General features: G+C 63.2%; 51 protein-coding genes, 1 tRNA gene and 1 pseudogene (1 of these 53 running past the window's edge). 30 read left to right on the top strand and 23 right to left on the bottom strand.

Annotated elements, in window-relative coordinates:
• The first annotated feature begins 17 nt into the window (after window positions 1–17).
• A tRNA-Met gene (locus F3H41_RS12070) sits at window positions 18–94 on the top strand.
• 146 nt (window positions 95–240) lie between these two features.
• Window positions 241–1338 (top strand): annotated as a pseudogene (locus tag F3H41_RS12065) (IS3 family transposase).
• A gap of 272 nt (window positions 1339–1610) precedes the next feature.
• Here F3H41_RS12065 and F3H41_RS12060 read toward each other — a convergent pair.
• The 3 genes from F3H41_RS12060 to F3H41_RS12050 all read right to left on the bottom strand — a co-directional run bounded on the left by F3H41_RS12060 (window position 1611) and on the right by F3H41_RS12050 (window position 4954).
• Window positions 1611–3044, bottom strand: a complete 1434-nt coding sequence (locus F3H41_RS12060; RefSeq protein ID WP_149738916.1) for an aldehyde dehydrogenase family protein — start codon at window positions 3042–3044, stop codon at window positions 1611–1613.
• A gap of 3 nt (window positions 3045–3047) precedes the next feature.
• Complete coding sequence (locus tag F3H41_RS12055; RefSeq protein WP_149738915.1) at window positions 3048–3794, bottom strand: MBL fold metallo-hydrolase; 747 nt, start codon at window positions 3792–3794, stop codon at window positions 3048–3050.
• A gap of 254 nt (window positions 3795–4048) precedes the next feature.
• On the bottom strand, window positions 4049–4954 hold the full coding sequence (locus tag F3H41_RS12050) for a DMT family transporter (protein WP_188129439.1): 906 nt from the start codon (window positions 4952–4954) through the stop codon (window positions 4049–4051).
• 126 nt (window positions 4955–5080) lie between these two features.
• On the opposite strand from F3H41_RS12050, the gene F3H41_RS12045 reads away from it, so the two are divergent.
• The gene (locus F3H41_RS12045) at window positions 5081–5536 is read left to right on the top strand and encodes an Lrp/AsnC family transcriptional regulator (protein WP_149738914.1); all 456 of its coding nucleotides are present in this window, start codon (window positions 5081–5083) and stop codon (window positions 5534–5536) included.
• Between the two features lie 8 nt (window positions 5537–5544).
• Here F3H41_RS12045 and F3H41_RS12040 read toward each other — a convergent pair whose 3' ends face one another.
• A complete protein-coding gene (locus F3H41_RS12040; protein WP_149738913.1) occupies window positions 5545–6591 on the bottom strand; it encodes an ornithine cyclodeaminase in 1047 nt (348 codons plus the stop codon).
• 198 nt (window positions 6592–6789) lie between these two features.
• A complete protein-coding gene (locus F3H41_RS12035; protein WP_149738912.1) occupies window positions 6790–9351 on the bottom strand; it encodes an FAD-dependent oxidoreductase in 2562 nt (853 codons plus the stop codon).
• Window positions 9352–9712: 361 nt separating this feature from the next.
• Here F3H41_RS12035 and F3H41_RS12030 point away from each other — a divergent pair, with 361 nt between their 5' ends.
• The 6 genes from F3H41_RS12030 to deoA all read left to right on the top strand — a co-directional run bounded on the left by F3H41_RS12030 (window position 9713) and on the right by deoA (window position 15960).
• Complete coding sequence (locus F3H41_RS12030; RefSeq protein ID WP_149738911.1) at window positions 9713–11248, top strand: ABC transporter ATP-binding protein; 1536 nt, start codon at window positions 9713–9715, stop codon at window positions 11246–11248.
• On the top strand, window positions 11245–12378 hold the full coding sequence (locus F3H41_RS12025) for an ABC transporter permease (protein WP_149738910.1): 1134 nt from the start codon (window positions 11245–11247) through the stop codon (window positions 12376–12378). The genes F3H41_RS12030 and F3H41_RS12025 overlap by 4 nt, the downstream gene beginning before the upstream one ends.
• Window position 12379: 1 nt before the next feature.
• Entirely contained in the window at window positions 12380–13351 is a 972-nt protein-coding gene (locus tag F3H41_RS12020; RefSeq protein ID WP_149738909.1) for an ABC transporter permease, read from the top strand.
• Between the two features lie 3 nt (window positions 13352–13354).
• On the top strand, window positions 13355–13747 hold the full coding sequence (locus F3H41_RS12015; protein WP_149738908.1) for a cytidine deaminase: 393 nt from the start codon (window positions 13355–13357) through the stop codon (window positions 13745–13747).
• Between the two features lie 129 nt (window positions 13748–13876).
• Complete coding sequence (deoC, locus tag F3H41_RS12010; RefSeq protein ID WP_149738907.1) at window positions 13877–14644, top strand: deoxyribose-phosphate aldolase; 768 nt, start codon at window positions 13877–13879, stop codon at window positions 14642–14644.
• Window positions 14644–15960, top strand: a complete 1317-nt coding sequence (gene deoA, locus F3H41_RS12005; protein ID WP_149738906.1) for a thymidine phosphorylase — start codon at window positions 14644–14646, stop codon at window positions 15958–15960. Before deoC ends, deoA begins: the two co-directional genes overlap by 1 nt.
• Here deoA and F3H41_RS12000 read toward each other — a convergent pair.
• The 6 genes from F3H41_RS12000 to F3H41_RS11975 form a co-directional block, all read right to left on the bottom strand.
• Complete coding sequence (locus F3H41_RS12000; RefSeq protein ID WP_149738905.1) at window positions 15953–16486, bottom strand: TIGR02281 family clan AA aspartic protease; 534 nt, start codon at window positions 16484–16486, stop codon at window positions 15953–15955. The two genes, deoA and F3H41_RS12000, sit on opposite strands and share 8 nt — an antisense overlap.
• A gap of 103 nt (window positions 16487–16589) precedes the next feature.
• A complete protein-coding gene (upp, locus tag F3H41_RS11995; RefSeq protein ID WP_149738904.1) occupies window positions 16590–17219 on the bottom strand; it encodes a uracil phosphoribosyltransferase in 630 nt (209 codons plus the stop codon).
• A gap of 159 nt (window positions 17220–17378) precedes the next feature.
• Window positions 17379–18599, bottom strand: a complete 1221-nt coding sequence (locus F3H41_RS11990) for a phosphopentomutase (RefSeq protein WP_149738903.1) — start codon at window positions 18597–18599, stop codon at window positions 17379–17381.
• Window positions 18600–18812: 213 nt separating this feature from the next.
• Complete coding sequence (locus F3H41_RS11985; protein WP_149738902.1) at window positions 18813–19400, bottom strand: TadE/TadG family type IV pilus assembly protein; 588 nt, start codon at window positions 19398–19400, stop codon at window positions 18813–18815.
• Between the two features lie 8 nt (window positions 19401–19408).
• Complete coding sequence (locus F3H41_RS11980; protein ID WP_149738901.1) at window positions 19409–20038, bottom strand: TadE/TadG family type IV pilus assembly protein; 630 nt, start codon at window positions 20036–20038, stop codon at window positions 19409–19411.
• A 162-nt stretch (window positions 20039–20200) separates the two neighbouring features.
• Window positions 20201–20614 (bottom strand): pilus assembly protein N-terminal domain-containing protein, encoded by a 414-nt coding sequence (locus F3H41_RS11975; protein WP_149738900.1) that lies wholly within the window; start codon window positions 20612–20614, stop codon window positions 20201–20203.
• A gap of 311 nt (window positions 20615–20925) precedes the next feature.
• On the opposite strand from F3H41_RS11975, the gene F3H41_RS11970 reads away from it, so the two are divergent.
• The 9 genes from F3H41_RS11970 (at window position 20926) to F3H41_RS11930 (ending at window position 29933) form a co-directional block, all read left to right on the top strand.
• Window positions 20926–21102, top strand: coding sequence for a Flp family type IVb pilin (locus tag F3H41_RS11970; RefSeq protein WP_149738899.1), 177 nt, complete (start codon window positions 20926–20928; stop codon window positions 21100–21102).
• Between the two features lie 112 nt (window positions 21103–21214).
• The gene (locus F3H41_RS11965; protein WP_149738940.1) at window positions 21215–21727 is read left to right on the top strand and encodes a prepilin peptidase; all 513 of its coding nucleotides are present in this window, start codon (window positions 21215–21217) and stop codon (window positions 21725–21727) included.
• Between the two features lie 116 nt (window positions 21728–21843).
• Window positions 21844–22674 carry a Flp pilus assembly protein CpaB gene (gene cpaB, locus F3H41_RS11960; protein ID WP_149738898.1) on the top strand — a complete coding sequence of 277 codons (831 nt, stop codon included), beginning with the start codon at window positions 21844–21846 and terminating at the stop codon, window positions 22672–22674.
• A 16-nt stretch (window positions 22675–22690) separates the two neighbouring features.
• Window positions 22691–24241 carry a type II and III secretion system protein family protein gene (locus F3H41_RS11955; RefSeq protein ID WP_188129438.1) on the top strand — a complete coding sequence of 517 codons (1551 nt, stop codon included), beginning with the start codon at window positions 22691–22693 and terminating at the stop codon, window positions 24239–24241.
• A gap of 14 nt (window positions 24242–24255) precedes the next feature.
• The gene (locus tag F3H41_RS11950; RefSeq protein ID WP_149738896.1) at window positions 24256–24945 is read left to right on the top strand and encodes a CpaD family pilus assembly protein; all 690 of its coding nucleotides are present in this window, start codon (window positions 24256–24258) and stop codon (window positions 24943–24945) included.
• Window positions 24946–25011: 66 nt separating this feature from the next.
• Window positions 25012–26301 (top strand): CpaE family protein, encoded by a 1290-nt coding sequence (locus F3H41_RS11945; protein WP_149738895.1) that lies wholly within the window; start codon window positions 25012–25014, stop codon window positions 26299–26301.
• 33 nt (window positions 26302–26334) lie between these two features.
• Window positions 26335–27813, top strand: a complete 1479-nt coding sequence (locus F3H41_RS11940) for a CpaF family protein (protein WP_149738894.1) — start codon at window positions 26335–26337, stop codon at window positions 27811–27813.
• A 4-nt stretch (window positions 27814–27817) separates the two neighbouring features.
• Window positions 27818–28828, top strand: coding sequence for a type II secretion system F family protein (locus F3H41_RS11935; RefSeq protein WP_149738893.1), 1011 nt, complete (start codon window positions 27818–27820; stop codon window positions 28826–28828).
• A 118-nt stretch (window positions 28829–28946) separates the two neighbouring features.
• Entirely contained in the window at window positions 28947–29933 is a 987-nt protein-coding gene (locus tag F3H41_RS11930) for a type II secretion system F family protein (protein ID WP_149738892.1), read from the top strand.
• 103 nt (window positions 29934–30036) lie between these two features.
• Here F3H41_RS11930 and F3H41_RS11925 read toward each other — a convergent pair whose 3' ends face one another.
• On the bottom strand, window positions 30037–30873 hold the full coding sequence (locus F3H41_RS11925) for a tetratricopeptide repeat protein (protein ID WP_149738891.1): 837 nt from the start codon (window positions 30871–30873) through the stop codon (window positions 30037–30039).
• Between the two features lie 160 nt (window positions 30874–31033).
• Here F3H41_RS11925 and F3H41_RS11920 point away from each other — a divergent pair, with 160 nt between their 5' ends.
• The 3 genes from F3H41_RS11920 (at window position 31034) to F3H41_RS11910 (ending at window position 33727) form a co-directional block, all read left to right on the top strand.
• Window positions 31034–32428, top strand: coding sequence for a M17 family metallopeptidase (locus tag F3H41_RS11920; RefSeq protein ID WP_149738890.1), 1395 nt, complete (start codon window positions 31034–31036; stop codon window positions 32426–32428).
• Between the two features lie 90 nt (window positions 32429–32518).
• A complete protein-coding gene (locus F3H41_RS11915) occupies window positions 32519–32869 on the top strand; it encodes a MarR family winged helix-turn-helix transcriptional regulator (protein ID WP_149738889.1) in 351 nt (116 codons plus the stop codon).
• 3 nt (window positions 32870–32872) lie between these two features.
• Window positions 32873–33727: an NlpC/P60 family protein gene (locus tag F3H41_RS11910; RefSeq protein ID WP_149738888.1), complete on the top strand. Its 855-nt coding sequence runs from the start codon at window positions 32873–32875 to the stop codon at window positions 33725–33727.
• Between the two features lie 2 nt (window positions 33728–33729).
• On the opposite strand, the gene F3H41_RS11905 is transcribed toward F3H41_RS11910, so the two are convergent.
• The 5 genes from F3H41_RS11905 to F3H41_RS11885 form a co-directional block, all read right to left on the bottom strand.
• Window positions 33730–34689 (bottom strand): glyoxylate/hydroxypyruvate reductase A, encoded by a 960-nt coding sequence (locus tag F3H41_RS11905; protein WP_149738887.1) that lies wholly within the window; start codon window positions 34687–34689, stop codon window positions 33730–33732.
• Window positions 34690–34701: 12 nt separating this feature from the next.
• On the bottom strand, window positions 34702–36351 hold the full coding sequence (locus F3H41_RS11900) for an ABC transporter ATP-binding protein (protein WP_244616175.1): 1650 nt from the start codon (window positions 36349–36351) through the stop codon (window positions 34702–34704).
• Window positions 36348–37493, bottom strand: a complete 1146-nt coding sequence (locus F3H41_RS11895) for an ABC transporter permease (protein WP_149738886.1) — start codon at window positions 37491–37493, stop codon at window positions 36348–36350. The genes F3H41_RS11900 and F3H41_RS11895 overlap by 4 nt, the downstream gene beginning before the upstream one ends.
• Window positions 37493–38581 carry a microcin C ABC transporter permease YejB gene (locus F3H41_RS11890; RefSeq protein WP_149738885.1) on the bottom strand — a complete coding sequence of 363 codons (1089 nt, stop codon included), beginning with the start codon at window positions 38579–38581 and terminating at the stop codon, window positions 37493–37495. Before F3H41_RS11890 ends, F3H41_RS11895 begins: the two co-directional genes overlap by 1 nt.
• A 163-nt stretch (window positions 38582–38744) precedes the next feature.
• Window positions 38745–40622, bottom strand: a complete 1878-nt coding sequence (locus F3H41_RS11885; RefSeq protein ID WP_149738884.1) for an extracellular solute-binding protein — start codon at window positions 40620–40622, stop codon at window positions 38745–38747.
• 232 nt (window positions 40623–40854) lie between these two features.
• Between F3H41_RS11885 and mepA the strand changes: the two genes are divergently transcribed.
• The 6 genes from mepA to F3H41_RS11855 all read left to right on the top strand — a co-directional run bounded on the left by mepA (window position 40855) and on the right by F3H41_RS11855 (window position 46950).
• Window positions 40855–41919 (top strand): penicillin-insensitive murein endopeptidase, encoded by a 1065-nt coding sequence (gene mepA, locus F3H41_RS11880; RefSeq protein WP_149738883.1) that lies wholly within the window; start codon window positions 40855–40857, stop codon window positions 41917–41919.
• A gap of 95 nt (window positions 41920–42014) precedes the next feature.
• On the top strand, window positions 42015–42398 hold the full coding sequence (locus tag F3H41_RS11875; protein WP_149738882.1) for a methylglyoxal synthase: 384 nt from the start codon (window positions 42015–42017) through the stop codon (window positions 42396–42398).
• Between the two features lie 112 nt (window positions 42399–42510).
• Window positions 42511–43530 carry a glucokinase gene (locus F3H41_RS11870; RefSeq protein WP_149738881.1) on the top strand — a complete coding sequence of 340 codons (1020 nt, stop codon included), beginning with the start codon at window positions 42511–42513 and terminating at the stop codon, window positions 43528–43530.
• A 118-nt stretch (window positions 43531–43648) separates the two neighbouring features.
• The gene (locus F3H41_RS11865; protein WP_149738880.1) at window positions 43649–45451 is read left to right on the top strand and encodes an ABC transporter ATP-binding protein; all 1803 of its coding nucleotides are present in this window, start codon (window positions 43649–43651) and stop codon (window positions 45449–45451) included.
• Entirely contained in the window at window positions 45448–46266 is an 819-nt protein-coding gene (dapB, locus tag F3H41_RS11860; protein ID WP_149738879.1) for a 4-hydroxy-tetrahydrodipicolinate reductase, read from the top strand. The genes F3H41_RS11865 and dapB overlap by 4 nt, the downstream gene beginning before the upstream one ends.
• Before the next feature lie 48 nt (window positions 46267–46314).
• Window positions 46315–46950: a 2,3-bisphosphoglycerate-dependent phosphoglycerate mutase gene (locus tag F3H41_RS11855; RefSeq protein ID WP_149738878.1), complete on the top strand. Its 636-nt coding sequence runs from the start codon at window positions 46315–46317 to the stop codon at window positions 46948–46950.
• A gap of 208 nt (window positions 46951–47158) precedes the next feature.
• Here F3H41_RS11855 and F3H41_RS11850 read toward each other — a convergent pair whose 3' ends face one another.
• Together F3H41_RS11850 and F3H41_RS11845 are read right to left on the bottom strand one after the other, a co-directional pair.
• Window positions 47159–48034: a bifunctional helix-turn-helix domain-containing protein/methylated-DNA--[protein]-cysteine S-methyltransferase gene (locus F3H41_RS11850; RefSeq protein WP_149738877.1), complete on the bottom strand. Its 876-nt coding sequence runs from the start codon at window positions 48032–48034 to the stop codon at window positions 47159–47161.
• A gap of 85 nt (window positions 48035–48119) precedes the next feature.
• Window positions 48120–48614, bottom strand: a complete 495-nt coding sequence (locus tag F3H41_RS11845; protein ID WP_149738876.1) for a DUF2244 domain-containing protein — start codon at window positions 48612–48614, stop codon at window positions 48120–48122.
• Between the two features lie 45 nt (window positions 48615–48659).
• Between F3H41_RS11845 and nth the strand changes: the two genes are divergently transcribed.
• On the top strand, window positions 48660–49415 hold the full coding sequence (nth, locus tag F3H41_RS11840; protein WP_244616174.1) for an endonuclease III: 756 nt from the start codon (window positions 48660–48662) through the stop codon (window positions 49413–49415).
• On the opposite strand, the gene F3H41_RS11835 is transcribed toward nth, so the two are convergent.
• From F3H41_RS11835 to F3H41_RS11825, 3 genes are read right to left on the bottom strand one after another with little or no spacing between them, the layout of a single operon-like run.
• A complete protein-coding gene (locus F3H41_RS11835; RefSeq protein WP_149738874.1) occupies window positions 49405–50682 on the bottom strand; it encodes an L-fuconate dehydratase in 1278 nt (425 codons plus the stop codon). The two genes, nth and F3H41_RS11835, sit on opposite strands and share 11 nt — an antisense overlap.
• Window positions 50683–50714: 32 nt before the next feature.
• The gene (locus tag F3H41_RS11830) at window positions 50715–51557 is read right to left on the bottom strand and encodes a fumarylacetoacetate hydrolase family protein (protein WP_149738873.1); all 843 of its coding nucleotides are present in this window, start codon (window positions 51555–51557) and stop codon (window positions 50715–50717) included.
• Window positions 51558–51584: 27 nt separating this feature from the next.
• Window positions 51585–52319 (bottom strand): SDR family oxidoreductase, encoded by a 735-nt coding sequence (locus F3H41_RS11825; RefSeq protein WP_149738872.1) that lies wholly within the window; start codon window positions 52317–52319, stop codon window positions 51585–51587.
• 195 nt (window positions 52320–52514) lie between these two features.
• Here F3H41_RS11825 and F3H41_RS11820 point away from each other — a divergent pair, with 195 nt between their 5' ends.
• Entirely contained in the window at window positions 52515–53300 is a 786-nt protein-coding gene (locus F3H41_RS11820; protein WP_149738871.1) for an IclR family transcriptional regulator, read from the top strand.
• A 33-nt stretch (window positions 53301–53333) separates the two neighbouring features.
• On the opposite strand, the gene F3H41_RS21280 is transcribed toward F3H41_RS11820, so the two are convergent.
• Window positions 53334–53477, bottom strand: coding sequence for a hypothetical protein (locus tag F3H41_RS21280; RefSeq protein ID WP_188129437.1), 144 nt, complete (start codon window positions 53475–53477; stop codon window positions 53334–53336).
• A 261-nt stretch (window positions 53478–53738) separates the two neighbouring features.
• Here F3H41_RS21280 and F3H41_RS11815 point away from each other — a divergent pair, with 261 nt between their 5' ends.
• On the top strand, window positions 53739–55258 hold the 5' portion of the coding sequence (locus F3H41_RS11815) for a phosphoethanolamine--lipid A transferase (RefSeq protein WP_149738870.1). The gene runs 76 nt beyond the window's last position; the window shows 1520 of its 1596 coding nt (coding positions 1–1520); it begins with the start codon at window positions 53739–53741; its stop codon lies off the right edge, out of view.

The raw sequence follows: 55258 nt of genomic DNA, 5'->3' as shown, positions 1-55258 counted from the left end.
AAACCAAACGCGCTTGGCGCGGGGTGGAGCAGCCCGGTAGCTCGTCAGGCTCATAACCTGAAGGCCGCAGGTTCAAATCCTGCCCCCGCAACCAACGATCCCTGCGATCCACAAAAGCCCCCCTCGTGGGGCTTTTTGCGTTTCTGGGCGCCCGAAACCGGAGTCTGTGACCTGAGTGACCTGAGACCCTGAACTTCCTCCAGAATTTGGTAGAGTCCGTCACATCGAGGAGACGGATGGATGAAGCGTTCACGGTTCACGGAAGAACAGATCATCGGGATATTGAAGGAGCAGGAGGCGGGTGCGAAGACGGTTGATGTCTGCCGCAAGCACGGCATCTCGGATGCAACTTTCTACAAATACAAGGCGAAGTATGGCGGCATGGACGTGTCGGATGCCCGCCGGCTGAAGGCGCTCGAAGACGAGAATGCCAAACTGAAGAAGCTGCTCGCCGAGGCCATGCTGGACAATGCGATTCTGAAGGATGTCGCTGCAAAAAAATGGTGACGCCCGATGTGAAGCGGGATGCGGTGGCTCACGTCTGTGCGCAGCATGGAGTGAGCCAGCGTCGGGCGTGCGAGGTTCTGTCGGTGGATCGGTCGAGCATGCGATATCGCAGTGTGCGGCCTGACGATGCGGCCATTCGTGAGGCGATGAAGAAGGTAGCATCTGAACGACGCCGCTTCGGTTATCGCCGTATCCACGTGATGCTCGACCGGCAGGGGATCGTCATGAACCTGAAGAAGCTTCGACGTCTCTATCGGGAGGAGAAGCAAGGTGCGCAAGCGTGGTGGCAGAAAGCGAGCCTTGGGGACGAGACGTCCTTTGGCTCTGCCGTCGCGTCCGGGCGAGCGCTGGAGCCTGGACTTCGTCAGTGATGCCTTCACCGACGGCCGCCGGTTCCGTGTTCTGGCCGTCGTTGACGACTTCACCCGTGAATGCCTGTGCCTGGTCGCCGATACCTCCCTGTCGGGTGCAAGGCTTGCCCGCGAGTTGGACAGTCTCATCGCCAAACGCGGAAAACCGAGGACGATTGTCTCGGACAACGGCACGGAGATGACCAGCATGGCCATCCTCAAATGGTGCCAGGAGACAAAGGTCGAATGGCACTACATCGCTCCCGGCAAGCCGATGCAAAACGGCTTCGTCGAAAGCTTCAATGGCAGCTTCCGTGACGAATGCCTGAACGAGACGCTGTTCTCGACGCTCACCCAGGCCCGCACCGCCATCACTGCATGGAAGGAGGACTACAACAGAAACAGGCCGCACTCGTCGCTGGGCAATATCACTCCCAGCGAGTTCGCAATGAAAATGGCTATGGAAAAGCAGGCCGCATGAGGCCAGATTGAAAACCCAAGACTCTCCCGAAAACTGGAGGGAAGTCGGGTCTCAGGTCAGAAACAGCAAGTCTGATAGCAACGGCCACGATCTCTGACCCGGCGAAGACCGTGGCGGAATGCGGGGACTGGACGAAGGTCGGTGGGTTGCCGTGCACAGTCGTGGTGGCCGGAAAGGCATGCCGAAGAGTTTTCCCGCGCGTGACGGTGTCAAGCGACACGCGTGGCGGGAGTCTTTGGGAGCGGTCGGGCAACCGTGAGCGCGATTTGCCCCTACGCTGCGTCCGGTCTGTGGATGGTTTTTACCTCGAGAAAATCTTCCAGCCCGAACAGCCCGCCTTCACGGCCGTTACCTGACTGCTTGTAGCCGCCGAACGGGCTGCCGTAACGGTGGGGTGCGCCGTTGATGTGCACCATGCCGGCACGAAGGCGGGTTGCGACACGCTCGGCGCGGTCGAGATCGCCGGACTGGACGTAGGCGGCAAGCCCGTAATTGGTGTCGTTGGCAATTGAGATCGCGTCTTCCTCGGCATCGAAGGGAAGGATGGCCAGAACCGGGCCGAAGACTTCCTCGCGGGCGATCCGCATCCCGTTGTTGACGCCGACAAAGATCGTCGGCTTCACATAGTAGCCGGCTTCGAACCCCTCCGGTTTGCCCGGACCGCCGACCAGAAGCTCGGCACCCTCGGCGATGCCGGCTTCGATGAGCGCCTGCACGCGTCCATACTGGATGTCGCTGACCAGCGGGCCGATATGATCGCCCGGCTCCTGCGGGTCCCCAACCTTGACCGTGGCGCCGACGCGGCGGGCAATTTCCACGGCCCGATCATAGACCGAGCGCTGGACGAGGAGACGGGTCGGTGCGTCGCAGGACTGACCGGAATTGTTGAAGCATTCGAGAACGCTGCCGGTGATGCGCTCCTCAAGGTCGGCATCCTCGAAAACGATGTTCGGCGACTTGCCGCCAAGTTCCAGCGTGACGCGCTTGACAGTATCGGCGGCGTCCTTGCTGACCGCCGTGCCGGCGCGGGTCGAACCGGTAAACGACATCATGTCGACATCGATATGCTTCGACAGCGCCGCGCCGACATGAACACCATCGCCATTGACGAGATTGAAGGTGCCGGCCGGGAAACCCGCTTCGTGGATCATTTCCGCGTAGAGCAGGGCATTCAACGGCGTGAATTCAGACGGCTTCAGGATGCAGGTAGACCCTGTCGCAAGCGCCGGGACCACCTTCAGGGCAATCTGGTTGATCGGCCAGTTCCACGGCGTGATCAGGCCGCACACGCCGATCGGCTCGCGCAGCACGATGTCGCCATTCGGCAGCGTCTCGCGCATCTTCATGCGCTTTAGCGCATCGATGAAGCCTTCGAGATGGCCGATGCCCACGTGGGCCTGCTGATCGGTACTCATGGTGATGGGGGCGCCGAGTTCGAGCGTGATCGTTTGTGCCATCTCGTCGTAACGGCGCGTGTAGATCGCCAGCAGCGCTTCGAGGAGAGCAATGCGCTCATCGATCGGCATACGGCCGTAGGTCGCGAAGGCCGTCTTGGCGGCGGCGACGGCGCGGTCGATATCGGCGGCGCTGCCCATCGAGATGACCGCGATCGCCTGTTCCGTGGCGGGATTGAGGACCGTAAGGTCGTTCGGCGTGATCGGGTCGACCCATTCGCCGTTGATGTAGAATTTGCGCTTGTCGAGCATGCTTCACTCCTGTCGGATCGGGTTGGTCTTGGCATCGAGCCAACCGGTGATGAGGTCCCGGTATCGCCCGCCGTCAAAGCTCTGAAAATGGCCACCATGGACGACACGCACCGGCAGCGTCAGCAGGCGCTCCATCGAAGCGACGTAGTCTGCTGCATTCGAATGATAGGTGTCCTCGATCAGCGGGCCATCGTAAAGGATATCGCCGGAAAACAGGATCCCGCTCGCACGTTCGTAAAGTGCGATACCGCCCGGCGAATGGCCAGGCGTGTGGACCACCTCGAACTGCCGGTCGCCGAGATCGATAACGTCGCTATCCTCCAGGATCCGCGTCGCCGGCGCTCCCTTGACCTGATAGCAGGCCGAGCAATAGGGCTCGGGCGGCAGCGCGTCGAAGATCTCGTCGGTAACATAGGGGTCGGCCAGCGTATTGGCGCGGGTCGGATGGGAAAGAAGATCGGCCTCCGCCGCATGCACGGCCCGGCACGCAAATTCGTGGTGGCAGCCGATATGGTCGAAATGCGTATGGCTGGCCACGGCGATCAGCGCGCGCTCGCTCACGAGCGGCACCCATTCGCGCAGCGAGACGACGCCCATGCCGCTGTCGACGAGCATGTCCTGATCGCGCCCGCGCACATGCCAGATGTTGCAGCGATAAAATTCCTGGATATAGGGCTCGCTGATGAACGTCACGTCATCGTCGAGATGACGCAGGCTGTACCAGTCCTGCGGGCGGATGCGCGGTTTCATGATCGGCCTTTCCGGATCGCTCAGTTGACGCCACAAGCCTACCCCTCGACCAGTGCTACGATAGTGTCCGCCTTGACAGCAAGCCTGAAAGCATCGCAAGGCCGCGGCTTTTCCGTCTGTGGCAGATGGGCAATCCTGGTGATGCGCGTGGCCTTCCGGTTTCCCGCTGTCTGGGACGGAGTCACGGTTTTCGCCTCAAGGCCTGCCGTTCGACAGATCGCAGAGCGGGCCGGCAATGCAGGCTCGGCGACGGCCTATCGCCGGTTGGCGTGGATGACGCCGAGCGTGATGGCGGCGACACCAAGCGCGATCGGCAGCGTCAGGCTCTCGCCGAGCAGCGGCACCGCTTCTACGGTTGCCAACGCGGGGGCCATTGCACCGAAAACGGTGCTGCGTGTCGGCCCGAGCCGCGAAACGGCGACAGCATAGGCCATGCTGGAAACGATGCCGACGCCGATGCCCTGCAGCAGGATGAAGGGCAGGGCATCATGAAAGGTGAAGGCGCCGAGATGGGTCTCGACCGCGCCCGTCGCCATCAGCACCACGAGCATAAGGAAGCACGGCACGGCCAGCAGCAGAGCCGAGCTGACCGGATCGAGCGCCGAGCGGCGCAGCGCGATCGTATAGGCGCCCCACAGCAGGCTTGCGAGCAGCAGCAGGCCGCAGCCACGCCAGACATGGCCGGACGCCACCGCCGGCTGGGCGACGGACAGCACGGCGACGCCGAGGATGATCGCGGCCAGCCCCGCCATCTGCCGCCGGGCCGGCAGGCCCTTGCCCATGAGGAAGTAAAGGATTGCGACCGACAACGGCACGGTGCCGGCAACGAGCGCGCTGACATGCGCCGTCGATGTCTCGCGTCCGCCCGCCGCCGCGATCCAGAAGAAGGGCAGGCCCGCGCCGACCAGCACCATCAGCGCATCGGTCATCCGCAGGCGCCGGAAAATCGCAAGGCGCGAGGGCAGGAACGGAAGCAGGAGAAGGCTCGGTACACCGAAGCGGATCAGGGCGATATCGGCGGTTGCCAGCGGCGAGGCCCCCATGCTGCGCACCGACAGGGCGAACCCGGCCCAGATCAGAACGGCCGTCGTCATGGCAATGGCGCCGGTGACATCCAGGGAGCGGCCGCCATTGCCCGCTGCATCATTTGCTGCCGCCATCGCCATCGTGTGATCCCGCCTCGTGAACTGACAGGGGCAAAATGCCATGGAGGTAAAAGCCGTTTCCTGCTATTTCAGCCATGGATTGGATGATTATTGACAGATTCTGTCAAGAAAGGCGGCGCAATGGATGAAAAGGACCGGCAGATCGTTTCGGCTCTCCAGAGGGATGGCCGGCTCAGCATCCAGGACCTTTCCGAAAAGGTGAACCTTTCTCCCTCGCCCTGCCTGCGCCGCGTGCGCATCCTGGAGGAGAAGGGCATCATCACCGGCTATACGGCGCTGGTGGATGAGCGCGCCTATGGGCTGCCGGTCACGGCTTTCGTGCGCATCCGGCTGGAGCGCCACAACCAGGCGGCTGTCGCGACCTTCGAACAGAAGGTCCGCGACATCGACGCCATCATCGACTGCTATGTGATGACGGGAGATGCCGACTATCTGCTGCGTGTGCTCGTCACCAGCCTTCAGGACTACGAGGAATTCGTCCGCTCGCGCCTGCACCGCATCGAGGGCATCGCTTCGATCGATACGAGCTTTGCCTATGGCACGGTCAAGCGCGCATCCGTCTTCCCGCGCGCCTGACCCGTGAGTCAGCCTGCTCGCTGGAACATGCCAAAGAGGTCGCGCGGATCGTCGGGGTCGGCGATGATGTCGAGATTCTGGAAGAAATCCGTGCCGGTCAGCCGATCGCGAATGTAGCGCAGCGCCGAAAAGTCCTCGATGGCGAAGCCGACGCTGTCGAAGAGGGTGATCTGGGCGTCGTCGCGCCGCCCTAAGGCCTTTCCGGTGATGATCTGCCAGAGTTCGGTCACCGGAAAATCGGCTGGCATCTGCTGAATCTCGCCTTCGATGCGGGTCTGCGGCGGATATTCCACGAAGGTATCGGCGCGCAGCAGAATGTCGCGGTGCAGTTCCGTCTTGCCGGGGCAGTCGCCGCCAATGGCATTGATGTGGACGCCGGCGCCGACCATGTTGTCCGTCAGGATCGTCGCATACTGCTTGTCGGCCGTGCAGGTCGTGATGATCTGCGCACCCTCGATCGCGGCCTCCGGCGAGGCGCAGGCAATAGCCGTGATGCCTGTGCCGGCAAGGTTGCGCACCGCTTTATCCGTGGCGCGGCGGTCGATGTCGTAGAGGCGCACAGTATCGACGCCCAGCACCGCCTTCATGGCGAGCGCCTGGAATTCCGCCTGCGCGCCATTGCCGATCATCGCCATGACCCGCGCCCCCTTCGGGGCCAGATGCCGGGCGGCCATGGCGGAGGTGGCGGCGGTGCGCAGCGCCGTCAGCAGCGTCATTTCCGTCAGCAACACCGGATAGCCGGTCGAGACTTCCGCCAAGAGGCCGAAGGCGGTGACGGTCTGCAGGCCCTGGGCCATGTTCTTCGGATGGCCATTCACATATTTGAACGCATAGATCTCGCCATCCGACGTCGGCATCAGCTCGATCACGCCTTCCCGCGAATGCGAGGCAACGCGCGGCGTCTTGTCGAACAGCTCCCAGCGCGCAAAATCCGCCTCGATCACATCCGTCAGTTCTCTCAGAACCGTCTCGATGCCGATTGCGTGCACCAACCGCATCATGTTCTCGACGCTGACAAAGGGCACGAGGGCTTTTTCGGACGGGGCAATGAACATGCGGGGCTCTCCTCTGGCGATATCGTCAGAGAATACCCTGCGCGCGTTTCCGGCCGAAAGAGCAAGGATGATGAGAATTGTGCAAGGAAATGTGCGATTTGATAGCAGTTTTTGCGTAAATTGTCAGCCTTGAGCCCAAGAAAAACCCGCCGGCCTTTCAGCGGCGGGTTCCTTATACCTCGTCGTTCAAACCGCGCATCAGCTGCGCGGCTTGAGGTTTTCGGGGTCGTAGAGCGGCTTGTAGCCGACGGCGGCGACTTCCACCGGGTAGCTCTCGGCAAAATATTCGACATTCAGCTTGCGGCCGACCTGGCAGTAGTCGTGCGGCAGGTAGGCGAGCGCAATGTTCTTGCCGATCGTCGGGCCGAAGGCGACCGAGGTCGTGTAGGAGCGGCGGCCGAGGCTGTCGACAAGCACCTCGCCCGTGTCGGGATCGACCACCGGCATGGAGCCGACCGGATAGCGCTTGACGCCCTGGCTGTCGGTGTTCTCGGTCATCACGAGCGTGCAGAGCATGGCCGGCTGGTGCGGGCGGGCCTTGTATTCGAGATGCTTGGCCTTGCCGCGGAAGTCGGCTTCCTTGACCTTCGGGCGGGCGAGATCCGCCTCGATGAGGTTGTACTGGGTCAGCAGGTCGCCGTTCTGGAGGCGCAGGCTCTTTTCCATGCGGCGCGAGTTGGCATAAGTCTCGACGCCGAAGGCCATGACGCCGGTGGAGCGCAGCGCATCCCAGACGGCAAGGCCGTCTTCGTACTTCATGTGCAGTTCCCAGCCCTGTTCGCCCACATAGGAAATGCGGAAGGCCGCGACGGACTTGCCGGCGATCTCGATCTGTTTGATGGCGGCAAAGGGAAAGTTCTCGATGTCGAGGCCGGCTGGATCGGCCACCACCTTCTTCAGCGTCTCGCGGGCATTCGGGCCCCAGATGCCGATGGTGATGAACTTTTCCGAAACGTCGGTGATGGTGACGTCGAGACCACGGTCTTCGGCAACGCGCTTCATGTAGTGGAAGTCGCGCGGGCCGGCATCCGCACCGTTCACCAGACGGCAGCGATCGGCCATGCGGAAGACGGTGAAGTCGGCGCGCACCATGCCCTCGTCGTCGAGGAAGTGGGTGTAGATACCCTTGCCGATATTGGCATCGCCGCCGATCTTGGCCGCGCACAGCCATTCGAGCAGCTCGACATGGTCAGGGCCTTCAATGTCCACCATGTGGAAATGCGAGAGGTTGACGATGCCACAATCCTCGCTCATCGCCAGATGCTCGGCATTGGAAACGCGCCAGAAATGGCGGTTGTCCCACTCGTTTTCGCGCACCGGCACGCGGTCGCCGTACTTTTCGAGGAGATGCTCGTTGGCCGCGTAGCCATGGGCACGCTCCCAGCCGCCGAGTTCCATGAAGTAGCCGCCAAGCTCCACTTCGCGCTCATACATCGGCGAGCGCTTGGCACCGCGACCCGATGCATAGGGCTCGCGGGTGTGAACGGCCGGGAAGTAGATCTTCTGGGCCGCTTCGTAGCAGCGGCCGGCAATGAACTCTTCCGTCAGCTGGTGCGGGTAGAAGCGGGCATAGTCGATCGAGTTGTGATCGATCTCAGTGCGGCCGTCCGTCATCCAGTCGGCGATCAGCTTGCCGTAGCCGGGACCGTCCTTGACCCAGATGGCGACGCAGTACCACAGGCCCCGCACCTTCTGGCTTTCGCCGCAGGAAGGACCACCGGCTGCGGAGACCTGCAAGAGGCCGTTGAAGGAGTGGCTCTCGTTATAGCCAAGCTCGCCGAGGATGGGCGTCAGTTCCATCGCCTTTTCGAGCGGCTCGAGGATCTGCTCCATGTCGAGGTCACGCTGCGAGGGGGACAAGCGCGCTTCGTGCTTTTCCAGCAGTTCGCGCGGATGGCACATGCGCGGATTGTGCTGCTCGTAATAGCCCCACTCGATCTGGCCGCCTTCGGTGGTCTTCGGGTCGCCCGTGTCGCGCATATAGGCGGAGTTGCCCTGGTCGCGCAAAAGCGGATAGCCGATTTCCTTGCCGGTGCCTTCGAATTCGTTGTACGGGCCGAAGAAGGTCAGCGGGTGATCGACCGGCATGACCGGAAGGTCTTCGCCGACCATTTCGGCGATCAGGCGCCCCCAGAGGCCGGCGCAGACGATGACGTGATCGGCCATGATCGTGCCGCGATGCGTGACGACACCCTTGATGCGGCCGCCCTCGACGATGAGCGACTTGGCCGGCGTGTTGCCGAACATCTGCAGTTTGCCCGTCTTCTCGGCGGCATCCACCAGCTTGCCGGCAACGGTCTGCGAGCGCGGAATGACGAGGCCGGCGTCGGGATCGAAGAGGCCGCCCATCACCTGGTCTTCCTCGATCAGCGGGAACTTTTCCTTGATCTCGGCCGGGGAAACATAGTGGGCGCGGGTGCCGAAGGCGCGGGCGGAAGACAGCTTGCGCTTGATCTCTTCCATCCAGGTCTCGTCGCCGGTCCGGGCAACTTCAAGGCCACCGATGCGGGCGTAGTGCCCCATCTTCTCGTAGAAATCGATCGAGTACTGCGTCGTCCAGACCGAGAGGTAGTCATGGCTGGTCGTGTAGCAGAAGTCCGAAGCATGGGCGGTGGAGCCGATATCGGTCGGGATGCCCGACTTGTCGATGCCGACAATGTCGTCCCAGCCGCGCTCGATCAGATGATGGGCAATGGAGGCGCCGACGATGCCGCCGAGCCCGATGATGACGACTTTGGCCTTCTGAGGAAATTCTGCCATGGAACGCGACCCCTGATGTCTGTTTTGCCGGCGATCTTAGGGCCTTGTCGCGAGACTGTGCAGCCTGTCTGCGACATTCTTCCAAAACTGCACGACGGTACTTGTCGTATGGAGAACAGGTCCCTGGAGTGCAAGGATCATGTTTGCAATCGTGCGTGACGGGACGATGGCAGCCGAACAGGGCTTTACTCCGGGCGCTTCATTAGAAAGACTGGAGCGTGCAAGGCCGATGGACGGGTGCCGCAGGATTTCAGCTTGCGAAATTCGGCGTCAAAGTTATACCAAATGGTAAAAATTCCGGGCGGAGCGCGTCTGCAATCCTGATCCGGGCAAAAGATAAAACGGGGATCATGACGGCACAATGAGCGATCTTGCCATCGAGCTCAGGGGCATCGACAAGAGCTTCGGCCTCGTCCATGCCAATCGCGATATCAATCTGAAAGTCCGTAAGGGCTCCATCCACGGCATTATCGGCGAGAACGGCGCCGGTAAGTCGACGCTCATGTCGATCCTCTACGGCTTTTACCAGGCCGACCGGGGCGAGATCATCGTGGACGGCAAGCCGGTCGCCATCCGCGACACCAATGCCGCCATCGCCGCCGGCATCGGCATGGTGCACCAGCACTTCATGCTGGTCGAGAATTTCTCCGTGCTCGAAAACATCATGCTCGGTGCCGAAGAGAGCCAGATCCTCAATTCCAGCATCTCCAAGGCCCGTATCGAGCTGAAGCGGCTGGAGAGCGAATACGGGCTGGAAGTCGATCCCGATGCGCTGATCGAAGAGCTGCCCGTCGGCATCCAGCAGCGCGTCGAAATCCTCAAAGCCCTATATCGCAAGGCCGATATCCTCATCCTCGACGAGCCGACCGGCGTTCTGACCCCCGCCGAGGCCGATCACCTGTTCCGCATCCTCGCGCAGCTGAAGGCCGAGGGCAAAACGGTGCTGCTGATCACCCACAAGCTGCGTGAGATCATGGCGATCACCGATGAGGTCTCCGTCATGCGCCGCGGCGAAATGGTCGCGACGCGCCAGACGAGCCAAACCTCGGTGGAAGAGCTGGCCGAACTCATGGTCGGCCGCCGCGTGCTGCTGCGCGTGGAAAAGGGTGAGGCAAAGCCCGGCGCAACGCGGCTTTCCCTGCGCAACCTGACCGTCAAGGACGGGCGCGGCGTGACGATGGTCGACACTGTCTCGCTCGACCTCAAGGCCGGCGAGATCGTCGGCATCGCCGGTGTCGCGGGCAACGGGCAGTCGGAACTCCTGGAGGCGATCGCCGGCATGCGTCGCGCCGTATCCGGCACGATGACGCTGAACGGCAAGCCGGTGGAGGTTACGGGCACCCTCGATCCCGCCGAGCTGCGCCGTCGCGGCCTCGCCCACGTGCCGGAGGACCGCCACCATGTCGGTCTCGTGCTGAAGTTCGAGGAAAGCGAAAACGCCATTCTCGGCTACCACAACAATCCGAAATACCGCAACGGCGTGCTCTTGAACGTGGACGCCATTCGCGCCGAAGCGGAAGAAAAGATCGCCCGCTATGATATCCGCCCGCCGAACCCGCGCCTGAAGACCGCCAATTTTTCCGGTGGCAACCAGCAGAAGATCGTGCTGGCGCGCGAGATGGAGCGCGGGCCGGATGTGCTGATCATCGGCCAGCCGACCCGCGGCGTGGATGTCGGCGCCATCGAATTCATCCACAAGCGCATCATCGAAATGCGCGACCAGGGCGTCGCCGTGCTGCTGGTTTCGGTGGAGCTCGATGAAATCCGCGCTTTGTCGGACCGCATCCTCGTCATGTTCGCGGGACGCGTGGTGGGCGAGCGTCTGCCTGATGCCTCTGAAGGGGAACTTGGCCTGCTGATGGCCGGTGTCGAAGGGCCTAAGGAGGCTGCCGAATGAGCAATCCCTATGCCAAGCTGCCGAACTGGGCCGAATACGGCCTGATCCCGCTGGTCAATCTGATCGTTGCCTTCTTCGTTGCCGGCCTTGTGGTCCTGCTCGTCGGCGAAAATCCGCTGGAGGCCGCCTATCACCTCGTCAACGGCGCCTTCGGCCGCGGCGAATATATCGGCTTCACCCTCTACTATGCCACGACCTTCATCTTCACCGGCCTTGCCGTCGCCGTCGCCTTCCATGCCGGCCTCTTCAACATCGGCGGCGAGGGACAGGCCTACATCGGCGGCATCGGCGTCGCGCTCGCCTGTCTGTATTTCGACCAGACGCTGCCGTGGTTCGTGGTCTTCCCGATCGCGCTTGTCGGCTCCATTGCTTTCGGTGCCGCCTGGGCTTTCCTGCCGGGCTGGCTGCAGGCCAAACGCGGCAGCCACATCGTCATCACCACCATCATGTTCAATTTCATCGCCTCGAGCCTGATGGTCTATCTGCTGACGCGCGTCTTGAAGCCGCTCGGCTCCATGGCGCCGCAGACGCGCACCTTTGCCGAAGGCGGCCAGTTGCCGAAGCTCGACTGGCTGCTCGGCATTTTCGGCCTCAATATCGGCAATGCCCCCTTCAACGTCTCGTTCCTGCTGGCGCTCGTTGCCGCCTTCGGCGTCTGGGTGCTGATCTGGCGCACCAAGCTCGGCTATGAAATGCGCGTCATGGGCCACAGCCCGGGTGCGGCGCGCTATGCCGGTATCAGTGAAAGCCGCATCACCATCATCGCCATGATGATTTCCGGTGGCCTCGCCGGCATGATGGCGCTGAACCCGATCATGGGCGAGCAGTTCCGCATGCAGCTTGATTTCGTGCAGGGCGCCGGCTTCGTCGGGATCGCCGTGGCGCTGATGGGCCGTTCGCACCCCTTCGGCATCATCCCGGCCTCGATCCTGTTCGGCATGCTCTATCAGGGCGGCGCCGAGATCGCCTTCGAAATGCCGACCATCTCGCGCGACATGATCGTGATCATTCAGGGCCTCGTCATCCTCTTTGCCGGCGCGCTGGAAAATATGTTCCGCCCGGCCATCACCGCAGCCCTTGCCGGTTTTGCGGGTCGTCGCGCCGCCGTTACCCAGAGCAAGGGAGCCTGACATGGACCTGTTCCACACCCTCGTCGTGCTGCTGGAATCAACGATCCGCGTCTCCGTGCCGCTGATCTTCGCGGCGCTCGCGGGTCTCTTCACCGAGCGTGCGGGCGTCTTCGACATCGGGCTCGAAGGAAAGATGCTCGGCGGCGCCTTTGCCGCCGGTGCCGTGGCGGCTGTCACGGGCTCGGTCTGGATGGGGCTTCTGGCCGCCATCCTCATCTCGGTCCTGCTCTCGCTGGTGCATGGCTATGCCTCCATCACCCAGCGCGGCAGCCAGATCGTCTCGGGCGTTGCCATCAACTTTATCGTCGCCGGATCCACCGTCATTCTCGGCGAAGCCTGGTTCCGCCAGGGTGGCCGCACGCCGGCACTGGCCGATGGCGCCCGCTTCTCCACCATCGACCTGCCCTTTGCCGACTCCGTGCGCGATGTACCGATCCTCGGCCCCATCTATGCAGACCTGCTGTCCGGTCACTTCCTTTTGACCTACCTCGCCTTCGCGATGGTGCCGATCAGCTGGTGGGTGCTCTACCGCACACGCTTCGGCCTGCGCCTGCGCGCGGTCGGAGAAAATCCGGGCGCCGTCGATACCGCCGGCATCTCCGTCATCTGGCTGCGCTACCGCGCCGTCATCTGCTGCGGCATCCTCTGCGGTTTTGCCGGCGCCTATCTGTCGCTCGCCATGACGGCCGGCTTCGTGAAGGGCATGACGGCCGGCAAGGGCTATATCGCGCTTGCCGCCCTGATCTTCGCCAAGTGGCGCCCGGTCAACATCATGCTCGCCTGCCTGCTCTTCGGCTTCCTCGATGCGCTGGCCATCCGCCTGCAGGGCAATCCGCTGCCGCTGATCGGCCAGGTGCCGGTTCAATTGATGCAGGCGCTGCCCTACATCCTCACTGTCATCCTGCTTGCCGGCTTCATCGGCAAGGCCATTCCGCCCAAGGCCGGCGGTATCCCTTACGTGAAGGAACGCTGAGACATGGACAACGAGCTCTTCGAAGCCGCGCGCGACGCCATGGGCAAGGCCCACGCCCCCTATTCGAAATTCCCTGTCGGCGCCGCCATCCGGGCCGGCGACGGGAAGATCTACACCGGCGCCAATATTGAAAACCTCTCCTTTCCCGAGGGCTGGTGTGCGGAAACGACGGCCATCAGCCATATGGTCATGGCCGGTCAACGCGAGATCCAGGCAGTGGCGGTGATTGCCGAGAAGCTGGCGCTCTGCCCGCCCTGCGGCGGCTGCCGCCAGCGGCTGGCCGAATTTTCCGGCGCCAGCACCCGCATTTTCCTTTGTGACGAGACGGGCATCCGCAAGACCCTTGCCCTCTCCGACCTGCTGCCCCACAGTTTCGAAACGGAAGTCATCGGCTGACACGCTCCGGCCGCCTTACGCGGCGGCCGCGACCTCCGATCGCCACGGGAAGCCAGAGGCTTTGCCGTGATCACCAGAGCCGTGGCGGGCGCGCGCGCCGCCACGCACAGCACACGGGAATTCAAAACGATGATCGAAGCCACCCCCCGGCAGATCGCCACGCTTGCCCTGTCGCTCCTCGACCTCACCAATCTCTCGGAAAGCTGCACGCCTGCCGAGATCGAGACCCTTTGCACACGCGCCCAGACGCCCTATGGCCATGCCGCGGCCGTCTGCATCTGGCCGCGCTTCATCCCGCAGGCCCGCACGCTGCTTGCCGGCAGCCCCGTGCGCATCGCGACCGTCGTGAACTTCCCGAGCGGCGAGGAAAGCCATGAGGCGGTGCGCGGCAAGATCGCGGGCGCCCTTGCCGACGGCGCCGATGAAATCGACATGGTCATTCCCTACCGGGCCTTGCAGGCCGGCGACGAGCAGGCGGTCATCGACATGCTGGCAACGGTGCGCGAGGCCTGCGGCCCCGCCGTCACCATGAAGGCGATCCTCGAAACCGGCGAGTTGAAGGATACCGGCCTCATCCGCAGCGCATCGCACCTTGCGATCCGCGCCGGCGCCGATTTCATCAAGACCTCCACCGGCAAGACGCCTGTCGGAACGACCTTGGAAGCCGCCGACATCATGCTGACGGCGATCCGTGAGAGCGGCCGCAATGTCGGCTTCAAGCCCTCCGGCGGCGTCCAGACCGTGGCGCAGGCCCGTCTCTACCTCGATCTCGCCATCACCATCCATGGCCCCGACTGGGTCATGCCCTCCACCTTCCGCTTCGGCGCCTCCTCGTTGCTCAACGACATCCTCGCGGTCATCGAGGGGCGTGAAACGACGGCAGCGGCTGGCTACTGATCGCCATGCTGCCGCAGGAAGTCATCCGCCGCAAACGGGACGGGGCAGAACTCAACGCCGGCGAAATCGCGACGTTCATCCACGGCATCGGCAATGGCTCGATCGGTGACGCGCAGATTGCGGCTTTTGCCATGGCCGTGCGGCTGAACGGCATGATGCCGGCCGAAACGGTGGCGATGACGCTCGCCATGCGTGACAGCGGCACGGTGCTTGCCTGGCCGGGCGTCGGTCGCCCGGTTGCCGATAAGCATTCCACGGGCGGCGTTGGCGACAATGTCTCGTTGATGCTGGCTCCCATCGCCGCAGCCTGCGGGTTGGCGGTGCCGATGATATCAGGCCGGGGCCTTGGCCATACCGGCGGAACGCTCGATAAGCTGCAGTCCATACCCGGCTATGATGTCACCCCGGATGCGGACAGGCTGCGCCGCTGCGTGGAAACGGTAGGCGCTGCGATCATTGGCCAAACCAGCGCCCTGGCACCCGCCGACGGCCGCCTTTATGCGGTGCGGGATATCACTGCCACGGTGGACAGTGTGCCGCTGATCACTGCCTCCATCCTCTCCAAGAAGCTTGCGGCCGGCCTCGGCTCCCTCGTTCTCGACGTCAAGCTCGGCAACGGCGCCTTCATGACGTCGCAGGCGGAGGCCGAAACGCTGGCCCGCTCCCTGGTTGATGTCGGCAATGGCGCAGGACTTCCGACTCGCGCCCGCATCACCGACATGAACGAGCCGCTGGCCGATTGCGTCGGCAATGCCCGCGAGATCGAGCATGCGCTTTCCTTCCTGAAGGGCGAGAAGGCCGGTACGCGGATCGAAGCGGTCGTGCTCGCCTTCGCCGCCGATATGCTCGTAGCGTCCGGCGCCGTTGCCGAGCCGCAGTCGGCATTGCAGGCCTCGCGTGAGGCGTTGCAGGACGGTCGCGCGCTTGACCGCTTCGCCCGCATGGTTCATGCGCTCGGCGCGCCCGCGGATTTCGTCGAGAAAAGCAGCGCCTATCTCGCACCCGCGCCGGAGCGTCATGCGGTCAAGGCGAATCGCAGCGGATACATCGTGGACTATCGAACGCGCGAGATCGGGTTGCTGCTGATCGAGCTCGGCGGCGGGCGTACGCGGGTCGAGGACAGCATCGATCACCGCGTCGGCCTCACGGGTCTCTTGCCGGTCGGCACGCGCGTGGAGGCCGGAATGCCGCTGGCGACCGTGCATGCGGCAAGCCCGCTCGCGGCCGAAAGGGCGGCGGACGCTCTCCTGACGCTCGTCGGGATCGGGGAGGAGGCACCGGCAGAGGGCCCCGTGCTCGTTGCGGAGGTTACCTGACGAGTTCCATCCGGCCGTCGGCAACGCGGTAGGACCCAAGCTTGCGCAGGAAGCTCATGCCGATCAGCGTCGTCTGCAAGGCCGTGTCCGGCAGCACCACGCCCTCGATATCGCGCACCACGATCGGGCCGATCTCTATGCGTTCGATCACGACCCGCTCGGCCGACACGCGGCCATTGGCGGTCGAGACCTCCACCTTGTCGCGATAATGGACGGGCAGGATGCCCAGCCGGCGGGCGGTGCTCTCATTGAGCGCCACCGATGTCGCGCCGGTATCGATTAGCCCGTCCGTTGCGCGGCCATTGATGCGGAAGCGTCCCCGGAAATGGTGGCTGGCATCCGCTTCGATCCTCACGGTGTTGGTCGCCCCCGTCGCTGAGGAAGCGGTGGATGCAAGGCGCGGCGCTTGGCTTTCGGTTTGCGTGGCCTGCTGCGACAGGAACGCCGTCGTGAGGCCCGGAACCGTCAGGGCTGCCACGCCTGTGAGAAGAGCAACCGCGAAAAGCGCCTTGACCACCTGAAACATCCTCGCCTTCGTGCTGTGTGCGAGGAGTATTTCAGGGGAGGCTTTCAGGACCATCACCAAGCCTGACGGACGGCAGGCTTTTCAAGCGATGGTTATCTCTTCGTTACTTCGTGCCGTACATGCGGTCGCCGGCATCGCCGAGGCCGGGCACGATGTAACCCTTGTCGTTCAGGTGGCTGTCGACCGAAGCGGTGAAGATCGGCACGTCGGGGTGTGCCTCCTGGAAGTTCTTGATGCCTTCAGGGGCGGCGAGCAGGCACAGGAAACGAAGATTGTGGGCGCCGCGCTCCTTCAGCTTTTCCACCGCCGCAATCGAGGAATTGCCCGTGGCAAGCATGGGGTCGACGACGATGACCAGGCGTTCGGCGAGGTTTTCCGGCGCCTTGAAGTAATATTCGACCGCTTCCAGCGTTTCGTGATCACGGTAGACGCCGACGTGGGAAACGCGGGCGGAGGGAACCAGCTCCAGCATGCCCTCCAGCAGACCGTTTCCGGCGCGCAGGATGGAGGCGAACACCAGCTTCTTGCCTTCGAGCACCGGTGCGTCGATTTCTTCCATCGGCGTTTCGATACGCTGCTGGGTCAGTTCCAGATCGCGGGTCACTTCATAGCACAGCAGCGTCGAGATTTCGCGCAGCAACCGGCGGAAGCTTGCCGTCGAAGTTTCCTTCTTCCGCATGATCGTCAGCTTGTGCTGCACGAGGGGATGATTGATGACTGTCACGCCGTCCATGGTGCTGCTTCCTGTCTGCTCATACGGTTTTCACGCCCTCTTTTTTCACGGAAGAGGCGCGTCCCGCAAGGGTCGGCCGCCGCTTTCAACCGTCTATGAACATCGCCGGTGCAACGAGAGCGCTGACGGGCGGCAGGCGAAGCACGACCGCCAGCATGGCTACAGGAAGGAGCGCCCGTTTTCGCCGGGCGGCAGGCCGAGATGCTTGGCTATGGTCTCGCCCACATCGGCGAAGGTCGGCAGAATGCCGGCCGAACGCGCGCCGAAACCGGGACCGAAGGCCAGCACCGGCACGCGCTCGCGCGTATGGTCCGTGCCGCGCCAGGTCGGGTCACATCCGTGGTCGGCGGTGATGATGGCGAGGTCACCCAGTTTCAGCTTGCGCCCGAAGGTCGGCAGGCGCCGGTCGAAGGCCTCCAGCGCGGCCGCATAGCCTGCCACGTCGCGACGATGCCCGTAGAGCATGTCAAAATCGACAAGGTTGACGAAGGTCAGCGATCCCTCCGGCGCGGAGTCAATGGCCGAGATCGTCGCCTCGAACAGGGCAGCATTGCCATCGGCCTTGGTGATGTCGGTCACGCCCTGATGGGCAAAGATGTCGGAGACCTTGCCGATCCCATGCACCTGCCGGCCGGCGCTTTTTAGCCTGTCGAGCAGCGTCGGCGCTGGCGGCGGTACGGAAAAGTCCCGCCGGTTGGCCGTCCGCCGAAAGCTTTGCGCATCGTGGCCAAGGAAGGGGCGGGCAATGACGCGGCCGATATTGAAGGCATCGAGCAGCCGCCGTGCAGTCAGGCAGAAGTCGTTGAGCCGGTCGATCCCGAACGAGCCCTCGTGGGCAGCGACCTGGAAGACGCTGTCGGCCGAGGTGTAGCAGATGGGAAAACCGGTGCGCAGATGCTCTTCGCCGAGCCGCGCGATGATCTCCGTGCCGGAGGCATGGCAATTGCCGAGAATGCCGCCGACATTGCCTTCCCGGCACAACGCCGCGACCAGTTCGGGCGGGAAGGCATCGCCTTCGGTTGGAAAATGCCCCCAGTCGAAAAGGACCGGCACGCCGGCAATCTCCCAGTGGCCGGAGGGCGTATCCTTGCCGCGCGAGACTTCCGATGCGGCGGCATGGATCGCGAAGGTGCGATCCGGCACGCTCATGCCGACGGGATAGCGCCCCGTCGAAACCCGGGCGGCCTCCAGCAGGCCGAGCGCCGACAGCATGGGCAATTTCAGTGGTCCCTCCCGCAGCCCCTCGCGATCCGCAGCGCCGGCCGCACAATATTCGGCGATATGGCCGAGCGTGTTGGCGCCGTCGTCGCCATAGGCAGCCGCATCGCGCGCGCCGCCAATGCCGAAGGAATCGAGGAGAAGAAGAAAGGCTCTTGCCATGGGCTCATCCGCAATCAGCCAGCCGCATCCGGCAGCATGGGAGATGAGACTTAAAGCATAATCGGACCGGAGTGAAACGAGGATCGTTGCGAACCAGCTTCGAAAATGGGCGCCTTGAGTGACGACCTCTCTCGTACGCACAGTCACTCTGGCCGCCAATCGCCGGCGCGCCTCATGGGGTAAGGTCTGGCGACGCTCAAACGCACGAGGTCATTAACAGTCGGAGCAGGTGATGCTGTCGCCGACGCGCTGGCGGAAGTAATAGGTTTTGGCGAGGTTTATGGTCGCTGGCGTCTGATCGGCGCTGGCCTTGTAAAGCCAGAGCGTATAGGGGGCGGTCACTTCAGCGCGCACGAGAAATGTCGTGGACGCGGCAAGGCCGTTCGGCAGCGTGACCGCGGAACCGGTTGTGTAGGCCCGCGCGCCATTTTCATTGCGCGACCAGGCGACGGTTGCGTCGCCATTCGAAGCCACGGAGATCCCGGTGATCTTCATCGTGTAGGATTTGCCGCCCAGCGGTTCGAGCGTGCGCTCGATAACCGTCTTCATCTTGTCGAGATCACTGGCCGAAATGGTATTGCGCTGCGCAACCAGATCGGCGATCGTGCTCGAGGCCCGCGACACCTTTCGGGCCATGCTGAAACCGAGAGACAGTTCGAAGCTGCCCATATAGAGAGCCAGCATGATCGGCACGATCATCGCAAATTCGATCGCGCCCGTCCCCTTCCGGTCACGCAGAATGCGGGGCACGAACTTTGAGAGACCGTAGGCCGGCGCGTCTGGACGTCGAACTTTATGCATGTCGGTCCTCAATAGTTTTCCGTCTGGAATGTGGATGTCGCCACCATGAGGTAGTCGTTCGGCATGCTGGAGCCGGCCGGACGCAGATTGGTCACGTAAGGCCTGACCAGATCGGTTATCACCGTCCAGCGGTAGTAAATCCGGATCATGTTGATGGTGCCCGGGCCGCCCGGGGCGAAATCGAAGCCGGCCGTGTTGATATCCGAGCCTGCGCCACCCGTGCGTGGCAGCGTCGGGGGCAGGTTGTCATAGGAAGAGACGGTGCGCACATCGATGAAGAGCTTGGACGGCGTCTCGGCTTCCGACGCCGAGCAACTGATCATCACCGCGATTTCCTGGCAAACGGCAGCGCGAAACTCGGTTCGCGTCTTGTCTGTCGATTTGCCCTGGTTGAAGGTGATTTGTCCCGTCCGGATCTGGCGTGCAATATTGTCCGTCGCCGCGTTGATGACCTGCTCGCCGGTAAAAGCGACGAAGGTCTCCACGGATGCAAAGAGAATGACAAAGAAGGGCATGGCGAGGATCGCGAATTCGAGCGCTGTCGCGCCGCTACGATCCTTTTTTAGTCGCCCGAAAATTCCGGTACGGGCCTTGAGGCCGCCCGGCTTTTGTCTTGGTGTTCTTCCGATCCGCAGCATGGCATCGCCTTGTCAGACTGAATGTCGGCACATCACATCGTGCCGTTTCAACGCTGATCTAAGCGTGTCTTCCTTGAGAATTCGTGTGCGGTATCGATCAAATTGCGAATGAATGTACCGATCCTGTCGGGCAGGCGCGGAAATGACGTCTGCAGCCGGTTTTTACGGCGCTGCGGCCGCCTTTGACCCCTCATGCGCCTCGCAGATCGGCGCGCAGGACAGAACCGTGCGCTGCGTCTGACGGTAGACCCGCACCGTGTCGCCCTCATCGACGGAAACGATCACGCGCTTGTCCACCAGCGCATTGCCGGCAGCATCGAGAATGACCAGGTTCGTCGTGCCGAAGCTCTTTCCTGTCAGAACGATGGTGCGTGCATCGGCAACGGTCGCATCAGCCACCTCGGCATTGCCGACAATGACCTTGGAGACGGCGCGATCAAGCTTCAGCACGCGCGCCTGATCCATATAGACGCGCATGGCCTCGTTGGCCGCCTCCGCAGGGCTTGCAAGAATACCGAGCGCGACAAGTGCCGCGGCGGCATGGGTTGCGAGCAGGGTGTGGGGCAGGAAGGACATCGGCGTTTTTCCGCATGAAGGGTGTGCCACAATGTGCTGGTTTTTGGTGAACGAAGCGTTAAGGGTGCGGGCCGGCGACCGAGCTGCCTTTAAATTGCCGGCCCTAGACGGGCTGCACAGCCGTCGTTTGGCAATTGAGCAAAACCTTTCAGTCCCGATTCACCAAGATCTGTCCCGGTACAGGTTCAGCTTTTGCTAACCTTGTTTTTTAAGTGGATGGCAAGTGACGCTGGCTACATTCGCCTCAACCGAACAACGGAAACAGTTGGCGGTAGTGCTGAACCATAACCTTTCCCGGTAGGAGAATGACCATGACCAAGATTTTCGCTCGTTTCCTGAAGGATGAATCGGGTGCGACCGCTATCGAATACGGCCTGATCGCGGCCCTGATTTCCGTTGCCCTGATCGGCGGCGCCGGTGCTCTCGGCAACAAGCTGAACACCCAGTTCAACAACCTCTCCACCTACATGAACGTCACCGCAAAGTAATTTGCGGCTTCAAATGTGGGGCGGCGAGGCCGTCATGCCAGGCCGCTCGCCGCATAGGGAGCGGCCTGATAGCGTTTTCAGGTTCCGTGCATCGTGGCAAAGGAGAGTACCCGTGCTGAATGCTGCCATCATGGTGATCTTTCCTCTCTGCCTGATCTATGCGGCCGCCAGCGATCTTTTGACCATGACGATCCCGAACCGCATCAGCGTTGTCCTGATCGCCGCTTTTCTCGTCATCGCCCCACTTGGCGGGGTGGGCCTGCATGAGTTCGGCCTGCATGTTCTGGCCGCGGGCATCGTCTTTGCGGCCTGCTTCGCCTTGTTCGCCGTCAACGTCATGGGGGGCGGCGATGCAAAACTGCTCACCGCCGCCGCGCTCTGGTACGGCTATAATGCCTCCCTCGTCGAATTTCTGGCATCGACGGCCCTGATGGGCGGACTGCTGACAGTCGTTATTCTCATCCTGCGTTGGCAAAGCACTCTTCTGCTGACTGCGCGTATTCCCCTGCCCCAAACGCTCCTGCACGCCAAGAAGGTGCCGTATGGCATCGCCATCGCCGCTGGCGGGCTCCTGACCTTTGAAGCCTCTCCCTTGATGCTTCGTCTTCTGTCCGGCGCCGCGTAAGGGCGAAAATCCCGCTAAGGCTGCGTTAACCATCCCGTTAAGGGTCTTGTTAACTATAATTACACCAATTCCTGATCAACCTGCGGAAAGAACATTCTGTCCGTCGGGAAAAGATCATGAGACCGGTGCGCATCATCATCCTCGCTGTCGCCGTCATGTCGGCAGGCATGGCAGGCCTGCTGGCCATAAACCTGTCGGGATCGAACCAGCCGGCCGTGACGGAACCCGTCGTTGAGAAGGAGCCGGTCACCAATGTGCTCGTTGCCAGCAAAGGCCTGCCGGTCGGCTCCCGCCTTGATGCCAGCGCCATGCACTGGATTTCCTGGCCGAAAAGCGGCCTCGTCGAAGGCCTGATCACCGAGGAAGCGCGTCCGCAAGCCATCACCGATCTCAATGGCGTCATCGTGCGCCTGCCGCTCTTTGCCGGCGAGCCGATCCGTCAGGAAAAGATTGCCGACGGCGCCGGCAGCACGCTTTCCGCCCTGCTGCCTGCCGGCAAACGGGCCGTTGCGACCGAAATCACTGTTGCGACCGGTGCCGGCGGCTTCATACTTCCCAACGACCGGGTCGACGTGATCATGGTGCGCAAGGGGACGGAAGCGGGCATGTTCTCCACCGAGACCGTGCTGAGTAACGTCCGCGTCCTCGCCATCGATCAGCAGATCGAAGAGGGCAAGGACGGGCAAAAGGCCGTGGTCGGCACCACGGCAACGCTGGAGCTCACGCCCTCGCAATCCAAGGTGATCGCCGTCGCGCAGCAGATGGCCGACCGTCTCACCCTCGTCCTCAGAAGCGTTGCGGATGCGCAGGAGCCCGATACGGCTTCAGCCGACTATCTTTTGACCGGGGATGATGCGCCCGCCATCCAGATCATCAAATCCGGATCGATCGTCCGGACCCAACCCGGTGGCACGCCAAGCGCCTCATCCACCTCCTCGATGCAGTAAGCCTGCGGAGCTGACCGTGAACATCATCGCACGAAATGTCCGAACTCTCCTCGCCGCCGGCCTCTCTTTCTGCCTCGGCTTTTCCGGCATCGGCCCCGTCGCCATACCGGGTTTCGAACTGCGTCTGGCCGAAGCCGCAAACTCGCTGGTCCGCATCACCGAGGCCGGCCCCGGCGCCCGCCAGCGCATCAAGGTCGGCTTGAACAAGGCCGTCGTGGTCGATCTGCCGGAAGACGCGCACGACATTCTCGTTGCCGATCCGACCCTCGCCGATGCCGTGACGCGCACGTCCCGGCGCATCTACCTTTTCGGCAAGACGGTCGGCCAGACCAACATCTTCGTCTTCGGTCCCGGCGGCCAGGAGATCGTCAGCCTCGAAATCGAGATCGAGCGCGACATCACGGGTCTTGAATCGAACCTGCGTCGCTTCCTGCCGGACTCCGACATCAAGGTCGAGATCATCTCCGACAACATCGTGCTGAGCGGCACGGTGGCGACCCCGCAGGATGCCGCCCTTGCCGTCAGCCTTGCCCGCGCCTTCATCAAGGGCGGTGAGGCGACCACCCGCAGCATCACCGTCTCGGGCTCCGACGGCGGTACCGGCGATATCTTCGCAGAAGCGCGCCAGCAGTCGCAGATCGTCAACATGCTGAAGATCCAGGGCGAAGACCAGGTGACGCTGAAGGTCACCGTGGCCGAAGTCAGCCGTCAGGTGATGAAGCAGCTCGGCTTCTCCGGATCCCTCAGCCAGGGTGCGGACGACGTGATTGCCTTCCGCAACCCGGTCAACCTCGGTAATGCCATCAACCCGCTGGCCTCCGGCTTCAGCCATGCGCTCGGCGGCGTCGATATCTCGGCCTACATCAACGCGATGGAACAGGCCGGCGTCATGCGCACGCTGGCTGAGCCGAGCCTGACGGCCATTTCCGGCCAGCAAGCCAAGTTCTCCGTCGGCGGCGAGTATCGCCTGCCCAACAGCCAGGAAATCACGGTCAATTCCGAAACCGGCGAGCGGCAGCTGACGCGCGGCAGTGAGACGGTCGAATACGGTATTCAGCTGAATTTCAAGCCGGTCGTGCTCGGTCCCGGCCGCATCAGCCTCAACATCGAGACCAATGTCTCCGAGCCGACCTTCGAGGGCTCCGTCGTCAACGGAAACACCCAGCGTGACGTGCCCGGCCAGACCTACATGTCGATCCGCAAGCGCGAGGCGTCCACCAGCGTCGAGCTGCCCTCCGGTGGTTCGATCGTGATTGCCGGCCTGGTGCAGGACAATATCCGTCAGGCCATGTCTGGCCTGCCGGGCGTCAGCAAGATCCCGGTCTTCGGTGCGCTGTTCCGCTCCAAGGACTTCATCCGCAACGAAACAGAACTCGTCATCATCGCAACGCCTTATCTCGTCCGCCCCGTCTCGCGGTCGCAGATCGCGCGCCCCGACGACAATTTCAGCGCCCCGAACGATGTGGCCGGTTACTTCCTTGGCCAGGTCAACCGCCTCTATGGCCGTGAGCAACAGGCGCCGCCTGCCGGCCGCTACCATGGCAATGTCGGCTTCATCTACAAGTGAACAGGATCGCCTCCATGAGCATGTCATTGAACGAGACCGTCCGGAAGCGCCGGACCCCGGCCTGGGCGGCCATCCTGGCAGCGGTTGCCGCCACCACGCTTGTTGCGGGCTGCGCGCCGAAGCCCGACCGTCTGTCGACCGGCGCCGTCCCGGACGATTATCGGGCGCGCCATCCCATCGTGCTGGCCGAGGGCGAAACGACGCTGGACGTCCCGGTTTCGTCAGGCGACACGCAAATCTCGCTCGCCACCCGTGACCTGATCCGCGGCTTTGCGTCCAACTATCACAACACGGCATCCGGCGTGGTGCAGGTGATGCTGCCGGAGGGCGCGCCGAATTCTCATGCCGTCCAGCGCATTCGCCGCGACATCCGGGCTGCGCTGACCTCCGGTGGCGTGCCTGCCAACCGGATCGTTGAGATGCGCTACCAGGCGCAAAGCAATGGCGATGCCGCCCCCGTACGCCTGTCATACACCGCCATCAAGGCGAGCGCGGGCCCCTGCGGCGAATGGCCGGAAGACCTCGCAATGCGCACGGAGCAGAACCAGAACTACTACAATTTCGGCTGTGCTACGCAATCGAACCTCGCCGCCCAGGTCGCCAATCCAACAGATCTTCTCGGGCCGCGCGTCATGTCACCGGTCGATGCCGAACAACGCAACCTCGTGATCAACAACTACCGAACAAGGTCCGCATTGAACTAGCGGCATCGGCGCGCGCGCGGGTGCTTGCGCTTTCGCGCAGCGCCGGAGAAACGGCAGGAAAAGAAGATGACCACGATCGACTATACCATTGACAACGATGTCCGCAGGGACAGCATCGCCGTCGATACGACCCGTCCGGGTGATCTGGACATCGTCCGGCCGCTGCCGCGTATTTCTATCCATGCCTTCTGCGAGAGCGAGGGCATGCTTCACCTTCTCGACCAGTGCGCCCGTGACAGGCGCATGTCGAAGGTCACATTGCGCAGCAACAAGGGTACGATTTCATCGGCCGCCGCCATGTTCGCGCAGATGCCAACACCCAACCTGATCATCCTCGAGACCTCCGTCGATCCCGCAAACCTTCTGGGCGAGCTTGCCCCGCTTGCCGAGGTCTGCGATGCCTCCACGAAGGTCATCATCATCGCCAAGCACAATGACATTCGCCTCTACCGCGAACTGATCCGCAACGGCATTTCCGAATATCTGGTCGGCCCGGTCTCCATCGCCGACATCCTGCAGGTCGTCTCGAACATCTTCATTGATCCGCAGACCGAGCCGCTCGGCCGCTCCATTGCCTTCATCGGAGCAAAAGGTGGCTGCGGATCGTCCACCGTTGCGCACAATTGCGCATGGGGGATTTCCAGCCTTTTTTCGACGGCCGTCATTCTGGCCGACCTCGACCTTCCCTACGGGACGGCCAATATCGACTTCGATCAGGATCCTGCCCAGGGCATCGCCGAAGCCGTCTATTCGCCCGAACGGCTCGATGAGGTCTTCCTCGACCGTCTGCTGGCGCGCTGCTCGGACCATCTCTCGATGCTGGCGGCACCCTCCATGCTGGACCGCGCCTATGACATCGAGCCGGGCGCGTTCGCCCCGATCCTGGAGATCCTGCAGCGCAGCGCACCCGTCGCGGTTCTGGACGTCCCGCATGTCTGGTCGGAATGGACACGCCGCGTGCTTGCCGAGGCCGACGAGATCGTGGTCACGGCCATGCCGGATCTCGCCAATCTGCGCAATGCGAAGAACCTCTTCGATAGCCTCAAGCGCCTTCGCCAGAACGATAAGCCGCCGCACCTCGTCCTGAACCAGGTGGGCGTACCGAAGCGGCCCGAAATCGCGGTGGACGATTTCTGCAAGTCGCTTGAAGTGGACCCTTGCGCCATCCTCCAGTTCGACGCGGCCCTCTTCGGCAGCGCCGCCAATTCCGGTCGCATGGTCGCCGAAGTCGACAAGAAGGCGCCGGCCGCCGAAACCTTCTCGCAGCTTGCGCACCTCCTGACCGGACGGACGACGGTCAAGAAGGCGCGAAAGCAGGGTCTCGGCAAGGTTCTGGGCATGCTGGCCCGCAAGTAAGAGCGGGCAGACAACGAAAGCTGGAAGAAGATCATGTTCGGCAAACGAGGAAACGATAGCCCCGTCAAGACCGCGCCCGCAGTCGTCGCGTCCGTGCCGCTGGCGACGGCCAAGGTGGCGGAGCGGGTGAGCGCGCCCGCCCACGAGGCGGTGCGCGAGCCGGTGCCGGCCACGACCTCGCTCGCCCCTGCTCAGGCAGCATCCGCGGCCGCACCGCGCCGGCGCCAGAGCCGCAACGAGCAGTATTACGAAACCAAGGGGCAGGTCTTCTCCGCGCTGATCGACACGATCGATTTGTCGCAGCTTGCCAAGCTCGATACCGAGAGCGCCCGAGAGGAAATCCGCGATATCGTCAACGATATCATCACCATCAAGAACTTCGCGATGTCGATCTCCGAGCAGGAGGAACTGCTCGATGACATCTGCAACGACGTGCTTGGCTATGGCCCCCTCGAGCCGCTTCTGGCCCGCGACGACATCGCCGATATCATGGTCAACGGTGCCGGCCAGACCTTTATCGAAGTCTCCGGCAAGATGATCGAGTCGGAAATCCGTTTCCGCGACAACTCGCAGCTTCTGTCCATCTGCCAGCGCATCGTCAGCCAGGTCGGCCGCCGCGTCGATGAATCGAGCCCGATCTGCGATGCGCGCCTACCCGACGGCTCGCGCGTCAACGTGATCGCCCCACCGCTCGCCATTGACGGCGCGGCGCTCACCATTCGTAAGTTCAAGAAGGACAAACTGACCCTAGACCAGCTGGTCAAGTACGGCTCGATCACGCCGGAAGGCGCCGAACTCCTTCAGATCATTGGCCGCGTGCGCTGCAACATCATCATCTCCGGTGGTACGGGCTCGGGCAAGACCACGCTTCTCAACTGCCTGACGCGTTACATCGACAGCACCGAGCGCATCATCACCTGCGAAGACTCCGCCGAACTTCAGTTGCAGCAGCCCCATGTCGTGCGCCTCGAAACGCGTCCGCCGAACATCGAGGGCGAAGGCGAGATCACCATGCGCGATCTCATCAAGAACTGCCTGCGTATGCGCCCCGAACGCATCATCGTCGGCGAAGTCCGCGGCCCCGAGGTCTTCGACCTTCTGCAGGCCATGAACACCGGCCACGATGGCTCGATGGGCACGATCCACTCGAACAATCCGCGCGAATGCCTTAACCGCGTTGAATCGATGATCGCCATGGGCGGATATACGCTGCCAGCCAAGACGGTCCGGGAGATCGTTGCCGGGTCCGTCGACGTCATCATCCAGGCCTCACGTCTGCGCGACGGCTCGCGCCGCATCACCCACATCACCGAAGTCATCGGCATGGAAGGTGACGTGATCATCACCCAGGACCTGATGCGCTACGAGATCGAAGGCGAAGACGCCCTGGGCAACATCATCGGCCGGCACGTCTCCACCGGCATTGGCAAACCGCATTTCTGGGACCGTGCCCGCTACTTCAACGAGGATCGTCGCCTGGCGGCCATCCTCGACGCGATGGAGAAGAAATAGCGCCATGTTCGGAGTATCCCCCGCCATTCTCATGATCGTCCTGCTGGCCGCGGTCGCCGCCGGCAGCATGGCCTATGTCTTCCTGTTCTCGCGGCTCGAGGTGGAGAAGAAGGCCGAGAATCGGATGCGGCGGGTCAGCACGGCTGAAACGGATCGCACAAAGATCAAGGCCGCCCGCGAGCGGGTCGCCGAACTCTCAAAACGGCGCAAATCCGTTCAGGATTCCCTTCGGGAGCTGGAGAAAAAGCAGGAAGAGAAGTCGAAACGCCGTAGAGAAGACGCCAAGACGCTGTTGATGAGAGCGGACGTGCCGATGACCGTCCCGCAGTTCTACATGGCCTCCAGCGGTCTCGGCCTTTGCATTTTTCTCGCGGTGTTCATTTTGTCGAACGACCTGCTGGTTGCCGCAGGGACATTTGTCGTCGGCGCGCTCGGCGCTCCGCGTTTTGTCCTTTCCTTTCTGTTCAAACGCCGCTGCAAGAAGTTTCTCGACGAGTTTCCGAACTCGCTGGATGTGATGGTCCGCTCCATCAAGTCCGGCCTACCGCTCAGCGACGCACTGAAGCTCATCGCCACGGAAGGCCGCGAACCCGTCAAGACCGAATTCCGCAAGGTCGTGGAATCGCAGCAGGTCGGCATGAGTATTCCCGAAGCCTGTGCGCGCATGTACCAGTCGATCCCGCTGCCGGAAATCAGCTTTTTCGCGATCGTGATCGCCATCCAGTCACAGGCCGGTGGCAACCTCTCGGAAGCTCTGTCAAACCTTTCAAAGGTTCTGCGCGACCGCCGCAAGATGAAGGCGAAGGTGCAGGCGCTGTCGATGGAGGCCAAGGCCTCGGCGGTCATCATCGGCGCCCTGCCGTTCATTGTCGCCACGCTCGTCTACCTGACATCGCCCAGCTACATCATGATCCTGTTCACCGATTGGCGTGGCCACGTGATCCTGGCCTGCTCCGCGGTCTGGATGGGGATCGGCGTTCTCGTCATGCGCAACATGATCAACTTCGACATCTAGGGACATTGAACGGCGCTTCGCCACAATCTCCATCGACTTTGTTTCGATGCATTTCCGCAAGCGGGGGAATTCCGCAAAGTTTCGGAAATGCGCAACGGCATCCGGAAGGCGGCGCAGCATGGAAACGCTGATTACATCGATCCTCAATCCGCAGGCGCTTCTGGCTATCCTGGTCGCAGTCGCTGTTCTTGCCACGGTTCTGACGGTGGCCGCGCCGTTTCTGGGCGGCGACGACCTCAACAAGCGGATGAAGGCGGTTGCCTCCGAACGCGAAGCGATCCGGGCGCGCGAACGTGCGCGCCTCACCGCCGAACACCTGGCCAACAGGGGAAGCCTGCGAAACAAGTCCGGTAACGGCTCCGTGCGCCAGATCGTCGAACGCCTCAATCTGAAGAAGGCCTTGTTGGACGATGCCATGGCAGCCCGGCTGAAGACGGCCGGCTACCGCTCCCAGAGCGCGCTCAACACCTTTCTCTTTGCGCGCTTCGCGCTGCCTTTCCTCTTCCTCGCCATCGCCGCCTTCTACGTCTTCTTCCTCGGCTATCTCGCCGAAAAGCCGTTCGCTTTCCGCTTGTTCGCCGTCATGGCCTTCGCCTATTTCGGCTTTTACCTGCCCAATATCATTGTCGCCAATGCCAGGAGCAAGCGCCAGACATCCATTCGCCGGGCTTGGCCTGATGCGCTGGACCTGATGCTGATCTGTATCGAATCCGGTATTTCCATGGAGCTTGCGATGCGGCGTGTTGCGGACGAAATCGCGTCCCAGTCCACGGAGCTGGCGGAGGAATTCATCCTGACCATGGCGGAACTGTCGTTCCTGCCCGACCGTCGCACGGCGCTCGATAATCTGGCCCAGCGCACGGGTCTTGAGGAGGTCAAGGCAGTCACCCAGGCGCTGATCCAGGCCGATCGCTACGGAACACCGATTGCTGCGGCCCTTCGCGTTCTCGCCCAGGAAAGCCGAGATCAGCGCATGAACGAGGCGGAAAAGAAGGCCGCCGCCCTGCCGCCGAAGCTGACCGTGCCGATGATCCTGTTCTTCCTGCCGGTGCTGATCGCCGTCATTCTCGGTCCGGCCGGCATCCAGGTCGCCGATCGCATGTAAGCCGCGGACAATCGGAGCACAAAAAGAACAAGCGGGGCGCCCGACCAGGCGCCCCGCTTGTTCTGGTTGACGTCCTGCGTGTGCAGGAGATGGATCGCCGGCTTCAGTTGGTGTTGTTGTCGAGCCCGCCATCCTTGGCGGCAAGCTTCTGCCAGGAATTCTGCTGCGAGAGGATGCCGCGCAGATAGGCGACATTCGCCTCGGCCTGCGCCGGGCTGAGCTCCTTGCGGGCAATGGCTTCGGCCTCTGCAAAGCGGCCCTGCAGGCCGACAGCGAGCGCAAGGTTCTGACGAACGCCGCTGTCTGCGCCGGGTTGTTCTGAGGCCGATTGCAGATAGGTTTCGGCCGTCTTCAGATCCTTGGCGAGGAGATAGGACATGCCGAGATTGGACAGGACGGATGGTTCGTTCGGTTGAAGGTCGAGCGCCTTGCGGTAGCGTTCGCGGGCTTCCTGCGAGCGGCCGAGCTGGTCGAGAATGGCGCCCTGGGCAGAGATCAGCCGCCAGTCCGGACGATCCGGTGTCTGGGCGCGGCCGATTGTCTGCAGGGCCTGTTCGAACTGACCGGCGGCGGCCTGCGCCTTGCCGTAGGCGGCCAGGACCTCGCGATCGCTGGGGTAGTTGATGGCAACCTGCTGCATGACAGCGAGCGCCTGATCGTTGCGCCCGTTCATGCGCAGCACGTCGGCATACTGAAGGCCCGTTGCGCGGTCCTTCGGGTTCTTTTCATAGGCTTCGCCGATCTCCTTCTGCGCTGCTGCCAATTGGGTGGCGTTCATGCCATCGAGCGACCGCGTCACGGCCGGCTCGCTGGGAATCGAACCCGTTGTGAGCGGCTTCTTCGTGGTGGAGCAGGCCGACAGGCCTACGGCGATCACCAGGATCGCCGTGCCCTTCAAGAGCGCACGGGCAGAAGCGGAGGAGAATTCCGGTGCGGACATGGTTCGTGCCTCTTCAAGCAAAACGCCACGCGCCGCACTTCGCAGGAACTTGATCGGCGCAATCTTCGCTCCAGCAATAATCTGTTAACCCTAACAGAGCGTTAATGGGCCGCCGGCGAGAGCAGGATCTGCCGGTGCAGAAAAGACAGGATCCCGTTCAATGACCCCCTTCCAGTTTATCGCGCGCCCCACGCCGTTTGACGCCGGCGGCGCCGGCACCTTGCCCGTCTTTGCCGTGACGCCCCATGATATCGAGGCCGGCAATATCGATCCCATTGCGCTCGACTGGGCGCGAAAGGCCGGCTTCAAGGCCGAAAGCGGCGCTGTCCTGCCGGTCCCGGCACCCGATGGCCATCTGGGCGGCGCGCTGCTCGGTCTCGGCAGCCACCCGATGGAACTGCCCTTCCTTGCCGGCAAGCTCGCCCGCGCCCTGCCGGCCGGCCGCTGGCATATCGAAACCGCGCCGCTTTCGGCCGATCACCTCGCGCTCGGCTACGGTCTCGGTGCCTACCGCTTCGAACGCTACAAGAAGGCGACGACCGCGCCGCCGACGCTCGCCATTCCCTCCGATGCCGATGCGACCGACATCAAGCGACAGATCGCCGGCATCTATCTCGCGCGCGATCTCATCAACACGCCCACCAACGACATGGGCCCTTCCGATCTCGAGGCCGTCTTCCGGGCGCTGGCCGCCCACTACAAGGCCGAGGTCTCAGTCGTTTCCGGCGAAGAGCTGCTGGAAAAGAACTTCCCGCTGATCCACACGGTCGGCCGCGCCAGCACCGATGCGCCGCGGCTTCTCGAAATGCGCTGGGGCAAGAAGGGCCACCCGAAGATTACGCTGGTTGGCAAGGGCGTCTGCTTCGACACCGGCGGCCTCGACATCAAGCCGTCCGCCTCAATGCTGCTGATGAAGAAGGACATGGGCGGCGCGGCCAACGTCATGGGCCTGGCGCTGATGATCATGGATGCGAAGCTGAAGGTCGACCTGCGTGTTCTCGTGCCTGCCGTCGAAAATTCCATCGCCGGCAATGCATTCCGCCCCGGCGACATCTACATCTCCCGCAAGGGCCTGACGGTGCAGATCGACAACACAGATGCGGAAGGACGCCTCATCCTTGCCGATGCACTGGCCTATGCCGACGAGGAACCAACCGACCTGATGGTGGACATGGCGACGCTGACGGGCGCGGCCCGCGTGGCGCTCGGCCCGGATCTGCCGCCCTTCTTCACCGACGACGAGGATCTTGCGGCTAAGCTCGCTGAGGCGGGAGCTGCCGTGGACGATCCCCTGTGGCGCATGCCCCTCTACAAGGGCTATGAAAAGGACGTGTCGGCTCGCATCGCCGACCTGACCAACGCCCCCTCGGGCGGCATGGCCGGCGCCATCACGGCCGCGCTGTTCCTCAAGCGCTTCGTGACGCAGGCTCCGCGCTGGGTGCATTTCGACATCTTCGCCTGGTCGCAGAACGAGCGTCCCCATGCGCCTGTCGGCGGGGAGGCGCAGGCGATCCGTGCCCTATACCGCGTCATCCGGGACATGGCAAAGCGCTGAGCACGATCGAAACGCTTGCGTAACGATCTCGCTCTAGGCTCTATGGATAAGGGCCCGGAGCGGGTCGGTCGGCAGGTGGAGCTTAAGGTCATGGCAGTGGAGATGACGCCGTCACAGGCTCTCGGCCTCTGGCATGCCGTGTCGCTCGAGCAGGTGCGGGCCGAAAGCAACGACCTCAGCTTGCGCCAGATGGCGATCCTCCTGCATATCTACCTCGTCCCGCCGCCGCATACGGTGCGGGCGCTTGCCGCCACGCTCGGCGTGACCAAGCCCGTCATCACCCGCGCGCTCGACAGCATGGGCGCACTCGGCCTTGTCGATCGCGTCAGGGATGAGAAGGACCGGCGCAATGTTGTCATCAAGCGCACCCTTAAGGGCGCGCTCTATCTCGAACGGCTCGGCGATCGCATCATCGATCGGGGCCGCCAGCTTCCGGTGTGACCCATGACCAGCCTGCCTGACAGCCGCCTCAATGCTTACCGCCCCGATCTTGCCGAAACGGCGCTGAAGGGCGTGGTGGCGGCGGAGCGCTATACCGACGGCAGGACGGCAAGCATCGCCCTGCCGGTGGTGGATCTGAGGCCGCGCCCTGATGCAACTGTTGGCATCGACACACAGCTTCTGCTCGGCGAACCCGTGACGGTGCTCGATCGCGCCGGGGGCTGGGCCTGGGTCAAATCCGGCCTCGACGCCTATGTCGGCTATCTCCCGGAAACCGCGATCGATGCCGACGTGCCGAGCCCGACCCATATCGTCACGGCGCCGCGCAGCTTCGTTTATTCCGGGGCCGACCTTCGCTTTCCCATGCGTCGGGCGCTGTCCATGGGCGCGCGCCTTGTCGTGACGGGCGAGGCGGAAACGCGCGGCACCCGATATCTTCTGCTGGCAGGCGGCGAGGCCGTCATCGCCAACCATTGCGCACTGCTCGACACGGCCTTCGACGGCGACTATGTCGCCATCGCCGCCCGTTTTCTGGAAACGCCCTATCTCTGGGGCGGTCGCTCCGGCTTTGGCATCGACTGCTCCGGCCTCGTGCAGCTTGCAATGATGATGGCGGGCCGGCCGGCGCCGCGCGATTCCGACATGCAGGCGAAGGGTCTCGGCACGCCCATCGATCGCAGCGACCTTGCGCGCGGCGATCTCGTTTTCTGGAAGGGTCATGTGGCGATCGTCGAGGATCCCGATACCATCCTTCACGCCAACGGTCACACGATGAGCGTGGCCCGCGAAGGGCTCACCGCCGCGATCGAGCGCATCCGCTGGCTCTATGCGGAGCCGACCGGCTACCGCCGCCCCTGATGTCAGTAGCCGGCTTTTCGGTCCACCAGAGCTTCCAGCGGCTCGCCGGCCTCGTGGCGGGCGATCTGCCGTTCCACATGGGCAAACAGCGCTTTCACATCCGACGAAGCCGCCACATGCGGTGTCACATAGACGTTCGGCAGGGTCCAGAAGGGGCTGTCGGCGGCAAGCGGCTCCGTTTCGAAGACATCCAGCGAGGCAGCCTTCAGCGTGCCATCCTGAAGCGCCGTCAAAATGTCGGTCTCCACCTGGCTGCCGCCGCGCCCGGCATTGAGGAAAACGGGGCCGCCAAGCGGGCCGTTGCGCTTCAGCTTGCGGAAGAGGGCGAGATTGTAGAGCCCGCGCGTCTCCGCCGTCAGCGGCAGCAGGCCGACGAGCATGTCGGTGCGGGCGAGGAAATCATCCATCTCGCCACCGCCGAACGTTTCGATCCCCGCGACGGTCTTCCCGCTGCGCGACCAGCCGATGACGTTGAAGCCCATCACCCTTAGCTTGGTGACCGCATCCTGGCCGAGCACGCCAAGGCCCATGACGCCGACGGTGATGTCCGCCGCCTCGGGCTGGCTCAGGTCGCGCCACTCGCGGCGGGCCGCCTGCGCCTCATAGGTCGCATGCTGGCGCAGGTGCAGCAGGCAGTGCATCACCACCCACTCGCTCATCCGCGTCGTCAGGCTGCGGTCGATGAAGCGGACCAGGGGAACATCGGGCAGGCCCGGCAGGGTCAGCACGTGATCGACCCCGGCGCCACCGGAAAACAGGACTTTCAGATCCGGCGCGCGCGAAAAGAGATCGCGTGTCGGCTTCCACAGGACGGCGTAGTCGATGCCGGTCAGATCGCGTCCGGCATGCTCGGGGTCTGCGAGGTTGATCGTCTCACGATCCGCAAAGGCGGTTTGAAGCGCGGCGGTAACCTCTTCGGGAATGAATTTGAGGTCGATGATGACGGGCGATTTCCGGGACATGGCTGAACTCGGTTACTGCTGGATCTGGCCGGTCGGAACCGCCTCGATGTTGAAGGCCGCGGCCATCAGCGCGCGGGTATAGTCCTCGGCCGGAGCCGTGACGATCCGTTCCGTCGGCCCGTGTTCCACCACCTTGCCGAACCGCATGACGATGATGTCGTTGGCGAGCGCCCGGACGACCTTGAGATCGTGGCTGATGAAGAGATAGGCGAGATCGTGTTTGGCCTGCAGGTCGCGCAGCAGATCGACCACCTGCGCCTGCACGCTCATGTCGAGCGCCGAGGTCGGCTCGTCCAGCATCACGAAGGCAGGTTTCAGCACCATGGCGCGGGCAATGGCGATACGCTGCCGCTGGCCGCCGGAGAACTCATGCGGGTAGCGCCAGCGGGTTGCCGGTTCGAGCCCGACTTCCTCCAGCGCAGCGGCCACCCGCTTGTCCCGCTCGCCGGCCGACAACCCCGGCTCATGCACGCCGAGCCCTTCGCCGATGATGTCGGTGATCGGCATGCGGGGGCTCAGCGACCCGTAGGGATCCTGGAAGACGACCTGCATGCGCCGGCGCAGCGGCCGCATCTCGCCATGTCCGAAGCCGGCAATGTCCTGCCCAAGGAAGGCGATCCGCCCCTTGGAGCCGATGAGGCGCGTCAGCGCGAGCCCGAGCGTCGTTTTGCCCGAACCGGATTCACCGACGATGCCGAGCGTCTGGCCGGCCCGCAGCGTCAGGTCGATGCCATCGACCGCCTTGACGTGATCGACCGTGCGGCGAAGGAAGCCGGCGCGGATCGGGAACCAGACCTTGACGTCCTTGCCCTCGATCACCGTCGGGCGGGAAGGGTCGGAGGTAGGCGGTCGCCCGCGCGGCTCCGACGCCAGCAGGTGTTTCGTATAGGCATGCTGCGGATTGGCGAAGACCTCGGCAGTCGGTCCCGTCTCGACGATCTTGCCCTTGGTCATCACACAGACCCGGTCGGCGATCTTGCGCACGATGCCAAGGTCATGGGTGATGAACAGCATGGACATGCCGTGCTCGTCCTTCAGCCCCTTCAGAAGCGCCAGGATCTGTGCTTGCACGGTCACGTCCAGTGCCGTCGTCGGCTCATCCGCGATCAAGAGTTCCGGCCGGTTGGCGAGCGCCATGGCGATCATCACGCGCTGCCGTTGGCCGCCCGAAAGCTCATGCGGATAGGCGGCCAGTCGCTTTTCCGGCTCGCGGATGCCGACCTGATGGAGGAGTTCGAGCACGCGCTTGCGTGCTGCCTCGCCCTTCAGCCCCTGATGTAGCTCAAGGATTTCGCCGATCTGCCGCTCGATGGGGTGGAGCGGATTGAGCGAGGTCATCGGCTCCTGGAAGATCATCGTGATGTCGTTGCCGCGCACTTTGCGCAGGTCGGCATCCAACGCCCTCAGGAGGTCTTTGCCCTTGAAGAGGATCTCTCCGGCTGGGTAGCTGGCGGCCGGGTAGGGCAGGAGCTTGAGGATCGAATTGGCCGTGACCGACTTGCCGGAGCCCGATTCGCCGACAAGAGCGACGACCTCGCCCCGCCGGATGTCGAAGGACACGCCATCGACGGCCGTCGAGGTGCGCCCGCCCTGATGGAAGGCGACCGCGAGATTCCGGATCGACAGGAGAGGGGTCTCGGCACTCAACGGTTCTGGGCTCAACGGAAGGTCTTCCTTGGATCGAAGGCGTCGCGGGTCGCTTCACCCACGAAGATCAGCAGCGACAGCATCACCGACATCACCACGAAGGCGGTGAGGCCGAGCCAGGGTGCCTGCAGGTTGGACTTGCCCTGCGCGATCATTTCGCCAAGCGAGGGCGAGCCGGGCGGCATGCCGAAGCCGAGGAAATCGAGCGAGGTCAGCGTGGTGATCGAGCCGGAGAGAATGAAGGGCAGGAAGGTCAGCGTCGCAACCATCGCATTGGGCAAAAGGTGGCGCCACATGATCGTCGCATTGCCGACGCCAAGCGCGCGCGCCGCGTTCACATACTCGAAATTGCGCGCCCGCAGGAATTCGGCGCGCACGACACCGACGAAGCCGACCCAGGAGAAGAGCAGCATGATGCCGAGCAGCACGAAGAAGCCGGGCGGCAGGATGGCGGCGATGATGAGCAGGATGTAGAGCACCGGCATCGACGACCAGATCTCGATGAAGCGCTGCATCAGAAGATCGGTCCAGCCGCCGAAATAGCCCTGCACCGCGCCGGCGCTGACGCCGACGATGGCGGAGGCGATGGTCAGCGCAAGGCCGAACAGCACGGAAATGCGGAAACCGTAGATCATCCGCGCCATCACGTCGCGCGCCTGATCGTCCGTGCCGAGCCAGTTGAGATTGCCGAGCACGCAGTTCGGATCCTCTGCGCCGCCGGCATAGCCGGAGCAGCGCTCCTCCTTGCTCATCAGCCAGAAGGGGGCCGTGGGGGCGGAATGTGGGATGTTGGAATTGACGGTGCCGTAGGAATAGCGGATCGGCGGCCAGATCATCCAGCCATTGGCGTTGATTTCGTCTCGGATGAAGTCGGAGCGGTAATCGGTCTGCGCCAGAAATCCGCCAAACTTCTCTTCCGGATAGTCGATCACCACCGGAAAGAGCATTTCGCCCTTGTAGGAGGCGACGAGCGGCCGGTCATTGGCGATGAATTCGGCGCAAAGGCTGAGCCCGAAGAGGACGAGGAAGATCCAGAGTGACCAGTAGCCGCGTCGGTTTGCCCGGAAATTCTGCCAGCGTCGCTGATTGACGGGCGAGCGCAGGCCGCGGCGCACGGGCGAGGCATCGGCGGGCGAAAGCGCGGTGGTGGTGGCCATCAGACATCCCTCCGCTCGAAATCGATGCGCGGATCGACCCAGGTATAGACGAGGTCCGAGAGAAGCCCCACGACGAGGCCCATCAGCGAGAAGATGTAGAGCGTGCCGAAAACGACCGGATAATCACGCTTGACGACCGCGTCATACCCAAGCCGCCCGAGGCCATCGAGCGAGAAGATATATTCGACCAGCAGCGACCCGGTAAAGAACGCCGAGATAAAGGCGCCGGGAAAGCCGGCGATGATGATCAGCATGGCATTGCGGAACACATGCCCATAGAGCACCTGCCGTTCGCCAAGGCCTTTAGCGCGGGCCGTGACCACATATTGCTTCTTGATCTCGTCGATGAAGGAATTCTTCGTCAAAAGTGTCGTTGTGGCAAAGGCCGACAGCAGCAGCGTGATCAGCGGCAGCGTCATATGCCAGAAATAGTCGAGGATCTTCTGCCACCAGGTCAGCTGGCTGAAATTGTCCGAGACGAGGCCGCGAAGCGGAAACCAGTCGAAGAAGGACCCGCCGGCAAAAACGACGATCAACAGGATGCCAAAGAGGAAACCCGGAACCGCATAGCCGACGATGATGATGCCGGAGGTCCACACGTCGAAAGTCGAGCCGTCGGACACCGCCTTCTTGATGCCGAGGGGAATGGAGATGGCATAGGAGAGAATGAGGATCCACACGCCAAGCGAGATGGACACCGGCATCTTCTCGAGGATCAGGTCTACCACCGAGGCATTGCGGAAGAAGCTCTCGCCGAAATCGAAGCGGGCATAATCCCACATCATCTTGCCGAAGCGCTCCAGCGGCGGCTTGTCGAAACCGAACTGCTGCTCGAGCCGCTTGATGAATTCGGGATCGAGGCCCTGCGCGCCGCGATATTTACCGGATTCCTCGCCCGCCCCGCTGTCGAAGCCGATATCATTGCCGGTGCCGGAAAGCCGGTCGCCGGAACTCTGGCCCGAGAGATCGGAAATCACTTGCTCGACCGGACCGCCCGGCGCGAATTGCACGATGATGAAGGATATCGCCATGATGCCGATCAGCGTCGGGATCATCAAAAGCAGGCGTCTGAGGATATAGGCTGCCATCTAGCGCCCGCCTCCGGGCAGTCCTGCCCCGGCCGTCCCCGTCGAGAATGTCACGCCGATCCGTTCCCCGTTCTTTCGGGTCCGCCGACGACGCGGCGGACTTCGTTGATTCGTCATGAATAGCCTTTGATGGCGCGTTTTTCCATTGTCGCGCGAAAGACGCTCAGGGGGTGGGGGCCGGATCGACCCACCAGATGCTCGGAAAACCTGTCGAATATTCCGGCAGCGGTGTCGGATAGCGCAAGGTCGAGGTGTAGGCGATGCGCGAGGAGCGACTGGTATAGCTCGGAATGACGTAGTGATGGGCAAGCAAGACCCGGTCCAGCGCCTTGGTCGCCGCAATGAGGTCATCGCGGTCCTTCGCAAAGATGATCTTGCGGATCAGCGCATCGATGCCGGGGTCGGAAATGCCGGCATAGTTTTGCGAGCCTTCGCGCTTGGCCGAGGCCGAGCCCCAATATTCGGTCTGTTCGTTGCCGGGGTTCAGCGACTGCGCCCAGCCGCTGTACAGGACGTCAAAGTCGCGCGAGCGCCAGCGATTGGTGAATTGCGAGGAATCGACGGTGCGGATGCGGGCCTCGACGCCGATCTTCCTCAGGTTCTGCGACCAGGGTAGCGCCACGCGTTCGATGGTCGGGCCGTCCAGCAGGATCTCGAAGGTGAAGGGCTCACCCGTCTTGGCATTGACCATGCGGTTGTTCTTCAGTTCGTATCCGGCCTCCCTGAAGAGCGCGATGGCCTTGCGCAGATTGTCGCGCTGCGCCTGCGGCGTTCCGCCAACGGGGTTCTGATAGGGCGTTGTGAAGACCTCCGGCGGCACCTGATCCTTGATGCTCTCCAGTACCTCCTTCTCCTTGCCTTCCGGCAGGCCCTTGGAGGCGAGTTCGGAGCCGAAGAAGTAGCTGTCGATCCGGTCATACTGATTGTAGAAGATCGTCCGCTTCAGCTCCTCGAAGTCGAAGGCATAGTTCAGCGCCTCGCGCACCCGCTCGTCCTGAAACTTCTCGCGGCGCAGATTGGGAATGAAGCCGACCAGAACGCCACTGTCGCGGTAGTCATTGTCCAGCACTTCGCGCTTCAATCGCCCGTCGTTCATGGCCGGGAAGTCGTAGGATGTCGCCCAGCGCTTGGCGGAATTATCCCACCAGAAGTCCGCGTTTCCGGAGCGAAAGGCCTCGAACGCAACGTCGAGATCGGCAAAGTAGGTGACCGTAATCGTCTCGAGGTTGTTCTGGCCGATGTTGACGGGCAAATCCTTGCCCCAATAATCATCGCGCCGCTCGTAGCGCAGTGTCGCCCCGGGTGAGGCCGCCGCGAGCTGATAGGGTCCCGATCCCATCGGCAGTTCGAGCGAGGTCTTGGAAATATCGCGTGCATTTCCCTTGGCGTCCTTGGCGGTCCACCAGTGTTTCGGGACGATGGTGAGGTCGCCGACAATCTGCGGAAGTTCGCGATTGCCCGTCTCGTTGAAGGTAAAGGTGATCTCGCGCTCGCCCGTTTTCTCAGCCTTTTCCACGTGCTGGTAGTAAAGCGCGATCTTCGGATCGTTCGCTTTGGCGGACTCGAAACTGAAGATGACATCGTCAGGGGTCACGGGCTGCCCATCCGCCCACCGGGCTTCCGGTCGAAGCCGGAATTTGACCCAGCCATAGTCTGCCGGATAGGCAATGGCTTCGGCGAGAAGGCCATAGGTCGAGGAAATCTCGTCCATGGACCGCTTCATCAGCGTTTCATAAACGAAGGTGGCGCCGCCGGCGGCGCCGAACGCAATCGGCGTTCCGATACCGGCAGCAATTTCGCCGCGCGCGACGAGGGGATTGTAGGTGTCGAAGGTACCGAGCCCCGTCAGCCTCAGCGTTCCGCCCTTCGGTGCATCCGGCTTGACGTAATCAAATCGCTGGAAGCCTTCCTGATACTTCGGCTCGCCGACCGTGGCCGTGCCGATCTTCCAGTCCGGTTCCGTCTCGGCTGAAAAGGCAGGTGCCGCAAGCGAGAGACAGAGCACAAGGCTGGCAAGGGGCCGCAGGCGGGCTTTGAGCATCAGGACGGATCCTTTCGGTTGGGCGGAGCGTGACGGGGCGCAGTCGCGCAGCAAAGACCGCCAGTCTAGGCGAATTCATGACCTCCGCCAGCGCCGCCGCCGCAAAACAGGCCAAATTTTCGGTGATCGGCTGTGGCTCAAGCCCGGCGCAACGCGTCTTGTCTACGCTGTTGCGCAGAAAGACGCGCCACGCTCACCATGGCACTGGCCGCTGGCGGCGCACGAGGACGACATGACGAAGACATGCAAACTCTGGGGCTCGCGCGCAGGCGCTCTGCTCTTCTCGGCCCTGACGCTGGTCGGCCTTCTGGAGCCGGTCACTGGCACGGCCCGTGCCGCCGAACAGACGCCGGCCAAGGAGCTCTTCGGTTCGATGAAGCTCCCGGTGCGCGCCAATCCGACATCCTTCGGCTTTTATTCCAAGGGCTGCATCGCCGGTGCCGTCGCCATTCCGACGGATGGGCCGAACTGGCAGGCCATGCGCCTGTCGCGCAATCGCCGCTGGGGCCACCCGCAGATGATCTCGCTCATCGAGCAATTGTCGCGCGATGCCGTGACCAAGGCCAATTGGCCGGGTCTCCTGCTCGGCGATATCTCGCAGCCGCGCGGCGGACCGATGCTGTCGGGCCATGCCTCGCACCAGATCGGGCTCGATGCCGATATCTGGCTGACGCCCATGCCGCAGCGCACGCTGACGGCCGGCGAGCGCGAAAGCATCTCGGCGACCTCCATGCTGGACACGAAGAAATTCCTGACCATCAACGACAATGTCTGGAACGGCAACCAGGCCAAATTGATCATGCTGGCGGCGAGCTATCCGCAGGTCGAACGCATCTTCGTCAATCCTGCCATCAAGAAGAAGCTTTGCGACACCTGGACGGGCGACCGCACCTTCATGGGCAAGGTGCGCCCGATCTACGGCCATGACTACCACTTCCATATCCGCATTTCCTGCCCGGCCGATTCCCCCAATTGCCGCAAGCAGGAGCCGGTGACGGCCGGGGATGGCTGCGACAAGTCGCTCGCCTGGTGGTTCACCGACGAGCCCTGGGCCAAGCCCAACAAGCCTAAGAACCAGACGCCGGTGAAGCCGCGCCAGACCACCCTGGATGATCTGCCCAAGGCCTGCCGTGCCGTGCTGGCGGGTGCGCCGGCGTCCGAGGCGGAATCGACGATGCGCACGGCCTTTACCGCACCTGCCCCGGCTGCCGATGGCGTTGAAGCCGTGATCCGCGCCACTGAGGGGGATGGACCCTCCCCAATCCCCGTGCCCGTTCCGCGCCCCGGCCTGCAGTGAGACGGCTTCCCATTTTCCGCGCGCTGGGTTAAAGCGGTTTCAAATCGATTGAAAAGTCGAGCTGAGATCGCCTGTCACCGGAGCGGAGAAGCGTGATGACCCGGCCGAAATGCGTGGCCCTGATTGCCCATGATCTGAAGAAGGACGACATGGCGGCCTTCGCCAAGGCCCATGAGTCGGTACTCTCGGGCATGAAGATCGTTGCGACCGGCACCACCGGCGGCCGCGTGCTCGACATGTGCCCGACGCTTGACGTGACGCGGCTCAAAAGCGGGCCGCTTGGCGGCGACCAGCAGATCGGTGCCCTGATCGCGACGGGCGAGATCGATATCCTCATCTTCTTCGTCGATCCACTGACCGCCATGCCGCATGACGTGGATGTCAAGGCGCTGATGCGGCTTGCGATCGTCTATGACATTCCGATGGCGCTCAATCAGGCGACGGCCGAAGAGTTGATTGCTTTCCAGCGCGCATTATAACCGTCATCAGACGCTCGATCTGGCGCCTGAACCCGCCGGCGCAGCCATAGCTTTATGTCCAACGTCGGCGCGCCATCCTCCCGCCAGGCCGCCGGTTCCAGAAAGATCCGCAATGGTCCACGAGCTTTCCAGCACCCTGTCCTTTCCGGTCCTGATCGGCGACATCGGCGGCACCAATGCCCGCTTCGCATTGTTGACGGACGCCTTTGCCGAGCGACGGGAATTTCCCGTCGTCCAGACGGCGGATTTCCCCTCGATCGATGCGGCGATCCAGGAAACGGTGCTCGACAAGACTTCTGTGCAGCCTCGCACGGCCATCCTTGCCGTTGCCGGACCCATCCAGGGCGATGAAATTCCGCTGACCAATGCCGGCTGGGTCATTCGCCCCAAGTCGCTGATCGGCGAGCTCGGCTTTGAAAGCGTGGTGGTCATCAACGATTTCGAGGCGCAGGCCCTTGCCGTCGCCTCGCTCTCGGCAGAAGACCGCGAGCAGATCGGTCCCGGCGCCATCCGTCCGGCCGCCTCGCGCGTCGTGCTCGGTCCGGGCACCGGTCTTGGCGTCGCCGGCCTTCTGCACGCCCAGCACACCTGGTTCCCCGTGCCCGGCGAAGGCGGCCATGTGGATATCGGCCCGCGCTCGGAAAGGGACTACGAAATCTGGCCCTATATCGAACGGCTGGACGGGCGCGTCTCCGGCGAGCAGCTGCTGTGCGGGCGCGGTATCATGCATATCTACAATGCCATCTGCGCTGCAGGCCGCAAGGAGGCAGCGCTGGAGACTCCGGCCGACGTCACCTCGGCGGCTCTTGCTGGCAAGGACCCGCAGGCGGTGGAGACGGTGTCCCTCTTCGCCACCTATCTCGGGCGCCTTGCAGGCGACATGGCGATGATCTTCATGGCGCGTGGCGGCGTCTTCCTTGCCGGCGGCATCTCGGTGAAGATCCTGCCGGCCCTCAAGCGGCCGGAATTCCGCAAGGCCTTCGAGGACAAGGCGCCGCATTCGGCGCTCTTGGCCACCATTCCGACCTTCGTCGTCACCCATCCCATGGCCGCGCTCGCGGGCCTTGCGGCCTTTGCCCGCGCCCCGCAGCATTTCGGTGTTGCAACTGAGGGACGCTTCTGGAGAAGTTGATCCACCCGGTGGCGCTAAGGACTCGCCAAGCTCAAAACCAGCGCCTATAGAGCGGCAAGGGTCGAATTCGGGTCGTTTTGCCCGTACCGAAGGCCATTTGTTGAAAGCCACCGGAAGAATGCAGCAGAAGCACCTCGACACCGATACGGTGACCAGCGTTCTCAAGCGTGTCATCGCGGAAAACGCACGGGACCATCTGCGCGGCTATGCGTTTGCCATTGCCGCCCTGATCATCATCGCGGCTTCTACGGCCTTTACCGCCTGGATCATGGAATCCGTCGTCAACGAAGCTTTCGCCAATAAGCGCGCCGACATGGTGCTGCTAATCTGCGGCGGCATCTTCATTGCCTTCGTCGTCCGCGGCTTTGCGACCTATGCCCAGACGGTCCAGCTCTCAAAGATCGGCAACAATATCGTCGCCCGCTACCAGAGCCGTCTCTACACCCATCTGATGGCCCTGAATGTCGGCTATTACAACAGCACTCGCTCGGCGCAACTCGCCGCCCAGATCAGCCAGAACGTCACCGGCATCCGCGATGTGCTGAACCTGACGGTCACCTCGATTGCCCGCGACCTCCTGACGCTTGTGGCCCTGATCGGCGTGATGATCAGCAAGGACTGGCTCCTGACGATCATCGTCTTCGTCATTGCCCCGCCGTTGATCATCGGCCTGCGCTATGTTTCGCGCCGCCTGCGCTCCGCCACACGCGAAGCGGTGGAAATCAACAGCCGCGTGCTGGGCGCCATGCAGGAAACCATCCAGGGCATCACCATCGTCAAGGCCTTCACGATGGAAGAAGAGTTGCGGCGCAAGGTGACGAGTATCATCGACTACGCCGAAAACCGCGCCAATCGCATCGCTCGCCTCAGCGAACGCACCGCGCCGATGACGGAAACCTTTGCGGGCCTCGCCATCTCCAGCGTGCTCGCCTATGCGGCATTCCGGTCCATCTATGCCGGCGTGCAGCCGGGTGCCTTCTTCGCCTTCGTCACCGCACTGCTGATGGCCTATGATCCGGCCCGGCGTCTCGCCCGCCTTCAGGTTCAGCTGGAACGCGCCGTCGTCAACGCGCGGATGATATACGAAATCCTTGACACCGAGCCGCTGCATCGCGACCGGACGGACGCCAAGGCACTGGAACTGACGACCGCCGAGGTCGAGTTCCGCAACGTTACCTTCTCCTATGCCAACAGCGAGCAGGTTCTGCGCGGGGTCAGCTTCGTCGCCGAGGGGGGCAAGACGACGGCGCTGGTCGGGCCTTCCGGCGCCGGCAAGTCCACCGTCATCAGCCTCATCCCACGTTTTTACGATCCCATGGGCGGGGAAATCCTGATCGACGGGCAGGATATTACCGAGGTCACCAAGGACTCGTTGCGGCGCGGCCTCGCCTATGTCTCACAGCAACCCTATCTGTTTGAAGGCACGATCCGCGACAACATCCGCTATGGCCGGCCCGAGGCGAGCGATGCGGAGGTGGAGGAGGCAGCGCGGCTGGCATTTGCGCACGACTTCATCCTCGCCCAGCCCCAAGGCTATGATACGCCCGTCGGCGAACATGGCTCGACCCTCTCTGGCGGTCAGCGCCAGCGCCTCTCGATCGCCCGCGCGCTTGTGCGCCGCGCGCCGATCCTGCTGCTGGACGAAGCCACCTCGGCGCTCGACACCGAATCCGAAGCCGCCGTGCAGAAGGCGCTCGATGCGGCGATGAAGGGCCGCACCGTGATCGTGATCGCCCATCGCCTCTCCACCATCATCAAGGCGGACAAGATCGTCGTCATGCGCGATGGCCTCGTGGTCGAGGAAGGCACGCATGAGGAGCTTGCGCGCCAGCCGGGCGGTCTTTACGCTCGCCTCAACAATCTTCAGGGACAGTCGCCGGCTGCAGGCGATCTCCCGTCCGAAGGAAGCATCACGCCATGACCGCACCGGATATGAAGCTCGTCGTTGTCGGCGCCGCCGGCCGCATGGGCCAGACGCTGATCCGCACCATTGCGGCCATGCCGGGCGTGACCCTGCATGCCGCCGTCGAGCGTGAAGGCTCGCCCTTCGTCGGCAAGGATGCGGGTATCCTTGCCGGGCTCGGTGAAAACGGCGTTGCCATCACCGATCGCCCGCTGGAAGCCTTCGTCGAAGCCGAAGGCGTGCTGGACTTCACTGCGCCGGCCGCCTCCGTCGCCTTTTCCGAACTCGCGGCCCAGGCCCGCATCGTGCATGTCATCGGCACCACCGGCTGCGGCGCCGAGCATGAGGCGGCCTTCAGAGCAGCCGCCCGGCACGCGCGCATCGTCAAATCCGGCAATATGAGCCTCGGCGTCAATCTGCTCGGCGTCCTCACGCAGCAGGCCGCCCGTGCCCTTCCCGCCGACGCCTGGGATATCGAGATCGTCGAGATGCATCACCGCCACAAGGTCGATGCCCCCTCAGGCACCGCCCTTTTGCTCGGCGAGGCCGCCGCGAAGGGACGCGCCATTGCGCTCGCCGACCATTCGGTGCGCGTGCGCGACGGACACACCGGCCCGCGCGAGGCCGGCACGATCGGCTTTGCGACGCTACGCGGCGGCTCGGTCATCGGCGAACACTCCGTGCTCCTGGCCGGCGAGGGCGAGATTGTGACGCTCTCCCACAGCGCCACCGACCGTTCCATCTTCGCCCGCGGCGCCGTCACGGCAGCCCTGTGGGCACGGGGGGCAAAGCCCGGTTTCTATTCGATGCTCGACGTGCTCGGGCTCGCCTGACCCCATCCCGGTTGTTCAGACCGGACCCAACAGCCAGAGGAAGCAGACATGAGCGGAACCCTTGTCCTAGTCCGTCACGGACAGAGTGAATGGAACCTGAAGAACCTCTTCACCGGCTGGCGGGACCCGGATCTGACCGATCTGGGCGTGACCGAAGCCACTGCCGGCGCCAAGGCGCTCGCCGATTACGGCATCCAGTTCGACATCGCCTTCACCTCCGACCTGAAGCGCGCCCAGCGCACGTGCCAGATCATCCTCGACGGCGTCGGCCAGTCCGGCCTCAAGACGATCCGCAACCAGGCCCTCAACGAGCGCGACTACGGCGATCTCTCCGGCCTCAACAAGGATGATGCGCGCGCCAAGTGGGGTGAGGAGCAGGTGCATGTCTGGCGCCGGTCCTACGACGTCCCGCCGCCGGGCGGCGAAAGCCTGAAGGATACGGGCGCCCGCGTCTGGCCCTATTACATGACGGAAATCCTGCCGCGCGTTCTCGCCGGCCAGAAGGTGCTCGTTGCTGCCCACGGCAACTCGCTGCGCTCGCTGCTGATGGTTCTCGACCGCCTTGACCGCGAACAGATCCTCTCGGTCAACCTCGCGACAGGCGTTCCCATGGTCTACAAGCTGAAGGCCGACTCCACCGTCGCGTCCAAGGACGTTCTCGGCGACATGTCCGGTGCGCACTGAGCGCTGACGATAGATTGAGGTGAGGGGGAAGCGCGGCGACTCGTGGTCGTGCGCCCCTCATCTGCCGCGCCGACATCTTCTCCCCGAGGGGAGAAGAGCCCACGCCGTGAGCGCAGGCCTTCATGATGCCGATGCCTGGGGCACTGTTCTCCTCTCCCCTTGTGGAGAGTGCAGGGTGAGGGGGATTTGCTCCGAGCACTACGCAGTCCTACCCAGCTTGCGCCGTCTCCCAGCCCAAGATCGCCCGCTTGCGCGTCAATCCCCAATGATACCCTGTCAGCGCGCCGGATTTTCCGAGCGCCCTGTGGCAGGGGACGACGAAAGAGATGGGATTGCGGCCGACGGCTGCACCCACCGCACGGGAGGCCGTGGGCTGGCCGATATCGCAGGCGATATCGGAATAGGTGACAGCCCTGCCGAACGGGATTTTCAACAGCGCCTGCCAGACGCGGACCTGGAAATCCGAACCGATCAGGACGACGCGCAGCGGCTCCTCTGCCCGCCAGCGTTCCGGGTGGAAAACGCGGGAGGCGTAAGGGGCTGTGGCGGGTTGATCCTCGACGAAGCGCGCATTCGGCCAGCGGATCGCCATGTCCTCGAAGGCTGCCTGCTCGCCGCCCTGATCGGCGAAGGCGAGCCCCGCGAGCCCGCGATCGGTTGCCATGACGACGGCGATGCCGAAGGGGGAATCGTGGAAGCCGTAGCGGATCGTGAGGCCCGCGCCGCGCGCTTTCCATTCGCCCGGCGACATGGCCTCGTGTGTCACGAAGAGATCGTGCAGTCTTCCCGGACCCGAGAGGCCGAGTTCGAAACTCGTTTCAAGCAGCGGCAGGTTCTCGTCACGCATCAGCCGTCTGGCATGATCCAGCGTCACCGCCTGCAGGAAAGCCTTGGGCGACAGGCCTGCCCAGCGCGTGAAGGTCTTCTGCAGTTGCGTCGCAGACAGACCGAGCTCGGTGGCGAGATCGTCAAGCTGCGGCTGGGTGCGGTAATCCTCCGTCAGCCGCTCGATCACCCGGCGCACGACCTCGTAGTCGGCACCGGCAGGCGTGATTTCGGCTTCGATGATGGGAACGATGGTCATGGCGGTCTCTGCTTCGTCTGTGATCGGGGACCAGCAGACACCAAAGCCGGAGGTCGTGCCACCCGAAACCTGCTGCGGTCAGGGTCTACCGCTTCACGGTCGCGAGCGCGCCGGAAAAGGCCTTGGCGAAACTCTCCCGGTCATCGGCGTTGAGGAAGGAGCCGACATCGGTGCTGCGGCCCTGCCCGGAAACCGACATGGACACGATTCCGATTTCCGTGTGGCGGTTCACCTTGAAGCGGGTCCAGAAGGGAACGAATCGATGCTCGGTCACGCGGCCGGCCGGCGAAATCTTGCGGATCGACAGATCCGTGCGCGACAGGCTGACCTCCTCGCGGGCGCGGGCAGCACGATAGGAAAGCCAGAAGGCACCGTAGAGCAGCAGGAAATCGAGCCCAAAGAAGAACACGACAGGCCAGGCGCCGAGCCCGAAGAAGATGAAGAGATGGATCGCGGTCAGCGCGCCGGCAATAGCGAAGAAGACCGTGTAGCCACGCTGGCCGAGCGAGCGATAGGGCGTGAGCTCGGCCTGAAAGACCGGCACCTCGTTGACGGTGATCTCTCCATTGCGCTCGTCCATGGGCGACGACTATAGGTGACATCAGGAAAACGGGAAGATGAAAAATTGACGACGGTCAGAAAGTCGCAATCCACGCCCCGCAAGCGGGTCCGCAGCGCCTATTCGAAGGACGAGATCGCGGAGATCTTCCGCCGTTTCTCCATCCAGCGGCCGGAGCCGAAGGGCGAGCTGGAACACGTCAATCCCTTCACGCTCGTCGTGGCCGTGGCGCTGTCGGCGCAGGCGACCGATGCCGGCGTCAACAAGGCGACACGCGCGCTCTTTGTCGTCGCCGATACGCCGGAAAAGATGCTGGCACTCGGTGAGGACAAGGTCCGCGATTACATCAAGACCATCGGCCTCTTTCGCAACAAGGCCAGGAACGTGATTGCGCTGAGTGAGAAGCTGGTCCGCGATTTTGGCGGCGAGGTGCCGCAGACGCGCGAGGAGCTGGTGACGCTGCCGGGGGTCGGCCGCAAGACCGCAAATGTCGTGCTCTCCATGGCCTTCGGCCAGGCCACCATGGCGGTCGATACGCACATCTTCCGTATCGCCAACCGCCTGAAGCTGGCGCCCGGCAAGACGCCTGATGAGGTGGAACAGGCGTTGCTCAAGGTCATTCCCGACCTCTACCTCTTCCACGCCCATCACTGGCTGATCCTGCACGGCCGCTACGTCTGCAAGGCCCGCAAGCCGGACTGTCCGAACTGCGTGATCGCCGACATCTGCAAATCGCCGGAAAAGACCGTGGATGTCCCGGCGCCACTCGTGCCTTGGGAAGGTATCGGCACGGAAGTGACGGGAGATGCCGTCAGCCCCTGAAGGTGTTGGCGGCAATCGATTCCGGCTTCATCTCGATCGAAAAGCCGGGAAGGCGCGGCGGCATATAGGCGGCATTCTCGATCCGGCAGGGATCGATGAAATGTTCGTGCAGGTGATCGACATATTCGATCACCCGGCCGTCCTTGGTGCCCGAGACCGCGACATAGTCGATCATTGAGAGGTGCTGGACATATTCGCACAGGCCGACGCCGCCGGCATGCGGCCAGACGGGCAGGTTAAATTTCGCCGCCATCAGCAGGACGCCGAGAACCTCGTTGAGGCCACCCATGCGGCAACTGTCGATCTGCACGATGTCGATCGCGCCATTGGCGATCATCTGCTTGAAGACGATGCGGTTCTGGCACATCTCGCCGGTCGCGACCTTCACCGGCGCCACGGCATCGCGGATCTTGCGGTGCCCGAAGACATCGTCGGGGCTGGTCGGCTCTTCGATGAAGAAGGGCTTGTAGATGGAAAGTTCCTTCACCCAGTCGATGGCCTGATCGACCTCCCAGACCTGATTGGCGTCGATCATCATGAAGCGATCCTCGCCGATCACCTCGCGGCATATGCGCAGGCGCCGCTTGTCGTCCTCGAGATCGCGACCAACCTTCATCTTGATATGGGTGAAGCCTTGGTCGACGGCCTCCTGCGCCAAGCGCCGCAGCTTCTCGTCACCATAGCCGAGCCAGCCGGCCGAGGTCGTGTAACAGGCATAGCCTTCGCGCTCGAGGATCGCCATCCGCTCGGCCTTGCCGGGCTCCGCCTTGCGCAGGATGTCGAGCGCCTCCTCCGGCGTCAGGGCGTCCGTGAGGTAGCGGAAATCGACGATCGAAACGATCTCTTCCGGGCTCATTTCCGCTACCAGCCGCCAGACGGGCTTGCCGGCCTGCTTGGCGAGCAGATCCCAGACCGCATTGACGACGGCGCCGGTGGCCAGATGCATGGCACCCTTGTCGGGGCCGATCCAGCGCAACTGGCTGTCGCTGGTGACATGACGCCAGAAACGACCGGGATTTTCGGCCACCCAGGCGAGATCAAGCCCGACCACGAGGTGTTTCATCGCACGGATCGCGGCGCAGCAGATGTCGTTGCCGCGCCCGATCGTGAAGGTGAGGCCATGGCCTTCCAGCCCAGGCGCATCCGTGCCGAGGATCACATAGGCCGCCGAGTAATCCGGATCCGGATTCATCGCATCCGATCCATCGAGGCTCGCCGAAGTCGGAAAGCGAAGGTCGATGGCGTCAAGGCTGGTGATCTTTGGCATGGTGCTCCCCCGGGCTGGTCTTGTCGGCGCTGTCAGGCGTCGTTGCGCAGCGTCTGCTTCTGCTGGCCAAGGCCGGCAATGCCGAGCTCGACCACGTCGCCCGCCTTGAGATAGCGCGGCGGCTTCTGGCCCATGCCGACGCCCGGCGGCGTGCCGGTGGAGATGATGTCACCCGGCTGCAGCGACATGAAACGGCTGAGATAGGAAACGAGGAAGGCGACGCCGTAGACCATGGTCCGGGTAGAGCCGTTCTGCATCGTCTCGCCGTTGACCTTCAGCCACATGTCGAGGGCTTGGGGATCGGCAACCTCGTCCTTGGTCACGAGGTAAGGGCCGATCGGGCCGAACGTGTCGGAGGACTTCCCCTTGGTCCACTGGCCCGCATGTTCCAGCTGGAAGGCGCGTTCCGACACGTCATGCACGACGCAGTAGCCAGCGACGTAATCGAGCGCCTCTTCTTCCGAGACATATTTTGCGGTCTTGCCGATGACGACACCGAGTTCGACTTCCCAGTCGGTCTTTTCAGAGCCGCGCGGGATCAGCACATCGTCATCCGGCCCGCAGATCGCCGAGGTTGCCTTCATGAAGATGACCGGCTCCGGCGGAACGGCCATGCCGCTTTCGGCGGCGTGGTCGGAATAGTTGAGGCCGATGCAGATGAACTTGCCGGTGCCGGCAACGCAGGGGCCGAAACGCCCGGCTTCAAGCTCCGGCAGGCTGGCCGGATCGAGCGCGGCGATGCGGGCAAGGCCTTCCGGCGAGATCGCCGCGCCGCCAATATCGGAAACATGGGCGGACAGGTCGCGCAGCTTGCCGTCCTTGTCGACGAGGGCGGGCTTTTCCTGGCAGGGAGGGCCGACACGGGTGAGCTTCATGGGAGGTGTCCTTTAAAAAACGGAAGATCAGATCGTCCAGCCGCCGTCGATGGCGTAGGCTTGGCCGGACGTGTAGGTGGCGCCGGCGAGATAGACGGCGAGATCGGCGATTTCCTCGGGCGTGCCGAGGCGGCCCATCGGCTGGCGCGCGATGAAAGCGGCACGGGCCGTGTCATAATCGCCCTGCGCCTTCATGCGGTCCTGCAAGGAGGGGCTTTCGACCGTGCCGGGGCAGATGGCGTTGCATCGAATCCCCTGTCCGACATAGTCCGCCGCGACCGACTTGGTGAGGCCGACGACGGCGGCCTTGGTGACGGTGTAGGCGCAGCGGTTCGGCACGCCCTTCACGCTGGAGGCGACGGAGGCCATGTTGATGATCGACCCGTCCTTCTTCTCCAGCATGGCCGGCAGCACGGCGCGGATGACGCGGATCATGGCGCGGACATTCAGGTCGAAGGCGAAGTCGAGGTCCTTGTCGGTCATTTCGAGAATGGAACCGGCATGCACGAAGCCCGCGCAGTTGAACAGCACGTCGAAGGGGCCGGTCTCGGAGACAACGCTCGCCACGGCCTCGTCCTTGAGAACGTCGAGGATGCGCGTCGTGATACCCGCTTCGCCATCGAGCGTCGCGAGCGCCGCTGCGTTGATGTCGGTAGCAACGACGGATGCGCCTGCACGCGCGAACGCCAAGGCGCTGGCACGGCCGATGCCCTGGCCGGCGGCGGTGACGAGCACGCGCTTGTTGGCGAGTGAAAGTGACATGGGTAACTCCTTCTGGCGGATAGCCGGCGGCGCGCCGCGTCTCACATGCAAAAAAGGGGTCGATCCCGGTTTGAGGTCGCCTCCTCGCGACCGCCAACTGGCGTCCTCCCCAAGACGCGACACCCTCTTGCGTGCCGCTCGTTCATTCATATACAAAACGTTTGTTCACCAGTAGTCAAGCGCGCAGGGGCCGACATGAGCGAAAATGACAGCGATCGCTACCGTGCCCCGGCGCTGGACAAGGGCCTCGATATTCTGGAACTGCTGGCGGAGGAGGAGAGCGGCCTGACGCAGGCCGAGATCGCCAAACGGCTCGATCGCAGTGCCAGCGAATTTTACCGCATGCTCGATCGGCTCGTGAAGCGTGGCTATGTGAGCCGGATGGATGGGGACCGCTTTGCCCTGTCGCTGAAGCTGTTTGGCCTTGCGCAGCGGCATGCGCCGATCCGGCGCCTGACCTCCTTTGCCGTCCCGGTCATGCGCGATCTTGCCGAGGCGACGCGCCAGGCCAATCAGCTCGTCGTGTTCGACCGTGGCAATCCCGTCGTCGTCGCCCAGCAGGAAGCCCCGGGGTACTGGGGCATTTCCATCCGCGTCGGTTCGCGCATTGGTCTGTTCGACACGGGCTCCGGGCATGTGCTGCTGGCCTTCCGCGACCAGGAGGAGCGTGAGCGGATGATCGCCGAGCATCTTGGCGACCGCGCCGACGGCTGGGGGCTCGACGTTGCCTATTTCGAAAGGCTGGAGCGGGTGCGCGAATGCGGCCACGAGCGCATGCCGAGCGCCCAGACGGCAGGCGTCACCAATCTCTCCGTGCCGGTTCTGGGGGCCGACGGCAAGGCCGTTGCGGCGCTCACCATTCCCTTCCTGCCGCTCATCAATGCGGAAGATGCCCCGGACATGGAGGGTGCCGTTGAAAGCCTGAAGGCCGCCGGGCGGGCGCTTTCGGTCATGTCGGGCGCCGAGTTTCTCGCCGGCTGATCCCCGCGCAGCATGCCTTTGATCCCCTTGGAGCTACCGGCGAACAAGTCCGATATCGGCCCTGATCGCCGAAGCCGGTGTCGGCGGATGTCTGACGATGGGGATCGCCAGCACCGTGAGGACAAGGAAGCCGACGAGGGCAGGGCCGAGGGGGATGGTTTTCGTTCGGGATTTCATGCTGTGCGGATCCGTGTCGATCGGGATCCGACTTTTCTAACGCCCGCCTGACACGACGCTGAAAGGCGACCGGTGGTTCGACGCCCGCCCATCGCTTGGTTGCGCCTCTCACCTTCAGCTTCCTGTCAGGTACGGAGTTCAACCAACGGGGCTTGAGAACAGGGCCGGCCGCCATCGGCAGGGTCCGTGCATGTCAGGAGACAGAGCCCCGTGTATTCCCCCGCTTTGGCCGGTCGGTCCACTTCGGATTTCCGACCCCGCATGCCCAGCATCCCGCTGTCGATCGCCGTCGCCCTCTATCTGCTGTTCGTGACCAACCATACCTACTGGTCAAAGGCTTGGGACTACATGTCCGACCAGCCGCTCGCCGTGATCGTGCTGGGCTTCGGCATGGCGGGGCTGTTCAGCGCCGCGTGCATCGCCGTTTCCGTCAAATATCTGACGAAGCCGATCTTCATCTTCCTGATCCTCGCCAGCGCGGCGGCCGCCTGGTTCATGGATCAGTTCGGCATCATCGTCGACACGGAGATGATCCGCAACGCGGCGGAGACCAACACAGCCGAGGCCGGGCATCTGATGACGCCGGGCTTTGCGCTGCACATGCTGCTCTTCGGCATCGTTCCAGCCGCGCTCGTCGCCATCGTGCGCGTCGAACACCGCAGCTTTGGCCGCAAGGTCTTGCACAATCTGATCGCGATTGCCGCCTGCCTGGCCCTGGCCGGGGCTGCAGCCTACCAGTATTCCTACATGTATGCCTCGCTGATCCGCATCCACCGCGACTGGTTCGAGACCCTCAATCCGGTGACCCCGGTCGCTTCCGCCGTGAAATTCGTGATCGGCAAGGGGTCGGAAGCCAATATCGTGGTGAAGCCCCTCGGCACGGATGCGAAAGTCGTTGGCGCCGCCGTGCCGGCCCGCAAGCCGCGCCTTGTCGTCATCGTCGCCGGCGAGACCGCGCGGGCGGAAAACTGGTCGCTGAGCGGCTACGGCCGCGAGACGACGCCGGAACTGAAGACGCAGGACATCACCTATTTTCCAAAGGCGACGAGTTGCGGCACTTCGACCGCCGTCTCGATCCCCTGTCTCTTTTCCGTCTACACCCGCAGCGACTATACGCACCGCAAGGGCATCGAGACGGAAAACCTCGTGGATGTGCTGCGCCATGCCGGTGTCACCGTGAACTGGTGGGACAACAACACGGGCAGCTACAAGGTTGCCGCGCGCATCCAGGAAGTCAGCTTCCCCGCCATGAACGATCCCGCCTTCTGCAAGGACGGCGAGTGCCAAGACGGCATGTTCCTCAAAGAGATCGACAATTGGATCGGCACGATCACTCGGGACACCGTGCTTGTCGTCCACCAGATCGGCAGCCACGGTCCTTCCTATTTCCTGCGCTACCCGGAAGAGTTCCGCCGCTTCACGCCGGATTGCCGATCGGCCGAGTTTGCCGACTGCACCCATGAGGAACTGGTGAACGCCTATGACAACACGCTGCTTTACTCCGACCACATCATCTCCAGCATCATCGATCGCCTGAAGGCCGGGCAGGACCGCTTCGATCCTTCGCTGATCTATGCCTCCGACCATGGCGAATCGCTCGGCGAATACGGCGTCTACCTGCATGGCGCGCCCTATATGATCGCTCCGAGCCAGCAGACTCATGTGCCCTTCCTGCTCTGGTTTGGCGATGCGGAGAAGAAGCAGATCGACATGGCCTGTCTCGCCAGGGAAGCGGCTGGCGACGTCTCACACGACAATATCTTCCACACGGTGCTCGGCAT

The sequence above is a fragment of the Rhizobium sp. RU20A genome (genome assembly GCF_900155885.1).
In the GTDB taxonomy this organism is placed as follows: domain Bacteria; phylum Pseudomonadota; class Alphaproteobacteria; order Rhizobiales; family Rhizobiaceae; genus RU20A.
The sequence above is the reverse complement of the archived record's forward strand: the minus strand, read 5'-3'. Positions and strand labels throughout refer to the sequence as shown.

What these genes read in the sequence shown, in the direction of transcription:
- F3H41_RS12060 (WP_149738916.1), bottom strand. Translation starts at nt 3,044, where the DNA reads ATGCTCGACAAGCGCAAATTCTACATCAACGGCGAATGGGTCGACCCG.
- F3H41_RS12055 (WP_149738915.1), bottom strand. Translation starts at nt 3,794, where the DNA reads ATGAAACCGCGCATCCGCCCGCAGGACTGGTACAGCCTGCGTCATCTC.
- F3H41_RS12050 (WP_188129439.1), bottom strand. Translation starts at nt 4,954, where the DNA reads ATGGCGGCAGCAAATGATGCAGCGGGCAATGGCGGCCGCTCCCTGGAT.
- F3H41_RS12045 (WP_149738914.1), top strand. Translation starts at nt 5,081, where the DNA reads ATGGATGAAAAGGACCGGCAGATCGTTTCGGCTCTCCAGAGGGATGGC.
- F3H41_RS12040 (WP_149738913.1), bottom strand. Translation starts at nt 6,591, where the DNA reads ATGTTCATTGCCCCGTCCGAAAAAGCCCTCGTGCCCTTTGTCAGCGTC.
- F3H41_RS12035 (WP_149738912.1), bottom strand. Translation starts at nt 9,351, where the DNA reads ATGGCAGAATTTCCTCAGAAGGCCAAAGTCGTCATCATCGGGCTCGGC.
- F3H41_RS12030 (WP_149738911.1), top strand. Translation starts at nt 9,713, where the DNA reads ATGAGCGATCTTGCCATCGAGCTCAGGGGCATCGACAAGAGCTTCGGC.
- F3H41_RS12025 (WP_149738910.1), top strand. Translation starts at nt 11,245, where the DNA reads ATGAGCAATCCCTATGCCAAGCTGCCGAACTGGGCCGAATACGGCCTG.
- F3H41_RS12020 (WP_149738909.1), top strand. Translation starts at nt 12,380, where the DNA reads ATGGACCTGTTCCACACCCTCGTCGTGCTGCTGGAATCAACGATCCGC.
- F3H41_RS12015 (WP_149738908.1), top strand. Translation starts at nt 13,355, where the DNA reads ATGGACAACGAGCTCTTCGAAGCCGCGCGCGACGCCATGGGCAAGGCC.
- deoC (WP_149738907.1), top strand. Translation starts at nt 13,877, where the DNA reads ATGATCGAAGCCACCCCCCGGCAGATCGCCACGCTTGCCCTGTCGCTC.
- F3H41_RS12000 (WP_149738905.1), bottom strand. Translation starts at nt 16,486, where the DNA reads ATGTTTCAGGTGGTCAAGGCGCTTTTCGCGGTTGCTCTTCTCACAGGC.
- upp (WP_149738904.1), bottom strand. Translation starts at nt 17,219, where the DNA reads ATGGACGGCGTGACAGTCATCAATCATCCCCTCGTGCAGCACAAGCTG.
- F3H41_RS11990 (WP_149738903.1), bottom strand. Translation starts at nt 18,599, where the DNA reads ATGGCAAGAGCCTTTCTTCTTCTCCTCGATTCCTTCGGCATTGGCGGC.
- F3H41_RS11985 (WP_149738902.1), bottom strand. Translation starts at nt 19,400, where the DNA reads ATGCATAAAGTTCGACGTCCAGACGCGCCGGCCTACGGTCTCTCAAAG.
- F3H41_RS11980 (WP_149738901.1), bottom strand. Translation starts at nt 20,038, where the DNA reads ATGCTGCGGATCGGAAGAACACCAAGACAAAAGCCGGGCGGCCTCAAG.
- F3H41_RS11975 (WP_149738900.1), bottom strand. Translation starts at nt 20,614, where the DNA reads ATGTCCTTCCTGCCCCACACCCTGCTCGCAACCCATGCCGCCGCGGCA.
- F3H41_RS11970 (WP_149738899.1), top strand. Translation starts at nt 20,926, where the DNA reads ATGACCAAGATTTTCGCTCGTTTCCTGAAGGATGAATCGGGTGCGACC.
- cpaB (WP_149738898.1), top strand. Translation starts at nt 21,844, where the DNA reads ATGAGACCGGTGCGCATCATCATCCTCGCTGTCGCCGTCATGTCGGCA.
- F3H41_RS11950 (WP_149738896.1), top strand. Translation starts at nt 24,256, where the DNA reads ATGAGCATGTCATTGAACGAGACCGTCCGGAAGCGCCGGACCCCGGCC.
- F3H41_RS11945 (WP_149738895.1), top strand. Translation starts at nt 25,012, where the DNA reads ATGACCACGATCGACTATACCATTGACAACGATGTCCGCAGGGACAGC.
- F3H41_RS11940 (WP_149738894.1), top strand. Translation starts at nt 26,335, where the DNA reads ATGTTCGGCAAACGAGGAAACGATAGCCCCGTCAAGACCGCGCCCGCA.
- F3H41_RS11935 (WP_149738893.1), top strand. Translation starts at nt 27,818, where the DNA reads ATGTTCGGAGTATCCCCCGCCATTCTCATGATCGTCCTGCTGGCCGCG.
- F3H41_RS11930 (WP_149738892.1), top strand. Translation starts at nt 28,947, where the DNA reads ATGGAAACGCTGATTACATCGATCCTCAATCCGCAGGCGCTTCTGGCT.
- F3H41_RS11925 (WP_149738891.1), bottom strand. Translation starts at nt 30,873, where the DNA reads ATGTCCGCACCGGAATTCTCCTCCGCTTCTGCCCGTGCGCTCTTGAAG.
- F3H41_RS11920 (WP_149738890.1), top strand. Translation starts at nt 31,034, where the DNA reads ATGACCCCCTTCCAGTTTATCGCGCGCCCCACGCCGTTTGACGCCGGC.
- F3H41_RS11915 (WP_149738889.1), top strand. Translation starts at nt 32,519, where the DNA reads ATGGCAGTGGAGATGACGCCGTCACAGGCTCTCGGCCTCTGGCATGCC.
- F3H41_RS11910 (WP_149738888.1), top strand. Translation starts at nt 32,873, where the DNA reads ATGACCAGCCTGCCTGACAGCCGCCTCAATGCTTACCGCCCCGATCTT.
- F3H41_RS11905 (WP_149738887.1), bottom strand. Translation starts at nt 34,689, where the DNA reads ATGTCCCGGAAATCGCCCGTCATCATCGACCTCAAATTCATTCCCGAA.
- F3H41_RS11895 (WP_149738886.1), bottom strand. Translation starts at nt 37,493, where the DNA reads ATGGCCACCACCACCGCGCTTTCGCCCGCCGATGCCTCGCCCGTGCGC.
- F3H41_RS11890 (WP_149738885.1), bottom strand. Translation starts at nt 38,581, where the DNA reads ATGGCAGCCTATATCCTCAGACGCCTGCTTTTGATGATCCCGACGCTG.
- F3H41_RS11885 (WP_149738884.1), bottom strand. Translation starts at nt 40,622, where the DNA reads ATGCTCAAAGCCCGCCTGCGGCCCCTTGCCAGCCTTGTGCTCTGTCTC.
- mepA (WP_149738883.1), top strand. Translation starts at nt 40,855, where the DNA reads ATGACGAAGACATGCAAACTCTGGGGCTCGCGCGCAGGCGCTCTGCTC.
- F3H41_RS11875 (WP_149738882.1), top strand. Translation starts at nt 42,015, where the DNA reads ATGACCCGGCCGAAATGCGTGGCCCTGATTGCCCATGATCTGAAGAAG.
- F3H41_RS11870 (WP_149738881.1), top strand. Translation starts at nt 42,511, where the DNA reads ATGGTCCACGAGCTTTCCAGCACCCTGTCCTTTCCGGTCCTGATCGGC.
- F3H41_RS11865 (WP_149738880.1), top strand. Translation starts at nt 43,649, where the DNA reads ATGCAGCAGAAGCACCTCGACACCGATACGGTGACCAGCGTTCTCAAG.
- dapB (WP_149738879.1), top strand. Translation starts at nt 45,448, where the DNA reads ATGACCGCACCGGATATGAAGCTCGTCGTTGTCGGCGCCGCCGGCCGC.
- F3H41_RS11855 (WP_149738878.1), top strand. Translation starts at nt 46,315, where the DNA reads ATGAGCGGAACCCTTGTCCTAGTCCGTCACGGACAGAGTGAATGGAAC.
- F3H41_RS11850 (WP_149738877.1), bottom strand. Translation starts at nt 48,034, where the DNA reads ATGACCATCGTTCCCATCATCGAAGCCGAAATCACGCCTGCCGGTGCC.
- F3H41_RS11845 (WP_149738876.1), bottom strand. Translation starts at nt 48,614, where the DNA reads ATGGACGAGCGCAATGGAGAGATCACCGTCAACGAGGTGCCGGTCTTT.
- F3H41_RS11835 (WP_149738874.1), bottom strand. Translation starts at nt 50,682, where the DNA reads ATGCCAAAGATCACCAGCCTTGACGCCATCGACCTTCGCTTTCCGACT.
- F3H41_RS11830 (WP_149738873.1), bottom strand. Translation starts at nt 51,557, where the DNA reads ATGAAGCTCACCCGTGTCGGCCCTCCCTGCCAGGAAAAGCCCGCCCTC.
- F3H41_RS11825 (WP_149738872.1), bottom strand. Translation starts at nt 52,319, where the DNA reads ATGTCACTTTCACTCGCCAACAAGCGCGTGCTCGTCACCGCCGCCGGC.
- F3H41_RS11820 (WP_149738871.1), top strand. Translation starts at nt 52,515, where the DNA reads ATGAGCGAAAATGACAGCGATCGCTACCGTGCCCCGGCGCTGGACAAG.
- F3H41_RS21280 (WP_188129437.1), bottom strand. Translation starts at nt 53,477, where the DNA reads ATGAAATCCCGAACGAAAACCATCCCCCTCGGCCCTGCCCTCGTCGGC.